This window comes from Pedobacter panaciterrae, assembly GCF_013204795.1.
Classification (GTDB): Bacteria; Bacteroidota; Bacteroidia; order Sphingobacteriales; family Sphingobacteriaceae; genus Pedobacter; species Pedobacter panaciterrae.
Map to the genome: position 1 here is coordinate 692057 of NZ_JABMKW010000016.1, position 57671 is coordinate 749727.

A 57671-nucleotide genomic window follows, 5' to 3' on the forward strand; every position below is an offset into this window, starting at 1 on the left:
GTAAACGTAAAAACGATGTTTAACAATCGCGTAGATGGGCTAATGGTGTCTGTAGCTTACGACACAGTTGGCGTTTCGCAATTCGAAATGCTATTAGAGAAAGGCATCCCGCTGTTATTTTTTGATCGCACACTTGATCATCCGCAGTGCACCAGTATTGTTATCGACAATTATAAATCCGGATACCTTGCAACGCAGCATTTAATAGCGCAGGGATGTAAAAATATCATCCACATCACCGGAAATCTGGCCAGGAATGTTTATGCCGATCGCCAAAGAGGATACGAGTCTGCACTGAAAGATGCAGGGATCCAGGCAGATCCTAACAATACTTTCATTAACGTACTGGATGAGCAGGCAGGCATAGATTGCGCCCAAAAGATATTGAAAATGAACCCATTACCTGATGGCGTTTTTGTAGACAACGACACCTGCGCGGTTAACTGCATGGCTATCCTTATGAATAATGGAATTAAAATACCTGAGGACATTGCTTTTATTGGCTTTAACAACGACCCGATATCAAGGGTGATCAGACCAGCATTATCAACCATTAACTATCCGGGGTTTGAAATGGGAGAAATAGCGGCGCACAAACTAATCGCACATTTAAACGGGCAACAAAGCATAAATTCAACCAATTCAATTATTTTACGATCAGAACTTATCGCAAGAGATTCATCTAAAAGGATTAAATAACAAAAAGGCAATCCAGTCGAAAAATAATTATGCAACCGGTTGCATAATTATGAGTTTTTTAACTACATTAGTTCAATTTTATTACCTCGAAATCTCAAACCAATACCATCCATGAAAGATGATCAAGAAAGAAAAATCGCATTAGTTACCGGCGGTGCATCAGGATTAGGCTTTGCCATAGCTGAAAAGTTTGTACAGAACAACATTTTCACTATCCTAATTGGAAGAAACGAACAAAGATTAGAAAAGGCATGTGAGCAACTTGGTGAACTTACAACTGCTATAACTTTTGATCTGAATAAACTAAGCGATATACCTAAATTGGTTTCAGATATCAAACAAAAGTTCGGTAGAATTGACATTCTTGTTAATAACGCCGGAATAAATGCAAAAAAACCGCTCATAGAAGTTACCGATCAGGAATTTCATGAGGTTATTCTTACAAACTTATCTTCCGTATTTTCATTAACTCGCGAGGTTTCAAAAGTGATGCTTAAACAAAAAAAAGGCTGCATCATAAATATCAGCTCCATGGCAGCTCAATATGGCATACCCAAAGTAATTGCTTATACTGCCGCCAAATCAGGTATCGAAGGAATGACAAAAGCAATGGCAGTAGAACTTTCGCCCGATGGTATTCGCGTAAACTGTATTGCTCCTGGCTTTATAGCCACAGATATGTCGGCCAAAGCACTAAACAATGATCCGGACAGAAAAAACAAGGTGCTTTCGCGCACCCCAATGGGAAAACTAGGCCTACCATCCGACATAGGAGATGCCGCTTACTTCCTTGCATCTGATAATGCTAAATTCATTACGGGTATAGTTATACCTGTTGACGGCGGAAATTCAATAGGATTTTAAACAAAAGTCTAAAGCTGATATGATTAAAATGGAACAAACCTTAAGATGGTTCGGCCCTAACGATCCGGTTAGTCTGCAATACATCAAACAAAGCGGCGCAACGGGCGTAGTTACCGCGCTGCATCACATTCCTGTTGGCGAAATATGGACTATCGATGAGATAGCGCAGAGGAAAACGGAAATATCTGAAGCAGGATTAACATGGACTGTTATCGAAAGCTTGCCTGTTCATGAGGACATCAAAAAAAGAAGTGGGAACTATAAAACCTATATAGAAAACTATAAAATCAGCATGCAAAATGTTGCTACTTGCGGCTTAAAAGTGATCACCTATAATTTCATGCCCATACTTGACTGGATGCGCACCAATGTTTCATACGAACTAAGTGACGGCAGCAAGGCTCTATATTTTGAAAAATCGGCTTTTATAGCATTTGATCTTTTCTTGTTAAAGCGACCAAATGCCCAAAACGACTATCAACCAGACGAGATTGAAAAGGCCGAAAAACGGTTTAGGGAAATGAGTAAACAAGAAAAAGAAACCCTATACAACAATGCACTACTTAGCCTGCCAGGATCAGACGAGCCCTTTACCCCTGAGCAGATTTTAAGCGCGCTAGAAACTTACAGGAATATCGACAACAAGAAACTAAAGGAAAACCTTTATGAATTCCTTAAAGAAATTATTCCAGTTGCAGAACAAACAGGACTGCAATTGGCCATTCATCCGGACGACCCTCCCTACTCTATTCTGGGCCTTCCAAGAATCATGAGTACTGAAGCCGATGTTCAGGACATGCTTACCGAAGTTCCATCGGCCAACAATGGCATATGCTTATGTACAGGTTCATTTGGCGCGCGTGCCGACAATGATCTACAGGGAATGATAAAAAGACTTGGCAACCATATTTTCTTTCTTCACCTCCGTAGCACCCAAAGAGATCAGGAAGGAAACTTTTACGAGGCCAATCACCTGGAAGGAGATGCCAACATGCCTGAAGTTGTTAGAGAGGTGGTTGCACTTCAACAAAGACTCAATAGCTCTATTCCGATGAGGCCCGATCATGGTCACCAAATGTTAGATGATCTAAACAAAAAGCATTACCCGGGTTATTCTATTATTGGCAGGCTAAAGGGTCTGGCAGAGTTAAGAGGACTCGAAACCGGGATACTAAGCAGTCTTGATTCTTAAATTGCATTTTCAAACCATTTCCAGTCCCGTTTGTTAGTGATAAGAACACTAATATTTTAAAAAATGGGATTATTTAAAACTGCCTTAATCGGCGCCGCAATATATGGCATAGTTAAGTATGTAACTAAAAAGGACATTAATGGCCGCTCAATAGCCGACGACATCAAAGAAAAAGCACCAGAATGGATGGAAAAAGCTAAAAACTTAAAAGATGATTTAAAAGTAGAACTGGAAAAACAACGGTATTAGTATTGTTTTAAGTCACTTACTTTTTCGGGGCACCCAAATAAAATAAACCGGGACCTTTTTGATATCCTTTGGCAATCCTGTAGATGATTTCCGCCAGCGCTTTTGTAGTTCCGATGGGGATATGGTTCGAAATTCCGGTGTTATTGAGATGCCTTTCATAAATCAGTAAAATTAGATGCATTAAAATTACTAATATTTTTAGTAAAACAGAAGTGAATTTTTCAGTTCTCTGAATGAGATTGTATGACCACTTGATCCAGACATAATGTGCACCTTGTTCACACTTTCCTCACAAACAGGTACCTTTTTGTGAGGAAAGTGTGAACAAGTCTCGAACAAGCCCCGAGCCAGCAAAAGTAAAATAGCTGGCCGCAGAACACCAAACTAATCTCCAAACACATTAGGACAATGCAATTTTTTTTAAAAATAAATTTGTCATTACAACTATATATCGTAATATTGCGATGTATAATTATGGGACTTACAAAAACAGAAATATTTACTGAAGAACAAAACCGCCTGGCGGTGATGCTGAAAGCAATGGCCCACCCTGCACGCATTGCTATTCTACAGCAGATCATTAAAGCAAATGCCTGCATCTGTGGAGACCTTGTTGAAGAACTTGGGCTTGCACAAGCCACCATTTCGCAACATTTAAAAGAACTGAAAAATGCAGGCATTATACAGGGTACAATTGAAGGTGTAAGTGTTTGTTACTGCATCAATCCAACGGTATGGAATGAACTTCAACAACAACTCTCAGCATTCTTTTCTACTTATGAATTAAAGACAAACTGCTGTTAAAAAAATTTGACCTAATACATCGTAATATTGCAATTAAACAATTAAACAAATTATCATGAATACAACGGAATTAATCAACTGGCAAACATTTAAAAGTAAGCTACAGGACAATCCTGAACTTACTTTACAATTTCAATATGCTGAGGACAAATGGGTAGATGCTTCATATCACATCACGGAAATTAAACAGGCACCCATTGTATCGGTAGATTGCGGTGGGGTTATGAACTCGTGGACAGAAATTATAGTTCAGCTGTGGGAACCATCTGCCAAGGATAATGAAAGAGCAATGTCGGTGAGCAAAGCACTGTCAATTGTTAAGCTTGTCGAGAAAAGCCTGCCATTAAATCCACTGGCTGTAGTAAAAATAGAATTTGGGAACTCTCAATTTGATACCCGCCAGATGTATCCCGGAGAATTTATTATTGACAATGGGAACTTTATTGTAAACCTAAGCGCTGATTTTACACAATGCAAAGCCATTAATAGAGGAGAAAGTTGCGGCTCAACAGAAACAGTTACTTGCACCCCAGGTGGCGGTTGTTGCTAGTTAAAACATGAAAAAGATACTTGTATTATGTACCGGCAACAGTTGCCGCAGTCAAATTGCCGAAGGCTACTTAAGATTCTTCGCAAAGAACAATGCTGAGATCTATAGCGCCGGAATAGAAACACATGGCGTAAATCCGAAAGCCATTGAAACGATGAAAGAAGATGGGATTGACATCTCATCACATACTTCAAACAACATCAATGAGTACATGGATGTTGATTTTGATTATGTAATCACTGTGTGTGATAATGCTAAGGAAAGCTGCCCGTATTTCCCTACAAGTGCACAAAAATTCCATTACAACTTTCCCGATCCGGCTAAAGCAACAGGAACTGATGAAGAGGTTAAAACACAATTCAGAGGAGTAAGGGAGATGATTAAACAGTACTGTCAGAATTTTATAGAAAAGAATATTTAATGGAAAGGAAAAAATTAGGCTTTCTTGATCGTTACCTTACTTTATGGATATTTCTTGCTATGGCTGTTGGTATTGGAATCGGTTATCTGGTTCCATCTTCCGCTACCATTATCAATTCCTTTTCCAGCGGAACAACAAATATTCCGCTGGCAATAGGGTTGATTCTAATGATGTACCCTCCACTAGCCAAAGTTAAGTATGAAAATATGGGCAGGGTATTTAAGGACACGAAGGTGCTCTCTCTGTCTTTAGTACTAAACTGGATTATAGGCCCTGTACTCATGTTTATTTTAGCCATTGTTTTTTTGCACGACTACCCTGAATACATGGTAGGCTTAATTTTGATTGGCCTGGCCAGATGCATTGCAATGGTAGTTGTCTGGAATGAGCTTGCAGAAGGCGATAGAGAATATGCAGCTGGCCTGATTGCCCTGAACAGTATTTTTCAGGTCTTATTATACAGCGTATTTGCGTATATTTTTATTACCGTTTTACCTCCTTTATTTGGATTAAAAGGATTAGAAGTAAATATCACGATAGGCCAGATTGCCGAGAGTGTGGCGATTTATCTTGGGATACCGTTTGCATTGGGTATCATCAGCCGTTATACATTAATAAAACTTAAAGGAGAAACCTGGTTTCAAACCAAATTTGTACCGTTAATTTCACCTGTTACACTAATCGCCTTATTATTCACAATTGTGATCATGTTCAGTTTAAAGGGCAATCTGATCATAAAAATTCCTATGGATGTAATACGAATAGCAATACCATTGGTCATCTATTTTGTGATCATGTTTATCTTCAGCTTCCTTATGGGCAAATATTTTGGCGCTGATTATTCTAAAAACACAGCAATTGCATTTACTGCTACAGGCAATAATTTTGAACTGGCAATAGCTGTTGCAATTGGCGTTTTCGGCATCAACTCGGGGCAAGCATTTGCAGGTGTTATTGGCCCACTGGTTGAGGTCCCTGCACTTATTGCCCTGGTAAATGTTGCTTTTTGGTTTAGAAAGAAGTATTACCAGTAAACTACTGCAGCACCCTCACTCCTTCTTGTTCGATTTTCTTTTTCAAAGGGCCCGTTAGCTGAGCATCTGTAATTAAAAAGTGTATCGATTTCAGAGTTCCAAATTTAACATAAGCATCTTTCCCAATTTTTGAGGAATCAGTAAGTAAATAAACCTGCTCCGCATTCTTTAGAAAAGCTTTTGTTATTTGGGCTTCCTTTTCGCTATGTGCTGTTAAACCATTTTGTAGTGATATGCCGTCGACCCCTACAAAAGCTTTAGAAACGTGATAAGTATCGATGTGCTGAACCGCCATATCCCCGTGCACTGCTCTGCGTTCTTTATCCAGCTCACCCCCTATCAGGTTAATACCAATACCAGGTGTATCTATTAATTCTGCTACTATTGGTAAAGAATTGGTAATAACCTTTAGCTTATTAAGCTTCTTTAAATGAGCACACATAGCAAACACCGTACTTCCGCAATCCATAAATATTGTATCCCCATCTACCACCTGAGCGGCAGCTAATTTTCCTATTTCCTGCTTGCTTTCTGTATTAGCAGTTTGCTTTTTATGGAATGCCACGAAGGGCAGATTATCTAGCTTCATGGCGCCTCCATGCGTTCGCTGCAGGAGCCCCTCTTCAGAAAGATCTTGCAAATCTCTTCTGACCGTAGCAGGAGATATTGATAATTTCCGAGAGATCTCCATTACAGATAAAGCCTCAAATTCATCAAGTATCATTAAAATCTTTTTCTTTCTTTCCTGAAAACTCATATAAATAGCCTACATTTGATCAAAAATAATCATTATTAATCATAATTGATCATGAATAGTACAATAAATATAATCAAAGAGGAAATTTTATCAGACGACTGGTATGTTTTAAAGAAAACAACATTCAACTTCTTGTCTAAAAAAGGGATACAGGAAACGCTAAGCAGGGAAACTTATGATCGTGGAAACGGGGCTACAATCCTTCTTTACAACCGATCACTGCAAACCGTTATTCTGATTAAGCAGTTCCGATTCCCCACATACGTTAATGGCAATGTTACCGGAATGCTGATTGAAACATGCGCAGGTTTACTTGACGAAAACAGTCCGGAGGAAGCTATCCGCAGAGAAACAGAGGAAGAAACCGGATATGTATTGTCCTCCGTTCAAAAAGTATTTGAAGTTTATATGAGTCCTGGTTCCGTTACAGAAAAACTGTATTTCTTTATTGCAGAATACACGGCTGATATGAAAACAGAAATAGGAGGCGGCGTAGAAGATGAGGATATAGAAGTACTGGAATTACCATTTAATACCGCAATGAAAATGATTGCAACCGGCGAAATCAAGGATGGAAAAACAATCATGCTACTTCAGCATCTTGCACTATCAAAAATCATGGGGTAAACTCTTTTTTTAAAGAGCCTACAGTTTTAGCGGTATCTTTTTACCTGTTTTAGCCGCCAGATAAATGGCTTCAATAATTTTTAAATCTTTTAGCGCTTCTTCTCCGTTAACAGGTACTATTGGCTCTTTGCCTTCTAAAATAATGCCTGCCATTTCTTCCATCTGTACAGTTTGGTGGGTAGAGTGGGGTTGTGTTAATTCACCTTTATGCGTACGCCCTTTTATTGGCCCGTAGCCGGTTGAAGGCTGCATCTCGGCAAAACCTTTCTCTCCGACAAGATAAAACCGATCAAGATAGTTCATATTATATGTCGACAGGTAAGAGGCTACCGCCCCACCCGGAAATCCCATCTGGAATTGAATGGTTTCATCAACCCCTTCTTTAAATATTTCAGTATTTGTTTTGCTTTCTTGTGCGGTTACCCATGTAGGTTCCTCGCCTACCATATATCTGGAGCCGTTGATGGCGTAAATACCTATATCCATCATTGCTCCCCCACCTGCAAGCTGTTTATTCAATCGCCATTGTTTTGGATCGCCTATTTTAAAGCCACATTGTCCTTGAAAAAACATGATCTTTCCAAATTCACCGGCATTTCTCATTCGGATAACTTCGAGGGTTTTGGGCTCAAAATGCATCCTGTACCCCACCAACAACTTCACGTTTGCTTTTTTACATGCATCGATCATTTCTTGCCCTTCTTTAGGACTTATTGCCATTGGCTTTTCGCAAATTGCATGCTTACCTGCTTTGGCAACACGAATAACCTGATCATGGTGAAGCGCATTAGGGGTAATAACATAGACCGCATCAATATCAGGATTGTTTTTTATCTGATCAAAGTTCTCATAGTTATAACAGTTCTTTTCCGGAATACCATATTTGGCTTGCCAGTCTTTGATTTTAGATGGTGTTCCACTAATTACACCTACCAGTTTTGCTTTAACGCAGGATTGCATTGCTTCTGCAACGCGACTACCATAGCCGCCAAGCCCCATAATAGCTACCCGTAAGACTGGTCCATCGTACAATTTATCAGTTTTTGAAGCTGACCATCCCGAAAGCGGTATAAATGGTAAAACCAATGAAGAAAGTCCAAGTTTCTGTAAAAAGTCGCGACGTGTATCCATAATTTAAATCGTTTTAAACCCAATTTACATATTTTACACATAAAAAATAGAAGTTTTATAGACTTAACATACTATAAACAAAAATGTTGGCTTACATTTGGTTATAAAAACGACCAAACCAATTATTGTAAACGATCTCTTATATGCGCCGTTTTCTTATTTTAATTGCCTTTATACTTTCTGCTAAATTTCAGGCCATTGCTCAGGTGATTTATCTTAACGACAACACACCTTACAGCAATATAGGTAAACAGGTAACTTATTTTGAAGATAAGGATGCATCATTAACGATTGATGAAGTTAAAACTTTTGAAAAGGCCGGAAAATTTAAACCCAGTGAATCAAACGTACTAAACCTCGGAAATACAAAATCTGCATTTTGGATTAAAATTAACTACGTTAATCAAAGCACAGGAAAAGCTTATTTAATTGCAGACATGCCCAATATTGAATACATTGATTGTTATGCAGATAACACTGACGGAACCTGGGTTCAATTCAAATCAGGCTTTTTAATACCTTCGAGCACCAAGGTAAAATCAGAGAATCGTTATACCTTCAGCTTACCTCAAAACAGCAACCAAACCGATGTACAGCACATTTTTATAAGGGTAAAATCTGACAATTACCTACCACTGCCATTAAAGATGGCTACCTCTGACACTTTAGTTGCGGGCCCTACTTTCAGAGACTACCTGGAGATTGTTTTTATGGGTGTTCTGCTTTCTTTATTTGTGTATAACATTTTCTTATACATGAATATGAGAGACAAATTGTACCTGTATTATTGTCTGTATGTGCCTGGTCTATTTATTTATGTTTCTTTGTATTTGAGGGGATATTCTTACCTTCTTAATTCTGAGATAAGGAAAATCATCAACCTTTATCCCCATGCCTTCCTGTCCGTAACAGTTATTTTTGGAATTTTATTTTGTAGACGTTTCCTCAATCTCCGTGTAACTGCACCAAAGTTTTTAAAGATTTACTTGGCACTTATTTTCTTTTGTGTCATCCTGTTTTTTGTCAGCATTCTTGGATACAAGGGAATAGCGGCTAACTATACGCAGATCTTGATGTTTGTTTCTCCTATCATTTTATGGATTTCAGGATTTGTTGCTTACAGAAGTGGGCATACTCCAGCTAAATATTATATTCTTGCCTGGAGCTTCATAGCTCTGGCGATCTTGATTGTCATTTTAACCTTATCGAAGATTCTTCCTTTTACAGATTATACTTTTGATCTTTTACCAATTGGATCAGCAATTGAATTGTTATTACTGTCATTTGCAATGGGATATCGTTATAATCTAGTAATTAAACGGGAACAGCATACACGAGATGAAAACCTGATGCTGGTAAACGATCAGAACCTGCGTTTGGAGCACATTGTTAAGGAGCGTACATTAAAACTCAGTGACACGATAACGGAACTGGAACTTTCCAATTCTGTAAAAAATAAGTTATTCTCTATCATTGCACATGACCTTAGAAGTCCTTTTAACAGTCTGACAGGCATCTTTGCGCTTAAAGACATGGACATGCTAACTCTCGAAGATTATAAAATGCTGTTAACAGAGAATCAAAAGCACATTGAAACGATCAATAGTTCTTTAAATAACCTTTTATATTGGGCAAGACGACAAATGGAAGTGGTAAATAGTGTACCCACTACATTTGATCTTAAACCTTTTATAGAAAAATTGCTTTTGGTTTATCTGCCGCTGATCCATAAGAAAGGGATCCTGACAGACATCAATTTATCGGATTCTTTTTCAGCTTATGCAGATGAGGACCATGTACAGCTCATTCTACGAAACCTGATTGACAATGCGATAAAGTTTACTCCTACCGGCAATGAAATTGGAATCGCCCTAAAAAACCATGGCAATATGGTAGAGATCTGCGTGTGGAATACCATCAATAATCCAGAGCAATTTGACGTTGAAGATATTCGAAATCCAAAAGCGGGAGGCGCAACCTACGGAACGGAAAATGAGAAAGGTATAGGTTTGGGCCTAACGCTGATCAGGGAATATATAAAAGCCAACGACAGTAAACTGAACATTGACCTGCTGGGAAATAAAGTGTCTTTTAGTTTTGATTTACCTCTATCCAGTTCCCGTCTTCTCTGATCAGTTCAATCAGATCATCAAGGGCACGGGCAGCATTTACATTTTTCTTGACCACTTCTTTTCCGCGATAAAGCGTTATTTTATCAGGGCCGGTTCCTACATAGCCATAATCGGCATCAGCCATTTCACCCGGGCCATTTACAATGCAACCCATGATACCAATTTTGATTCCTTTAAGATGATCGGTACGTGAACGGATCAATTGGGTAGTTTCCTGAAGATCAAAAAGTGTTCGTCCGCAGCTTGGACAAGAGATGTATTCTGTTTTAGAAATGCGGGTACGTGTTGCTTGTAAAATACCAAAACTTGTGGCATTAATTAATGATAAGCCTACGGTTTCGTCAGCACTGATCCATATACCGTCGCCCAGTCCATCAGTAAACAAAGCACCAAGATCGGTAGCCGCATACAGCATCAGATCATCAGCACTAATGCCTGAATATGCTCTTTTTACTACAACCGGTATTTGCGAATTATGCTTCATTAAGGATACAAAAAACTCCCTTTGCATAGCCATACCATGTGCAGCATTAGTTTCTAATACCAAAACTACATTTGACTGCAATTTAGAAAGATCTATACCGGCACCCTCTTCTGCTTTTATACTAACAAGATTTAAATACTCATCTTTAACATCGGCAGCAATGTATTCTTCAAAAGAAAGTAAGGGATGGCAATTGTTCTTATCCTTTAAATTTAGCCAGGTTTGATAATTATAAATCTGCTTTAGATTACCCGGAAAAGAGAATGAAGGCAATGCATCTCCAAGATATACCATATCGGTTGCCTGATCGGCCATGTTGTATTTATCCAGACCTGCACTATATTTATAGCCAACTGCTGTTAAAAAGTAAGGGTCTTTTAAGTTTTCTTTAGATGCATCAATGATCACTACAGGGTGATGATGATCGCCAATATGTTGTACAGGTTCTGTATGCCTGCGGTTGTATTCGTAAGGATTATAGGGCAGGTCTTTTACAGTAATGCTTTCTGATTTTTGTCCCGCAATAATTTCATTATTTAACAGTGCCCTGGTTTCATATCTTGAAGCCAATGCTTTTGCAACAGGAGCCTCAAATTCAGGATCCTCGGTTAAAGAAACCCTAATGGTATCGCCCAATCCGTCTTCAAGTAATGTTCCAATACCAACTGCCGATTTAATACGGCCGTCTTCCCCATCGCCAGCCTCAGTTACACCAAGGTGCAAAGGATAATTCATGCCTTCTTTTACCATGGTCTCTACCAGTAAACGGTATGCCTGAACCATGATCTGTGTATTACTGGCTTTCATAGAGATAACCAGATTGTAATAATTCTGGTCCTCGCACATACGGATAAACTCCATTGCCGATTCAACCATACCTCTTGGAGTATCGCCGTAATGGCTCATGATCCGATCTGACAGCGATCCATGGTTAGTACCAATACGCATTGCTGTTCCGTATTCTTTACAGATCTTTACCAGCGGTGTAAATTTCTTATATATGCGCTCCAGCTCTGCCTGATAGGCTTGCTGCGTATATTCAATGTTTTCGAAGCGTTTCTTATCTGCATAGTTACCCGGATTTACCCTTACTTTTTCTACGATTCGAGCCGCAGCTTCAGCAGCATTTGGCGTAAAGTGGATATCGGCAACCAGTGGCACATTGTAACCCCTGAATCTTAATTCTTTTTTAATGTTAGCAAGGTTTTCTGCTTCCTTCATACTTGGGGCAGTAATACGAACATATTCGCAACCAGAGTTTACCATTCTAATGGTTTGCTCAACTGTAGCCAAGGTATCCATGGTATCAGTTGTGGTCATAGATTGAATACGGATTGGATTTAATCCTCCCATCGGAATATCCCCGATACTAACCTCTCTGGTTAGAAATCTTGAATATTGGGTTAAACTGTTACAATACCCGCCTTTTAACTCTTTCTGTAACGCGCGCTGATCAAATACTTTTTCCATGACTTGCTAATGTGCTACAAAGATAAAGATTATGTTTATAACTGTTATGTCAGATCAACCGGTCTTTTATAACCAGTGTATCCGCTATCAGATCATGAAAGCACTGTTGCTTCTTATTCAGAAAGCTGTATAAGTAGCCCAAAAAGAAAGGAGCTACAGACAATATTTTAGCAGCATTTCGGCCATAAGCATTATTTAAACTGATCCTGTTTCCACCCAGATCTGTAACTTTAATATTAATTAACCGCTTACCAATGGTTGCTTGCTTATCAGATGCTTCGGCAATGCTGCTATAAATAAATTTAGCAATAGAAATGAGGGGCAATCCTGCCAGTGAGACCATTATCCGCTGCGTTTTTTCTTCTACAAAGATGAAACTGATTAATACCAGCAGCACATAGCCCAGTGTTAAGAAAAAATAATCTATAACGGAGGCCAGCAAACGCTGATCAAAGGAAGCGAAGTATTGAGGGGCTGTTTTCTGAAAGGTAAAACCAAGAAGCTCACGCAGTTCTTGCAACTCGTGAGCTTCTTTATAATCGTCCATCCCAGGCTTCCTGATAAAAGTTCCCGGAAGGATATTTAGTGACTTTAATTGTTCTAATTGATATGGGCCTTCCGGCTTTCCGTTTATGACAACGGTATATTCAATTTCGTTCTTACTTTCCATTCTAAGAGTTAGCTTGTCGCAATTTAAGCGCGATAAATCGATTAATAACGATTTACCTCAAAGCTACTCAATCCTCCATCTAAATTGATAAATATCTTTTTAGCTGAAGCTTTATAATTCGGAGTTTCGTAGGTGCCATCTTCTAATTTGGTAAAACCTGTAAAATCTTTTGATGAAAGTCCGGTTTTGGTTTTAATTCTGCATCCTGAATTTGATGGGATTTTAATTTTAACATCTGCTACACCAGTTTTTACATTTACATCTGTAATAGGCAGCAATTCTCCGATCTTAATATCAAGTGCAGCGGCACCACCATCAAAGTTGAAAGCGCGCACCTTGTATTGTGAAAGGTCAAAATTCACTTCTCCGGCCCCCATATTCATATGGATTTCCCAGGTAGGTTTAATGTTTAATTTCATTTTAACATCGTTTCCACCGTCACCCATATTCCATTTCGAATTGCCTTTCATTTTAAAGTTCACTGTAGTTATACTATCAGTTTTTTCTGTTTGTAATGAAAAGGTTCCTCCTCTTTTTTCTACATCTGCAGTAATTAAACTGTCTGTAGGTCCTTTCAGGTCGAAAGATGTTCCACCTCCAGAAACATTCAAAACAGTTTTAGTAGAAACAGAATCTGTAAAAGGATGAGAGAAACTCAGGTGCTCGGTATCGTTGTTATCAAAATCTACACTGTCTTCAATGTTCACATCAGCCCATCTTTTACTCTCAGGAGCTTGCTGACCTTTGTAAAACAAAACGCCTAAGGTTACAACAAGGATTGCGATAGACACTATTCCACCTATCTGTGATTTATTTCTGTTAAAAAGAATATTTACACCTGCGATAATTAAAAATATTGGCCAGAAACGCCAAACATTGCGCCAGTAAAAATCAATTATATGAAAATTTTCTAAAAGGAGCACCCCACCTATAAAAAGCAGTACTATACCCCACATTATTCTATCCAGTTTCATCTTATATATCTTTTTTGGTGAATCTATCGTCTATATTGCTTTCGCCAGTATTTGAATTTCCTGGTATGTCTGTTGGTGTAGGTGCAGGGTTTACAGGATCAGTAGTTTGTCCTTCCTGAGGATTTTGTTTTTTCCATTCTTCCCAGGCATCTTTTCTTTTAGACTTAAGAATAAAGCTTACTCCTATTGCAACAAATACCAGTGGCCATAACTTGCCTATACTAAACCAGAAAGGAATGATATTAAACTCGTTCATCAGAAAATACAGGCCTATAACCAGTAAAAACAATCCCCCTACAGTTCTTCCAGTATCACTTTTCTGATAAGGCTTAAATTCAGGTTGTTTCGGCTCAGTTGTAAAACCTGCATCACTTACTGTAGATGAAGTCCATGCTTGCGATTGCGATGGATTTGATGTTTCCGGGTTTTGATACGGCTGTGAAAACGCGTTTGGTGAGTTAAAAGGATTATTTTGTGGTCCTTTATAAAACTCATTGAATTTTGAAAATCTTTTTGTCGGATCGTTATTTACAGGTACGACAATCCACATGATGATATACACCAAAATCCCTGTTCCAACTAAAAAGATGGTTGAGAGTACGAACAATAATCTGATTATCGTCACATCCACCTCCATGTATTCCGCAACTCCAGATGATACACCTGCAATTACTTTCTCATGCTCATTTCTAAATAATCTCTTGTCCATAATATATTTCCTCCTATATTTTAAAACTGTATCGGCTTTATAGTTATCTCATCAACATTTACGCCACTGCTTAAATTTAAAATGGTGTATATGGTATTCGCAATATCTTCTGGTTGTACAAAACGATCAGCGGGGATTTCTGTTCCCTCCCACGATGATGTTAGTGTTGAACCTGGCAATACAGCTGTTACCTTAACGTTGTATTTTGATAATTCCTCCCTAAATACACTATTAAGACTTAGCAATGCTGCTTTAGTTACACTATAGCTACCTGCATTTTCTGCATTTTGTTTACTGGCTATCGAACATATGTTAAAAATGTGGCCTGATTGCTGTGTGCGCATCATTTTACCAAAAAACTTTGACAGGTAATAGGCTGCGTTAAGGTTCAGATTTATTTGCTTTTCAAGCTGATCATCAGCTTCATCAAGTATAGATCCCTGCAAAAACATACCCGCATTATTCACTAAAACATCAACTTTGGGCATTTCGTTTTTTACAGCATTACAAAATGCATACACATCTTCTTTAATGCTGCAATCTGCCCGATAAGTAAATATCCTAACACCTGTATGCCTTAACTCTTCTGCAAAACTATCCAGTTCAGTCTTTTTTCTTGAACACACTGCTAAGTCATATCCACTCTGTGCCAGCTTTATTGCAATGGCCCTTCCAATACCTTTAGTCGCGCCGGTAATAATTGCATTCATTGTTTAAACATCTTTATTTAACACAATAATACAAAAAAGCACCGCATGGCAAAACATTAATAGCCAAAGATTGGTTAGAAAAAGGGATTACAACGATTTCAACTTTTTATTGTTTCTTTGTAATAATATTGCACAAATACTATAGCTAATTTTTCATTGAATGAATTTCACCAATTTTGGCAGGTACCTACTTTTATTGAAAGCGGTATTTAGAAAGCCCGAAAAGTTTAAAATATACTTGAAGGCCATCTTTAAACAAATGGATTTTGTAGGGGTAGGTTCCCTGGGGCTGATTGCCATTATTTCTACTTTCATAGGAGCAGTAATGACATTACAAATTGCCTTCCAGTTGGTTAGCGACTTTATCCCTAAAACCATTATCGGTTCTGTAAACAGAGATTCAAGTATTCTTGAGCTTAGTCCTACCATTACCGCTATTGTTTTGGCCGGTAAAATCGGGTCTGCAATTTCCTCTGAAATTGGTACAATGCGTGTTAGCGAGCAGATTGATGCACTCGAGATTATGGGAATCAACTCTCCCGGTTATCTTATCCTGCCAAAAATCATTGCGGGGATTACCATGGTTCCTTTATTGGTAATTATGTCTATGTTCCTCAGCATTACCGGTGGATACATTGGTGGTACTTTATCTGGAGCTGTTTCTCCTGCCGAATATATTCAGGGTATCACTACTGATTTTAATCCTTATACCATTGTTGTAGCCCTTGTAAAGGCTTTTGTATTTGGTTTTATCATCACTTCGGTTCCTGCATATGAAGGTTTCTATGTAAAAGGCGGTGCACTCGAGGTAGCCCAGGCAAGTACAAGAGCTGTTGTTGTTAGCTGTATTACGATATTGGCATGTGATTACATTGTAACCCAGTTATTATTATGATCGAGATTAAGGACATACACAAATCGTTTGGCAGCAACAAAGTACTACAGGGAATTTCAGGTAAGTTTGAAGCTGGTGTAACCAACCTGATCATTGGAGGCTCCGGTTCGGGTAAAACCACACTACTTAAATGTATGATTGGCCTGCACCATCCTGAAGAAGGAAGTGTAGAATACGATGGGCGTGAGTTTACTACCATGAACTTCGAAGAAAAGATAGAGATCAGAAAAGAGATAGGTATGCTATTTCAGGGTTCCGCTTTATTTGATTCAATGACTGTTGAAGAGAACATCATGTTCCCTTTAAATATGTTTACCGATCAGGAACGTAAAGAAAAGCTGGAGCGCGTTAATTTCTGTTTGGAACGTGTAAACCTTGAAGGAAAAAACAAACTGTTTCCCGCAGAGCTTTCCGGTGGTATGAAAAAACGTGTGGGTATTGCCCGCGCTATTGCCATGAACCCAAAGTATTTGTTTGTTGATGAGCCAAACTCTGGACTTGATCCTAAAACTTCGATTGTAATTGATGAGCTGATTAAAGAGCTTACTGAAGAATACAACACTACAACCATAGTTGTTACCCATGATATGAACTCTGTAATGGGTATCGGCGACTATATTCTTTTCTTGCACGAAGGCAAGAAATTCTGGGAAGGCTCTAACAAAGAAATTGCCCATACTGAGATTCAAGAACTAAATGATTTCGTTTTTGCAAGCCGCTTTATGAAGGCTGCAAAAGGAAAGTTTTAATATATAATTATGATAAGCCTGCTAACACCCACGCATTGGAAAGATTATGAGCTGATTGATTGTGGTGATTTTGAAAAATTAGAACGTTTCGGTAACCTGGTACTATCCAGACCTGAGCCCCAAGCGGTATGGAAAAAGACTTTGTCTGATCAAGACTGGAAAAAACAAACACATATCAAATTTAAAGGTCGCTCTGCTACCTCCGGAGAATGGATTAAAAACTCCGCCCATTTACCAGATCGCTGGAATGTTGAGTACAAAAATGATGATGTAAGTATTAACCTCCGCTTAGGATTAACCTCATTTAAGCATGTTGGTGTTTTCCCTGAACAAGCTGTGAATTGGGATTATATCTCTTCATCGATAAAGAAATTTAAAACGGCAAGCCCTAAAGTATTAAACTTATTTGCTTATACAGGTGCTGCATCGTTAATTGCAAAAGCTGCCGGAGCAGACACTACTCATGTTGACTCTATTAAACAAGTAGTAAACTGGGCTAATGAAAACCAGGAACTTTCTAAGCTTAAAGATGTACGCTGGGTGGTTGAAGACGCACTAAAGTTTGTAAAAAGAGAGCTTAAACGCGGTAAAAAATATAATGGAATTATCTTGGACCCCCCTGCTTTTGGTCATGGACCAAATGGTGAGAAGTGGAAACTGGAAGACCACATTCAGGAAATGATGCAGGATGTTGTTCAGTTGCTGGATGAAGAAGAACACTTTCTGATCTTAAACACTTACTCTTTAGGTTTTTCTTCTGTTATTGTAGAGAATCTGATTAAAACTTCATTCCCTCAGGTAAAAAATCTTGAGACAGGAGAATTGTATTTGCAGGCAACTTCGGGTATTAAACTACCATTAGGTGTTTTTGGCAAGTTCAATACTTTCAAATAAAGAAATTCAATATTTTCAATTAGGAAGTGGCGTACACCCGTCATCTCGAAGGAGAGATCTCTTGTTTAGTAGTTCAAGAGATCTCTCCTTCGTTCGAGATGACGACAGCTTTAAGATGGAGGAATAGATTTTAAAAATAAAAAAGGCGCCGGGACCTAAACCGACGCCTTTAAACACACTTAAACCCAGTAACACCTTACTGCTTAAGTTTCTTTCGCTGTTTATGCAATTACAGCTAATTCATTTGCGATCATTCTCCAATTCTCATTTTCAGGAATACCAGGTTTACGCTTTCCAAAAAACTGAACAATGATGTTTCCTTCTTTATCAAATACTTCAATACTGGTTACAATACCATCATCTGTTGGCTTTTTAACTAACCATACGTTTGCAATACCATCTTCACGAAGGTGCATGTTAAATTCAGGATCCAGGACGTTAAACCACGGGCCTGTTTGAACAAGCTTCTTTACCAAACCAGTATGGATCTGGATACAGCCAGCATTTGAGGTAAAAACCATTATTTCAAGATCAGTTTCTGAAGCCCTAGTTAAAATTGCTTTCAGAGAATCGGTTGTAATTTGTGTAGCATGGCCTTCAGGTGCTAAACGCAAACCCTGAGTGCGACTTAATCCATGAGTTCTTAACAAACCATGAAAATCGTGCGTATCCTTTAGCGCCAACCATTCCTTTTTAAATGTTTCTACATCAACTTCCTGATCTGGTTTTTCTACGGCAGCAACTTTCTCTGTAATTATCTCTAATGCAGCGGTCTGATCGTCTGCAGTATATTTTTCAACCAATACCTCATAAGCGTCAGCATTGCTCGTATCGGTTAAGTAGATTTTGTGTATCGCCTGTCCATCCTTACCAAAAAACTGGAGGCTTTTACGGTCATTCTCATTAACCGCAAAGGCCGATTTCCATGCGCTCATAAATAACCTCAAATCGATATCAGGATTTACTGCCAATCCCATCATTCCTTTAAAAGATACTTTTTTATAGATTCCTTTACGTTCATGAACACAAAAGTCATTACGTGTTAAGGCCATTACATAACCTAAGCTTTCAACTTCTTTTAATATCTCCTGGAATTGGTCCTGCAAACGGATAGCTGTTGAGTTTACAGTTGTTGCGATTAATTCGGCTTCGCTGGTACCAAGTTGTTTTGCAGCATCTCTGATACGGACTTTTGGGTTTTCTGTTTTGAATGCTTCCCACTGGCTTTTTAAATCTAATATCTTTTCCATTTTATCCTGTTTTAATTAATTCGTTCTATTTTAAATTGAAGTGTATTCATGATACACCTTTTTTAGCTTACACTAGTAGCTGGTATAACCAGCGGACAATTATAATCTTCGCATTCCATTAGCTTTACTTTAATGCTAAAAGTCTCATGAATATTATCACAATTGATCACTTCAACAGGCAACCCTTCGGCTACTTTTTTACCATTTTTTAACATCAGTATTCTATCTGCAAAGCGAGAAGCATAGTTGATGTCATGCAAAATGCAGATCACGCAATACCCTCTGTCGGCCAGTTTACGAGCCAACACCATAATCTGCTGCTGAAACTGAATATCAAGTCCGTTTGTAGGCTCATCCAATAACAAACAAGCATTCGGGCTGTCATAAACCTGCGCAATAACCCTCGCCAATTGAACCCTTTGCTGTTCACCACCTGAAAGCGTATTATAATCTCGGCCCGACAAATGGCTTATTCCCGTATCCTGCATCACTCTTCTTACCACCGAAAAATCGTTGGCAGCTGGCTTCTGATCAAAATGTGGATATCTTCCCATCATTACCAGTTCATCAACAATAAAAGAAACTGAAATCGTATTGTGCTGAGAAAGCACAGCTCTTGTCTTTGCCAGGTCTTCGAGCCTGTAATTCATCAGCTCTTTTCCCTTAATAAAAACCTTACCTGCCGATGGCCTTATCTCTCTGCAAAGCAATTTCATTAAAGTACTTTTACCGGCACCATTAGCACCTAAAATAGCCAGCATTTCACCAGAGTGAGCCTCAAAGCTCAACCCATCTACCAGTTTCCTGTTTCCTACTTTATAGGTAAGTTCTTCTACTCGGATCATCTATAGGTTGTTTTTATTTTTCTCAGAAATAATAATATATATAAACACAGGCACACCAATCATTGCAGTTAATATGCCTATTGGAAGTTCCGCCGGAGCAACTATTGTTCTTGCAATAAGATCGGCCCCGGTCAACAAAGCCCCACCAAGCAATGCTGATCCAGGAATTACCAGTCTATGATCAGCAGTAAATGTCATCCTTATAATATGTGGAATAATTAAGCCGATAAATCCAATAATTCCGGCCATGGCAACAGAAGCACCCACAGCCATGGTGGCCAGAATAATAATCATCCGTTTAACTACTTTAACATTTACACCCATATGCAAAGCCTGGGGTTCTCCAAGGACCAATGCGTTTAAAGATTTGGCAAAAAAAGGAAGCGTAACAATAGGAATTAAAACAAAGGGTAATAATGCACTAACAGTTTGCCAGCTAGCCCCGCCTAGACTTCCAAGGTTCCAAAATGTAATGTTTCTTAATTGTGCATCGGTAGCCATGTACGTCATTAATCCAATAAACGAATTTGCCAATGCATTAATTGCCAATCCGGCCAGTAATAAAGTTGTGATAACTGTTTTACCATTCTTCATCGCAATGCGATAAACAATCATCGTAGTAATACCGGCACCAATAAATGCTGCAATAGATAAGGCGTAAAAACTTAATGTACCTGTTAGATTTTTAAAAATATTTATCTCAAGCACGATCATAATTACAGCAAACAATGTGGCACCCGATGATATTCCTATTAGACCAGGTTCGGCAAGGGGGTTGCGAAACAACCCCTGAATGGCAGCTCCTGAAACGCCCAATCCGGCGCCAATAAGGCTACCCAACAGCACTCTTGGCAGACGAAGATTAAAAAACACAGATTCCTGTTGCGAAGTAAAGCCCTGATAATCGGATAATCTTGTATGGTAACTTATGATAGATAGCAGTTCCGAGAAACTGATATCCACAGCACCAATGCAGGAAGAAACCACCATGGTTACGACCAGAACTACCGCAAGCAGTACAATAATATATCCTGTTTTTTTAATCACCTCTATTTTCTCTACTTAACTGCGTTGTTGATTTTACCAGACAATTCTGTTATTGCCTTGCCTAAACGCAAACCGAAACCGGTTAGCAAAGCACCATCCATAGTGATAAACTTCTTGTTTTTACCTGCATTTGTTTGCGCTATACCCTGAACTGTTTCCAAACCTTGCGTACCGCCTAAACTTTGCAAACCATCATCAAACAACAAGATTACATCGGGGTTGGCTTTAACAAGTGCTTCGGAGGTTAAAGGCTTATACTCAGAAAATCCTGTTACCGCATTTTGTGCTCCGGCTAATTCAATCACTTTATCAACTTGTGTACCTAAGCCGCCAACCATCATTGTCCCTGTGCCTCGGGCATAAATAAACAGTACTTTAGCTTTTTTTGTATTTGTTATTTGTTTTTGAGCAGCCGCTACTTCCGCATCAAATACCTTAATTAGGGAATCTGCCTTGGTCTGCTGCAATAGGCTATCGCCAACGGAACGGATTAAGTTCTTAGCCCCATCTATTGAGAATTCTTGTTTAAACAATACTAATTTAATGCCCGCGGTTTTAAACTGGGCGGCAAGTTGAGGAGATACTTCTTTATCAATCGCCACAACGATATTAGGTTGAAGCGACAAAACACCCTCAACATTGATCTTACTACTGTGGCCTACCTTAGGCTTGCTTTTTAAGCTTTCGGGATAGCTGCTTGTTATATCCGTTCCTACAATGTTTTTTTCTAAACCCAGTCCGGCAACTATTTCACTTACAGTGCCGTTTAAAGAAACAATTTTCACACTATCCGGCAATTGCCTGACAGTGTTATTTTCGGTAGTGTTCCTGCATGCACTAAACATGGCAACAGCTACCATCAGCAATCCTATTTTTTTCATAATAAATGTTTAAAAAGAGGAGCTTTCGGGGGGGCCGAAAGCATCCTCATCTAACCAAACTAAACCAAACTTTTATCCTTTTTTAACGAGTTTATATTCTACTACAGGCTTGCCGCGCACTCCACCGTCGCTTGCATGAAAACTGTTAAATTTCAATTTGTATATATTACCGGCGCCATCTTTTACAACGTAAAACGAATCAGTTTTTACACCTACTGCGGTACCGGTTGTATTTCTCCATTTATCACCAATTGCATCTCGGTTTGCACTGAACGATAAAGCATTAAGGTTTGACTCAGAAAAATCTGCGTAACTTACTACCGAAGTTTTAACTTGAGCTACCTGAACACCATTAAGGCTATTGGTAAAAACGATATCAGAAAAGCTATATGGGAAAATACCATCCGCATTTGTACCATAATACATGGTCCAGGTCCATACCAGATCCCAGTTGGCTTTTACAGGCTCCACATTTACACTTTTTCCATCAGTAAGAGAGAAAAAGCTATAGTTAGAATTTGCATCCTTAACAATATCAACAGATTTAAAAGTAGTTTCCTTTAGCTTAGCATATTGCAAAGTATACCCGTTGGCCTTACGAAGAACCCTTACTTTGTAAACAGTCTCTGCACTTATTACTGAGCTATGACTACCACCAACCGGACTAACTATATAGACCTTATTTTCTGAATCTGTTGCAGAGATGGTTTCAATTGCAGTTTTATTAAGGATGCTGGCTTCTCTGGGGTCATCAAATTTCTTAAATTCAATTTCAGCTTTAGCTCCTGTCTCGCCAAGCGCAATCGTTAAATCAGACAGGTTAAAATCTGCTTCAGTTACGGCATTTAAATCTGTCTTATCTAGCTTCTTTGCCGATGCCCCTGAAGTTCCGTTCAGAACAACTTTAAAATCATTACCAGAATAAAAACCTAAAGCCCAGCTGTTACGAAGCACGGCTGTTTGTTGGGCTCCACTTAAATCTACATAAACACTGTTGGCAGCACTACTGCCTGCTTCGGCACCAGCTATTCCATTTAGAGTTAATGTTGTCCCATCAGATACCGGAACCTCCAATATTGGATCGTCATCTTTACTGCAAGAAGTAAAGACTGTAGCAAAACACAATAGGGCAACGAGTTTAGTAATTTTGTTCATGATTTTATACGTGTTATAATGATTAATAATCTAATTCTTCTTCCAATTAAAACTTAACCCTACAACATACGAGCGTCCATAATTCAATGGAACCGGGCCACCCGTTGAGTGTGCCGAACCAGTTGCAACTGATGTGCTGCTAATGGTAGTTACATCGAACAGGTTTTTAACTCCTGCATTCAGATTAAGAGATTTAAATATCTTTTTATTGATCATCAGATCTGCTGTACTATAAGAACCGGTTTTCTCAAGTGTTACCTGCTCTATTCCATTGTTCGTATTGAGCTGATAAAAAGGCCTTCTTCCTGAAAATTTATAGGCCAGATTTACAGTTGCACCAATTCTGGAAAAGGTGTAAGTGATGTTGCTGTTCACCTCAGGAGTCCATGCAAATTCATCAGATTCACCAGGTTTTGGAGCATCGGCTACGAAACGGTTATTAATACCGATATAGGAAAGGCCCAGAGAAACCTGAAAATCATTAAGCGTTAAAGTATTTTCAAAAGTTCCTCCAGTTGTTTTGTAGCGAGAAACGTTTATAAGAGTAGTAATTGTAGGATCAGCAGCAGAAAGGCCAAAATCTATTCTGTTTCTGAAAGTATTATAAAAGCCACCTACAACTGAGCGGAAATCAGCATTTTCATTATGCGACCTGGTAAAAGTCAGCGATCCGGTCAAACTATGTGACTGTTCTGCTTTAAGGTTTTCGTTTCCTAAAATAGAATGGCTGGCATCAAAGAAATCGTAATAAAGTTCGCGTAAGGCAGGCGAGCGGAAACCACTTGCATAACCCAAACGCAAATCAAGATCTTTATTTAACCTGAATTTTGTATTAAGTGATGGAATTACAGGGGGTGCATCGTAAACTGAGTTTTTAATAAAGCGGGCACCCGGTCTTATGGTTATACCATCTGTAACCTTCCACTCAGAAGATATAAAGAAAGCATAATCATGAATAGAGGGATCTCCTTTAATCCTTGCTCCACTTGAACCATCCAGATTAATCTCGATACCAGGTTGAAAAGACCATTGGTCTGATAACCTATACTGAGCTGTTGCTCGGACCGATGTAGATTGGAATTTAGATACATCTTGTTCGCCGGCACCGGTAGACAATTCTTCCTTTCCTGTAGAATAGTCATGCAGCACACTTCTGGTAGTACGTTTTAAGTTGGAATAACCAAGTATTCCACTAAGCTGCAATTTATCAGTTAGCTTATAATCGCTTTGTATTTGCTGGGTATATCTATTGGTGATGTATTTTTGATTAACAGACTTAAAAATGTTTGGGTTATAGCCACCCTTGCTTAAAATAGTCTCATCAGCATAATCCATTCGGTACCATACATTTAACTTATCACTATTATAACCCAGACGGCCATTTCCCAACCATTGCTCTTTAGGTTTCCACCTATTAATATCAGCAGCGATCTGCGCTGCAGTAGCCAAAGCAGGTGCACTGTTAAAACCATTAAAATCGTTATGGGTTACACCTCCAAGAACACTCCAACGCTTATTTTGCCAGCTTGCTCCTACGTGTTGCAAGTGGGAACCTTTTTTACTGAACGCTGAGTACTCATCCCCCACTGTTTCCTCTTGCACCCTCGCATTAAGGCTTAATGTTTCTTTAACTGCTTTTTTTGTAATGATATTGATTACACCAGCAAGTGCATCGGTACCATAAGAAACCGAGAGTGGCCCTTCTACTATCTCTATGCGCTCAATGGAGTTGATGTCTATTTGGTTTAAACTTTCTCTGGTATCTCCCCTGTCTATCATTGGCACACCATCTAAAAGGATCTTAACGTTTCTGCCCGACATGCCCATTAAAGTTACGTCGCTTGTACCTAACGCCATGTCGTTAGAAAACCTGAAGCCTAATTCTGTATTTAATACTTGCTGAATATTTGTTGCAGCACGCAAGCGAATACGCTCTGAATTAATAACACGTGTTCTGTAAACTGAATTTCTTAATGATTGAGGTTGATATTCGCCCGTAACTACAACTTCCTTTAGGGAATTAGCTGTGGTATCGCTTTTCAATTCCTTGCCGGCACCTTTATCTTGTGCTTGTGTAGTTGAAACGATAAAAAATACAGCCATTAACAGTAAGCCAATTCTCATTAACAATTTATTTAGAATAATTTTAAATAACACCGCAAGTATAAGAACTTATTTAGACTAATTACAAATAATAAATAGAAATATTTTAATTAACCCTGATAACCAGCTTTTTTATTACTATGTATAGTGGTATACTTGTAAAAAATTTTATTGTTGGCTTGGAACTGACATTTACATCTTATCTTACCATAAAAAACAAGTATAAAAAATGAAATTATCTCATCTAGCAGGGATGCTTTTAGTCGGAATGGCTTCAATTGGTGTATTTATAAGCTGCACCTCGGACGTTAAAAAGGCCAATGGCCAAACAAAAAATGCTCCTGGAGATTCGACAGCAACCGAAACAAAAGAAGATTTGCGGGGACCGATTGACACTGCAAAGTATGATGCAATTATGGCAAAGTTAGCCAATGGTGATACCACTGGTAAATGGCCGGTTAAAAAACAACCATACCCACTTGCAGGTGCTATACTTCCATTTAAACGTATTGTTGTTTATTATGGAAATTTACACTCTAAAAAAATGGGTGCCCTGGGCGAATATGCTCCAAAAGAGATGTGGAAAAGATTGGATGCTGAAGTTAAACATTGGGAAAAAGTTGATCCTACTACTCCCGTACAGCCAGGTTTACATTACATTGCTGCTGTAGCAAGTGGTACGCCGGGCAGAGATGGGAAGTACATTAACCGTATGGCCAACTCACAGATTGACTCTGTATTAAGCATTGCTAAAATGCGTCCTAATACTATTGTATTTCTAGATTTACAGGTAGCACTAAGCAACATCAAGGCTGAATTGCCGCATATAGAAAAATACTTACAATTACCATTTGTGCATCTAGGTATAGATCCTGAGTTTTCTATGAAAGATGGTTCGCTTCCAGGTAAAAAAATCGGAACTTACGATGCTGCCGATATCAACTATGTTTCTCAGTATTTAACTAATCTTGTAAAGAAATATAACTTGCCTCCAAAAGTATTTGTGGTTCACCGTTTCACAAAAAAGATGGTTACCAATTCTCAAAACATAAAACTTCGTCCGGAAGTTCAAATTGTAATGCATATGGACGGATGGGGTGAGCCAGAACTTAAAAAAGGAACTTACCGTCACTTTATTTTCTCTGAGCCTGTTCAGTTTACGGGCTTCAAATTGTTCTATAAAAATGATTTGAAAAAAGATCCTAAGCGCTTAATGACTCCAGAGGAATTGATGAAATTGAAACCAGTTCCGGTTTACATTCAATACCAGTAAACTGTGCAAAGATTTAATTAAAAGGGAGCAGTTGCTCCCTTTTTTATTTAGGATTAATAAGAAAACGCGACTGATTTTTCCGGGTTATCAAGTTTGGTACTTTTTCGCTTTCCATTAACTGTAGCATGAATCATATTGATCTGTGAATCGTGCTGTTCAAACAGTATGTCGTTTTGAATCTCTAGCTTTTCGATGCTTTCTATTTTTTCACTTTCAAAATAGCACCATGCGGCATCCTCTTCAATTTGATATCCCAGGTACTTTAGCGTAAGCGATTTATTATTAGCCTTAATCTGCAGGTGGCTTTTTATGTAATCGGAAATAAGCCCGTCTACCTGTTTACGATCTTTAGGCTTCAAAATATTGATACTTGTTTTATAACGCTTATCAAGCGCATTTTCAAAATCATCAAAAAATACACGCACACTTACCTGAACAGTTTTTGTTTTTTGATTATGATCTATCTCGGTCACGCTAACGTAAAACGGATGAAAAATATTTAACCAAAAAAATAAAATAAGTTGTAACATTTTGTATAGGTAGATATAAAATAGAATATTTCTTGCTATTCTGTATTCAAAATTACAACTTTAAACTATAATGCAAGATTTCAATCTCTATTTTGATCTTGGCTGGCACCATATTTTAGACTGGAAAGGCTACGATCATATACTTTTCTTACTTGCTCTTTGTGGTGTATACACCCTCTCCGATTGGAAAAGAGTACTAATTTTGGTTACCGCATTTACCGTTGGCCACAGCATAACTTTAGCCCTAAGTGTGTTAAATGTTGTGCACGTAAACACCGCACTTATAGAATTTTTAATTCCGGTTACAATTATGATAACTGCGTTAGCCAACATCCTTAATAAAAAGCCCAAGCCCAAGGCCATAAGGTTAAAATATACATTAGCGCTCATCTTTGGACTAATACATGGCATGGGTTTCTCAAATTACTTAAAAAGTCTGCTTGGCAAAACTACCAACATCGTTGTAGAGTTACTTGCCTTTAACCTTGGGCTGGAATTTGGGCAGATACTAATCGTTTTCGGTGTACTCATACTTTCATTTATCCTTATTATGATCGTAAAAATTAAGCGGTGGGACTGGAATTTCTTCCTTTCATCCGCTATATTTGGTATATCATTTGTAATGGCCGCCGAGCGGTTACCTGCAATCCTTAACTAACAAAATGAAGAAACCGTTACTTCTAACTGCCGCATTGTTTTTCAATGTCGGTATATACGCACAATCATTAAATAATCCGGGTTCAAACCACGGTAATAAATTTGAACAGCTAGGCACAATCCTTTCTGATCCGAACTATTACCGCTCTGCATCTGGCGCACCCGGCCCTGCATATTGGCAGCAAAGGGCAGATTATGAGATTAATGCAGAACTGGATGAAAAGAACCTGCGTTTAAATGGATCTGAAACGATCACTTATTATAATAATTCGCCAGATCCTTTAAGTTATTTGTGGGTTCAGCTTGACGAGAATCAGAACAAAGCTACAAGCGACAATAAGCTTACACAAACCAGCAAAATAAAAGAGAAGATGACATTAGATGACTTCTCTGATATTATTGGCCGCGATGATGATCTTGGTGTTAAGGTCATTAAAATTACCGATGAGAAGGGCACTCCTCTTCCCTACGTGATTAACAACACCATGTTACGGATTGATTTGCCTGTCGTGCTTAAACCTAAGGAAAAGTATAAATTAAAAATAACGTGGAATTACAACATCTCTGATCGTAAGATTGTACATGGAAGAGGTGGATATGAGTATTTTCCTCAAGACGACAATTATTTGTTTACCATTACACAATGGTTTCCGCGCATGGCTGTTTATTCTGATTTCCAGGGATGGCAAAACAAGCAATTCGAGGGCAGAGGAGAGTTTGCCTTGGTTTTTGGAAACTACAAGGTGAACATGACTGTTCCGGCAGACCACATAGTTGGTGCAACAGGCGAATGCCAGAACTATCCACAGGTTTTAAGCGCAACCAGCTTAAGGAGATGGAATGAAGCACAAACAGCAAAAGCTCCTCTGGAAATTATAAATCTTAGTGAAGCAAAATCCGCTATTACAAAAAAGGCAACCGGGAAAAAGACATGGACTTATGTGGCCGAAAATGTAAGGGATTTTGCATGGGTATCTTCAAGAAGATTGGTTTGGGATGCTATGGCAACTTATATCGACGGAAAAAAAACAATGGCCATGTCTTATTATGGCCCCGAAGCTTACCCGATATACAGCAGGTATTCGACCAAGGTGGTTGCGCATACTTTAAAATCGTATTCTAAACACACCATTCCCTATCCATATCCTGTTGCAATATCTGTTGAAGCCTCCAATGCAATGGAATATCCTATGATTTGCTTTAATCATGGCCGTGCAGAAAAAGATGGTTCATACACGGAGTCACTTAAATATGGTGTAATCAGTGTAATTATTCATGAGGTGGGTCATAATTTTTTCCCCATGATTGTAAACTCCGACGAAAGGCAATGGACCTGGATGGATGAGGGCCTAAATACTTTTTGCCAGTTTATGGCAGAGCAGGAATGGGACAATAATTATCCCTCTCAACGAGGACCAGCACATAAGATTGTAGACTACATGAAAATGCCGAAAGACCAGCTGGAGCCGATTATGACTAATTCCGAGAACATTGTAAATTTTGGCCCTAATGCTTATGCTAAACCAGCCACAGCGCTAAACATTTTAAGAGAAACCATAATGGGCAGGGAGCTTTTTGATTATTCTTTTAAAGAGTATGCAAAGCGATGGGCATTTAAACACCCTACTCCTGCCGATTTGTTCAGAACAATGGAAGATGCCTCGGCAGTTGACCTTGACTGGTTTTGGAGAGGTTGGTTCTTTAGTACTGATCCCGTAGACATTTCATTGAACGAGGTGCGCTATTATCGCATGAACAGCATGAAACAAGCAGTTGAAAATGCAGAAAGCAAGAAAGCATATGAAAAAGACAACAAATATCTGGGCCGAGAACGCAATAAGGCCGAGGGTATAAAGTTTGCCATTGAGCAAGACACAAGTTTGCTTGATTTTTATAATAAGTTTGATCGCTTTGAAGTAAGCAAAACGGCCGACGAGCAATTTCAAAACTATTATAACTCGTTAGGTGCTGAAGAGAAAAAAATCTATGAGAGCAAAAAGAACTTTTACGAACTCGAATTCTCGAACCTAGGTGGTTTAGTGATGCCATTGATCATTGAATGGACGTTTAAGGATGGCAGTAAGGAAACAGATAGAATTCCTGCCTATGTATGGAGAAAGAATGAAAACAAGATAACCAAAGTTTTTGCTAAGGATAAGGAAGTTGTTTCAGTACAGTTAGATCCAAATAGAGAAACTGCCGATATTGATGAGAGCAATAACTCCTGGCCAAGAAAAAGCCAGTCTACCAGGTTTGAATTGTTTAAGGAGCAACAGATGCCTGCAACAAACCCAATGCAGCAATCTAAAAAACAGAATTAATTAAAAAGCCATCTTTCGATGGCTTTTTCAAAGATACTAAAACAAAAAACTACCTATTTAGACTTCTCTTTCAAGAGGTTTAATTCTTTTTTGAGCAGCTCAATTTCTGCCTGCTGCTCTTTAATAGCTGCCACGAGTACAGGAATCAGATTTTCTGATTGCACTTCGCTATATCTTGCAACTTTTGAATTGTTCTTACCCTGGTTGTACATTTTAGTAGCCTCATAAACCATAGCTGGGTATTCTGATTGTACGTTACTGGCGAGGAAGCCGTATTGCTCGCCAGCTGGTAATTTAAGATGTTTGTACTTCTGTACATCGTATTTAAAAGTTACGGGTTGCAGGTTTTTTAAGTGTTCAGTAGAATTAGAAATCTTATCTACGTTTACTTTTAACTCTTGCTCCTCAATTTTTTGTGCATTTACTGAAAATGCAGCTGCGCTTAATAAAATGCCTAATACGGCACCTTTTGATACTAAAGGATATCTCATAAAATAAAATTATTGTGTAATATTTGAATCTTAATTGTAGTGTATTTACAATCAGATTTCAGGAGGGGGGTATGGTAGCGAAATAACCGAGGTAACCGTAGGCGATACAAAGCTATAATTAACCTTTTTTGAGGTTAAGGTATGCGCCAGATCTACAATTGGCTGATGAATAAAAACATCATCCGTAAGCTCCAGATTTTTTAATTCTTTCTCTTCCTCTGAGTTCTCAGAGTCTTGATCAGTATGATGGATCGATACTGTTTGTTTATGGTCGGTTACAGTAAATAACGACACATGCTTTACCAGCAAAAATGAAAGTAAAATAAGAATGCCCGTTAATTTTTTCAACATAAACCTAAGTAGTATCTATCCTTTAATTGTGATGTGTAATCTGACAAATATATTTATCTTATTCAAAATCCGGCAATGCTTAGCCAGAAAATGACAAAAATTTAATGATCAAAATAACGAAGATCAGGACATTAAGACTAAAACAAGCCTAACTGCCCCTTATCGTCAATTTCTATATCGTCAGGGTTAGTGATCTCAAACTTAATTTCTTTTGCCGGAATATCTTTCTCATCCTTCTTTGTCTCTGGGGTTTCTTTAGCCATAGGTTTCGGCTGAGCTTTAGGCTCTTCTTTACCTTCAGGCTTGGCCTTTGATTCTTTTTCTGGCGTTTTAGGTGTTCCCCACGCTTTTTTTGGTTTTCCCTCTGCCGCCTCCTCAGATGGCTTTTCTTCAACCTTTTCTACAGGTTCTTCTTTTGAAACAGGTTTTGGTTCCTTGGCGACAACAAAAGGCTTTTTCGCAACAGGTGATGCCTCCTCTTGTTCGACTTCAGGTTCTTCCGAAACAGCTTCCGGCTCTTCCGGCTCGACATTGCTTTCCTCTACTTCCTGGATATTTTCCTCTTCCCCACTTGTAGCTACATCCGCTGTTGTTTCAGAAGTTTCTCCTTCAGCTTGCTCTTCATTAGCAGACGCATCTGGAATACTGACCTTGCTTTCCAGAACTAATTCCAGTTCTTCATGATTAGAAATACTCACATTTTTTACGTCATGTTGAGTGATCCTGTTTCCGTTAGCCTTTATACCCTTTACATCAATAAACTCTGCTAACACTATTTCTAATGTTTCCGGGATTTGCGTTTTACCTTTAAGTACATCAACCGTTAATACTGCTTCTGGATTGCTGGTCAGGTAAAGGAATCTCGAACCATTCTCTTCACTAATCAGAGTACCTTTTTTACCTACGGCAATTGATTCAAATACAAATCTCTTTATGAAATAATTTTTAGCTTTCCCCTCGTATTGTACAACAGTAAATGGTTTTTCAGGATCAAATTTCTGGATCAGTATCAGATCTGCATCAAAGTGATTGCTCAATTCGAATGTACTCAGCTCATACCATCCCTCTTTATGAACCTGTAATATTTTATCATCACCATCGAATTCACCAAGGTATTTCCCTCTTCCATCAACATTAAGTCTTCTAAGCAAATCGTCATACCATATCTTAAGGCCGGAAAGTGTTGATACTCCTTTTGTTTTTAACAGGATCTTTTTGATAGGATACTTAGATACAATATTACCCTGAGAGGCACGCCCTTTAATCGCTATTTCAGCATAATCAAGGTCAAATTGAAGTTTCTTAAGTTTAGTGTGTGGTTTTAACTGAACCGTAATCACTTCAGCTTCTCCATTTGGGTTGGCTGTAAAATACAATACTTTAGAACCTTTACTTCCTTTGGTAAGGTCATATTCCTTATCGCGGGTTACACCAACTACAGCGAAACGTTTAATGTACGAAACGCCGCTGGCCCCATCTTTATAAACCATGTTATAGATGGTCCGTTCATCACCCTTTTTAAACACCTGTGCATGCAGAATTCCTTTACCAACAAAGGTTTTATCTGCCACCTTGGTGATGATACATTTACCATCTTCTCTGAAGACGATTATTTCATCAATATCGGAACAATCTGCAACAAATTCATCCTTACGCAAACCAGTACCCACAAAACCATCTTCACGGTTCAGGTATAGTTTTACATTGGCTAAAGCCACTTTAGATGCCTCTACCCTATCGAATAAACGAATCTCTGTTTTACGCTCTTTACCTTTACCATACTTATCTCTAAGTTTCTGGAACCAGGCAATGGTATAATCTGTTAGGTGACGAAGGTGATTTTTTACAACTTTGATCTCATCAGCTAAAGCTTTCATCTGATCATCCGCCTTTTTAACGTCAAAGCGGGTAATGCTACTCATTGGTTTATCAATAAGTTTTTTGAAATCTTCCGGCTGAATCTCCCTATACAAATCGGGTTTGAATGGTTCGAATAAAAGATTCAATACCTCAACAACCGTTTCAAAATTACCAGAATTCTCATAGTCCGCATTTTTGTACATGCCCTCCTGAATAAAGATCTTTAGTAGTGAGCTAAAGAATATTCTTTCCTGCAATTCATGCAACTTAATTTCCAATTCTTGTTTTAACAGGTTCTTGGTATTATGAGTATTCTCGATAAGGATATCATTAACACTCAAAAACTGAGGTTTATCATCCTTGATAACACAAGTATTTGGAGATATAGAAACTTCGCATGAAGTGAAAGCATACAACGCGTCAATAGTTACATCAGGTGAGATACCAGGAGCAAGATGGATGACAATCTCTACATTCTGTGCCGTATTGTCTTCAATTTTCTTAATCTTGATCTTACCCTTATCGTTAGCAGATAATATGCTATCGATTACAGAACCTGTTGTTGTGCTGTATGGTATTTCGGTTATTACGAGGGTCTTCTTATCTTTTTCTGTAATTTTTGCTCTTACCCTGATTTTACCTCCGCGCATACCTTCGTTATACGCCGAGAAATCGGCCATACCGCCAGTAAAGAAATCAGGGAGAATATTTGGTCTGGTTCCTTTTAAAGATTCGATGGAAGCATCAATCAGTTCCAGAAAATTATGAGGCATAACCTTGGTAGCCAAACCTACCGCAATACCTTCTGCCCCCTGGGCCAATAGCAAAGGAAATTTAACCGGCAAAGTAATGGGTTCGTTGTTACGTCCATCGTAACTCAATTGCCAAACGGTAGTATCTGGATTAAACACTACTTCGTTTGCAAATTTAGACAAGCGCGCTTCGATATAACGGGCCGCAGCGGCACTGTCGCCAGTTACCGGATCACCCCAGTTACCCTGGCAATCTATCAGCAGTTCCTTTTGACCAATTTGCACCATTGCATCGCCAATAGAAGCATCCCCATGAGGGTGATATTTCATGGTATTTCCGATAACATTGGCAGCCTTATTAAAACGTCCATCATCCATCTCTCTTAAAGAGTGCATAATGCGTCGCTGAACCGGTTTTAAACCATCGTTGATGTGTGGAACCGCGCGATCAAGAATTACGTAAGAGGCATAATCGAGGAACCAGTTCTCATAAAGCCCGTTGATAGGGATTACAGTATGTGTACTTTCTTCGTTTATGTTGTTTTCTATTTCGTCGCTCATCAAAAAAGGATTGGATTTTGTAAATATAAGGGTTGGAATGAAATATTAAGAACAGAAGTTTTTAACAGTTCTTAGTTAATAACCTATCTTTTTCGGGTTAATGGACTAGATTTTCATAATTTTCGGGCATTATTTTATGAATTGATGTTTTACCTTTCCAACCGCTCTTCAACAAACACAAAAGGCAATAGATTTTTAATCCCTTTTACTTTTATTATTTCGCCCCCTATACAGTAAAAAAGCACCTCAATTTCCTGCTTTTGCTTCTGTTCAAATTCGGCCATTACCTGCAAGCATGCACCGCACGAGGTAACAGGTTTCTGGATAACAAAATTACTGCTTTTTGCAGTAATTGCCATAGCCTGAACAGCCGCTTCGGGGTAAGCAGCACCAACTGTAAACAGTGCAACGCGCTCTGCACAAAGCCCTGAAGGGTAGGCCACATTTTCCTGGTTACTACCAAGAACCAACTGCTTATTACTTAATTTTAAAGCTGCCCCAACCTTAAAATTCGAATAAGGTGAGTATGATGATTTCAATGCCTCTTCGGCCTTTAAACATAATTCCTGATCTGATGCACTTAGCTCATTTAAGGACTTAAAAGTTTGATAGCTAACAACAAAATTTTTCTGATCCATATTTAAACATACGTAATTTTCTAACAATAGATTAACAACAATTTTATCCCTTGATTTAAACAATTTAATTATTTAGATTGTAGATATAAGTAAGAAGCCTAATTTTGACGCCGATGGCATGGTTTTAGTGCTGTAATCATAGATTTAAAACCCTATTAAACGCATTTCAATTGAATATATATATTCGTAAAAGTCTTAAAATCATACTTTGGATAGTAGCAAGCATCATTATGCTGGTTGTCCTTATTGCACTTTCCCTAAACATTCCGGCGGTACAAAATTTTGTAAAGGATAAAGCAATAAATTATTTAAAGGATAAAACCAAAACTGAGGTAAGTCTGGAGAGTATAAAAATTGCATTACCAAAGGATGTGGTGCTGAATAAATTTTATATTGAAGATAGAAAAGGAGACACCCTGCTATATGCACAAAAACTTTCTGTAGACATTAACTTATTTAAACTTTTAAGTAATAAGGTAGAGATCAACAATATTTCACTGCAAAAAATAAGGGCCAATGTTACCCGCATAAACCCCGATACCTCATTCAACTTTTCTTTCCTGGTAGATGCGTTTATGTCTGAGCAAGAAAAGCCAGAAGAAGAAGTTGCAAAAGACACCACATCTACTCTCAAATTTTCTATTGAAAAGGTGGCTTTTGAAGACATTGGTATCGTTTATCGTGATGATGTTGCTGGAAATGATGTAAAATTAAACCTGGGTGAGTTTACTGCCAACATTAAAGATTTCGACCTCAATAATCAACACTATGTCATCAAATCTTTAGCCTTAAAAAACACCTCCTTAAAATACCTGCAGCAAAAACCGCTTACACAGTTACAGGCTCACTTACAAAACAGCATAGACACAGCAAAAACAGAATCCGGTAAATTACCACTTGTAGAGATTCAGGACTTTGCTTTCAACCATATAAAAATAGGATTCGACGATCGGATTTCGGGTATGAATGCGGATGTTGATCTGAACAAGCTAGCCTTAACTCAGCTGTTTATTGACCTTACCAATAGCAATTATAAAATTGACGATGCCAAACTAAATGATACCAAAATAAACTTCAGCTCCACAACTAATAAAGCGAATGTTAATGTTAATGACTTGTCTTTAACCAAGCTTCTGGCAGACGTTAAAAATGGCAAGTACAAAATAAATGACGCAAAGCTAAGCAAATCAAATATACTGTTTGCATTAAAACCGGCTAAACCCGGGAAAGAGACAAAAGTGGATACTGCAGAGAAATCTTCACCCCTGTCATTACTGGTTGACAATATAAGCTTAACCGAGAACAATGTACAGTTTGATAATCTTGGAGCTAAACCTACTAAAGGAATGGACTTTAACCATTTAAAGTTTACCGGCCTTACCTTAGTAGCTGATGCGCTTGGCTATAGTGATACTGGTATAAAAATCAATGTAAAAGAAGGTGTGTTTAAGGAGAAGAGTGGTTTTCAATTATCTAAGCTAAGAGGAGATGTTGTATACTCCGACAAGGCAATTAAGGTGAATAACTTCTTACTAAAAACACCTAATACATCAATAGAAAACGTTACAGAATTAAATTACTCTTCTCTTGATGATTTAACCAAACATCCGGAAAGGGTAAAGCTTTCAATGGTTGTTAAAAACACAACTATTGGCTTAAAAGACGCTGCTTACTTTAGTGATGCGGTCCCGGAAAACTACAGAAATGAGAAGATAAAAGTAAATGCCAATGTTAGTGGCTATATGAATAACCTTGTAATTCCCCGACTGCAGATTTCGGGGTTAAAAAGCACAAACATTGATGTGAGTGGCAGGATAAAAGGACTCCCTGATATGGATAAAGCTTACTTTGACATGAACATCAAAAGGTTTGCAATGACCAAAAAAGATCTTTTGGTAGTTATCCCTAAAAAGACTTTGCCAACCAATATAGAGCTTCCTAATGTGATTGTTGCAAACGGAAAGTTTACCGGTTCAATGACCAATTTCAATACCGGTTTTAACATTAATACCGACATGGGATCGGCTAAGTTACTGGCAAGCATGAAAGGTCCTAAAGGCAAGGAGAGCTATGTTGCCAGTGTAAACCTGAATAATTTTAATGTAGGTAGATTACTTAAACAGCAAGCCCAGTTGGGCAAAATTACGGCTAAAGCCAGCGTTAAAGGAACCGGGCTTGATCCTAAAACTGCTTCGGCACAGTTTAAAGCACAATTAATAAGTGCATACTACAACAAATACACTTATAAGGATCTCTTTTTAAGTGGCGATTTCAAGCAGCAAAAATTGAATCTAAAAGGCAATATGGCCGACACCAATTTGAATTTTAATTTAACCACTGCCGTAAATATTGCGGGCAAATATCCGGCGGTAAAAGCAGACTTAGATTTAAAACAGGTTGATCTACAGAAATTAAATTTCAGTCCAGGTGAGTTTAAGTTAGCGGGGGTAATTAATGCAGATGTAAAAACTGCTGATCCAGATTACCTTAACGGTGATATTTTTGTAAATGGCCTGCAGGTAGTTAAAGATGGCCAACGTTTCAATGTAGACACCATTGTAGTGCATTCTGAAGCGAGCGAAACACACAATATGCTTACCCTTCGTTCTGAGTTTATGCGAGCCAAAATTGATGGTAAATATCAACTTACCAATGTCGGCAGCGCAGTGATTAACCAGATCAATAAATACTATCAATTTGGCGAGGTAACTAAAATCCCTGATCAGCGTTTTAGATTCTACGTAAATTTCTACAATCCTAAAATCCTTCAGAACTTTGTACCGGAACTAACCACCTTTGCCCCTTCCAGAATGAATGGCTTAATTGATACTCAGAAGGATAGTTTACTCATGAATGCCTCTTTTCCTCAGATAGTTTATGGTGGCTACAGGATTGATAGTACTAAACTTAATGTGAACAACACTGAGCAGAAGCTTAATTATAAATTACAAATAAAAAGTTTTCAGAGCTCTGCGGCTAATTTGTTTAATACCGAAATTAGTGGCGACGCTGTAAATAACAACCTTGCTCTCAATATTTATCTAAGAGACAGTAAGCGGAAAGACAAGTATATTTTGGGTGGTAATTTTAAATCGATTAACAAAGACTACCAGTTCAGTTTAGATCCTCAAAAGCTTTTGCTTAATTATGAAAAGTGGGCCATCGCACCTCAAAATTACATTCAGTTTGGTCAGTCGGGTATTATAGCTAATCAATTTAACCTGAGTAAGGGTAATCAGCTCTTAGGGATTAACAGTACTGATACTGTTGCCAACTCTCCTTTAAAAGTTGAATTTAAAGACTTCAAAATAGAAACGCTTACTAAGTTTGCCGAGCAGGACAGTTCTTTGGTTGGTGGTACTATTAATGGTACTATTGATGCAAAGGAGCTTATGGATACACCTAAGTTTGAGGCAAATCTAACAATAGATAGGTTAAGGTATTTGAAAGATGAGTTTGGAACCTTGCGTGTTGCTGTAAACAACAATACAGAGAATGCATATGAAACTAACATTGCCTTATCTGGTGTACACGAGTTAAGGGTTAATGGATTTTACTATACTTCACCACAGAGTGCCCTTGACCTTAACTTAAACATTGATAAAATTGACCTGAAAGCAATAGAGAGTGTGTCAATGGGACAGATAAAGAATGGCTCGGGTACAATATCCGGGGAATTGTCTATCAAAGGCCCCCTTGATGCCCCCAAAATTTTAGGCGACGTTAAATTTAACCAGGCCGCATTTACAGCAACTTATGTGAATTCTTATTTCAGAATGCCAAATGAGTCTATAAGTTTTACTGATAAGGGGATAAACTTCAATAGATTTACCATTATAGATTCTTTAAATCAGAAGGCAGTAATAACCGGTGGTGTCCTCACTACTGACTATAAAGATTTTCGGTTCAACATGGACATGAGAACGAACAACTTTAGACTTATGAACTCTACTGCTGCCGATAACGACATGATCTACGGTACTGTTTATGTTACCAGTACCATTAAGGTTCGCGGCGATCTTAACCAGCCTGATGTAGACATGAACGTTAAAGTAGAAGATAAAACTAAGTTCTTCTTTGCTATGCCACCTGATGATCCCTCGGTAATTGATCAGGAAGGTATTGTACAGTTTACAGATTTCAGCGCACCGCCGTTTAATGGTAAAAAGGCACTGAACGTTAGCGATTCCGTAAGCAAAGCTCCAATCAAGGGACTTAATTTAAGTGCTACTATCGACATTGATCCGGATGCAGAATTAAATGTAGTGGTGGATCCATCTAACGGTGATGCACTAAAAGTTAAAGGGCAAGCATCTTTAACAGCAACAATGGACCCTAGCGGCAAGACTAGTTTAACGGGAAGATATCAGGTATCTGATGGTAGTTACAATCTGACTGTTGGTCCTGTTAAAAAGGACTTTAAGCTGCAACAAGGCAGCAGCATTGTATGGACTGGAGATCCTATGGAGGCCAATGTAAACTTAACGGCATTATATGAAGTAAATACAGCTCCTATTGACTTGATAGGTGATCCAACACAATATGAGGCTAAAACCAAACTTCCTTTCCAGGTATACCTGATGATGACGGGTGAACTTTTAAAGCCAAGCATCAAATTTAAATTAGACTTACCAGAAAATGAGCGGGGTGCACTCAATGGTCAGGTATATGCGAAATTACAGAGTGTAAATACGAATGAAAGCGAACTGAACAAGCAGGTATTTGCACTATTGGCGTTCAACAGGTTTATTGCTGACAATCCGTTCCAAAGTCTGGCCGGAGGTAGTAGTGTTTCTTCTATTGCCCGTTCAAGCGTAAGTAAACTATTAACAGAACAATTGAACAATCTTGCATCCGATTTGATAAAGGGTGTAGATATAAACTTTGGTTTAAATTCATCTGAAGACTATTCGGCATCAGGCAGCAAGTCGCAAAAAACAGATCTGGAGATCGGTCTGTCTAAAAAACTCTTGAACGATCGTTTAATTGTTACCGTTGGTAGTTCTTTTGGATTGGAAGGCCCTCAGCAGCAAGGTCAGAGTTCTACCAATATTGCAGGAAATGTTAATGTGGAATACCTTCTTTCCAGTGATGGCAGATACAGGTTAAGAGCTTATAGACGCAATCAGAATGAAGGCGTAATTGAAGGACAGATCATTGAAACAGGGCTTGGATTTGCTTTAGTGGTTGATTACAATAAATTCAGGGAGGTTTTCCAAAACTTCTCTAAAAAGAAAAGATTTAGAAATGAAGAGAGGCGTAAAAATGAGACAACAAATTAAATCCGGCTTATTTATACTTGCATGTTTAATTTTTGGCGCCTGTAGCAGTACCAAAAACCTTAAACCCGGGGAGATTTTATATACCGGTGCCGACATTAACATCAATCCTGATTCAACAGCAAAAATTGACAATCAGAAAGAGGTTAAAGGGGTTTTACTTGATAAAACACGACCTAATCCTAATAAGTCAATTTTAGGCATAAAGTTTAAACTTGCCATGTACAATCTTGCCGGCGAACCTAAAAAATCAAAAGGGATCCGGTATTGGCTCCGCAATAAAGTGGGCGAACCGCCTGTGTTATTAAGCGAGGTAAAAATCCCTTATAACAACGCTGTGCTTAAAAGTTATTTGATTAGTCAGGGGTATCTTCAATCTGAAGTAAACGGAGATACTGTAGTTAGTGGTAAAAAGGGCAAAGCACTTTATACCGTTGTTACCGGTGCGAGATATAAAATTAACAGTGTCGAATTCCCAAAAGATAGCACAGGTATAGTTCAAATCATAAATCAGAATAAAGACAAAACGCTATTAAAAGTAGGCGACAATTATGACCTGGAAACTTATAAAAATGAGCGGATCAGAATAGACAATGATTTAAAGGAACAGGGATATTTTTATTTTAATCCTGATTATTTGATTTTACAGGTTGATAGTACTGTAGGCAAACATCTGGTAGATATCAGAATAAAAGTAAAAGACATTGCCCCTGATGCAGGCCTTAAACCTTATACCATTGATAAAATTAATATCTACCCTAATTATTCTTTAAGAAGAGATAGCGCAATCAGAAATTCAACTCCTGAAGTATACAAGGATTTTAATATTTATGATACACGACACACCTACAAGCCGGGCTTATTTGACCGCTTGGTTTTCTTCAAAAAAGACGAATTATACAATAGGCGTGATCATAACCAATCTTTAAACAGAATGGTTAACATAGGTATTTTTCAAAATGTTAAAGCAGAATTTTTACCTGTCGACAGTTTTAGAAACAATAAGCTAAACCTTAACATTTTCCTCACCCCTTTAAAGAAAAACTCTCTTTCCTTTTCACTAACCGGAACCAGCAAATCCAATAACTTTGTCGGATCAGAAGCTAAGTTAACTCAAACTACCCGTAACCTTTTTAGAGGTGGCGAGCAGTTGGATGTAAGTGTAAGTGGTGGATTCGAAACCCAGGTAAGCGGGCAGGCCAAAGGACTAAACTCATATTCTTTTACTACTGAAGCAAAGCTTACCTTCCCAAGGTTTATACTCCCTTTCTTTAACTTTAACAGTACCAATGCGTTTATTCCTAAAACCATTGCTTCTCTATCATACCAATCGCTAAACAGAGGTTCCTTATACGGTTTAAATTCCTTTAAAGGAGAGTTTGGATATAACTGGAAAGAGAATTTATATAAAGAACATAGCTTTAACCCTATCTCTATAAATTACGTAACATCTAACGTAACCAATGATACGGCAAGAAGGGACAGTCTCTTTAGTGCAAACCCCGGCTTGGAAAAGAATCTTGAACGCCAGTTTATTATAGGAAGCAACTATAGTTTCACATTTACCAACCAGATGGAGGATTTCAGAAGAAACAATATATATTTCAATGGAACTCTTGAAACTGGTGGAAACGTATGGGGCTTATTTGCAGGAAAAAACGATGAAGGCAAAAAGACTGTATTAGGCATTCCTATCAATCAATTTATACGGGTTGAAACCGATTTTAGAGATTATTATAAAATCACAAAGAACCTGATCTGGGCAAGCCGTTTAAATCTTGGTTATGGATATGGATATGGGAACAATACATCTATCCCTTTTGTGCGTCAGTTCTTTGCCGGAGGCAGTAACGATATCCGGGCTTTTGCAGCCAGGTCATTGGGGCCCGGATCTTACAAACTGCCAAACCAAACTAATAACTATACCGACCAAAGTGGGGATATAAAGGCAATGGTTAACACAGAGTTACGTTTTAAATTATTTAGTGTTTTATATGGGGCTCTATTTGCAGATGCCGGGAACGTGTGGTTAAGAAAAGAAGATCCGTTAAGACCAGGGTCAGGCTTTAACTTTAAAGATGCACTTGATGAAATTGCGGTAGGCACCGGTGCCGGCCTCCGGGTAGATGCATCGATCTTCGTTATCCGCTTAGATGTAGCCTTCCCTATCAGAAAACCTTATCTTGAACCTGGAAATCGTTGGGTAATAGATCAGGTAGATTTTGGAAGCAGCACCTGGCGTAAAGAAAATTTAATCTATAACATAGGTATTGGGTATCCTTTTTAATATTGATTATGACATTCTTAAAAAAAGCTATTCATTTTGTTAAAGCAACAGCACATTTATTTATAGCCGCTGGAAAAGGGTTTATGGAAGACAGGGTGATGAAGCTAAGCGCGGCACTAGCCTATTACACCATATTTTCTCTTACCCCACTTATCATTATTATCATTGCTGCAGCAAGTTTGTTTTTAGGTGGAGATATTAAGCATACAATAGAAACATCTGTAGATGGAACAGTGCAAGAATATAAAATGGATCCGCGAGAGGAACTCTTCTCTGAAATACAAGATTTGGTAGGTCCGGATGCCACTGCTCAACTCAAATCATTCGTAAAACAATCAAACGTTTCGGGAAAAAGTACATTAGGGCTAATTATAGGTATCACTACACTTATTATTGGTGCTACGGCTATGTTCATAGAGATTCAGGACAGTATTAATTTAATCTGGAAAGTAAAGGCTGTACCAAAAAAGGGATGGAAAAAATTAATCACCAACAGACTGCTCTCCTTTTCGCTAATTGCTTCGCTTGGATTTTTGTTACTCGTCTCCCTTGTTATAAATAGTATTGTAGTAGGCATAGGCGACAAACTTGTGGGGCTTGCGTCTAAAGTCGGTGTCGAAAAGGTATCAGAGCTATTTATGCTAATCCTTACCAATGCCTTAACACTGGCAGTTGTAACCTGCATTTTTGCAATTATTTTTAAGGTGTTGCCTGATGTTGATTTAAAATGGAAACCAGCAATTGTTGGGGCCCTGTTTACGGCACTGCTTTTTAGTTTGGGTAAGTATATAATTGGAATCTATATTGAAAAGGGCAACCCTGCATCGGCATTTGGCGCTGCCAGTTCTATAATTGTAATTCTGTTGTGGATCTATTACACCTCTATCATATTATATTTTGGAGCTGAATTTACACAGGCCTATGCAGAACGATATGATAAAGGTATAGCACCAAGTAAATATGCAGTGCATACCAAAATTGTTATTGTAGAAAAAAAGGTGGATGTATTGCCGCCACAGCATCCGGAAGACACAAAGATCCCTTAAATATACTTAAGCATCTGGTCCATTAATTCCTGTTCTAAAAACGGCTTTAGTACCAGATCATTCATTCCTGCTTTTAAGTAGGCTTCTCTGTTTTCCTGCATTACATGGGCAGTTATTCCTAAAATCGGAATTCCGGATTTTGCAAAATCCCCGTTATATCTGATTTCATGTGTAAGCTCTACCCCACCCATCACTGGCATCTGAATATCTGTTAACACAATATTGTAGTCATTCTTCTTGTATAATTCGAGTGCCTGTTTACCATCATAAGCAGAATCATATTCCATACCCCACCGCTTTAATATTGTTTGAACCAGCAAAATATTCATTTTATTATCATCTACCAGCAGCACCTTCTTTCCTTTCAGCTTCTCAACAGTTGACGTTCCTTTATCAACATGTTGCTCCTCTGCAAATTCTGAAATAAGGTAGGGGATTTCAAAACTAAATACGGAGCCCTTACCAAGTACACTGCTAACATTTATTTTACCACCCTGCAGTTCCACGATCTTTTTACAAATTGCTAATCCCAGCCCAGTTCCCTGAAGTTGTGTTGTAGCCGATGAATAGATTTGCGAGAATTCAAGAAATATCAGATCAAGGTCTTCCCTGGCCATACCTATACCAGTATCTTCTACCTGTACTTTTAATACCGCCTGTTTTTTCCCATCTATTACCAATTGAACCCGAAGCGTTATTTTCCCTCTTTTTGTGAACTTAATCGCATTGGTTAGCAAATTCATAACAACCTGTTTCAAACGCAAACGGTCGCCAATTAAATAAATATTTTTATCGATAGCTATTTTACTCTCTAATTTCAGATCCTTATTTTCTGCAAGAACATTCATGCTATGAAAAACTTCCGCAATCTCTGATTCCGGAGAGAAGGGCTCAGATTCGATATTTATTACGCCTACTTCATATTTAGAAAAATCTAGAATTTCATTAACCAGTTCGAGCAGCATCTCTGATGAACTGCGTATAGCGTCTACCTGCTCTCTCTGTTCATCATTCAGGTTACTCTTGCCTAGCTGCTCAGAAAATCCAACTACCGAATTTAATGGTGTGCGTATTTCATGGCTCATATTAGCAAGGAAACGACTTTTCGAATGCGAATCTTGAGCTGCCAAACCATTCAGGCTGATCAATAAACTTTCATTCTTATAAAGCTTATATAAATTATATAGAATAATTGCGACTAAACAAACCAACAATAGTGCATCTATCAGTTCCATTCCGCTTAATTTTTTAAGCTCTACTTCAAGCTCTTCGCCCAAAGTAACCCTTCGTTTAGCCACATACTCAATATCATTTTGCTTAAACTCCTTTAATACCGTAATAATATCTTGGATCAGTTTATTATTCAACAACAAAATTGCCTTTTCATTGCTCTTGATTTGGTTATTGTTAGCATAAAGCTTCCGGTAATAGGCTTCTACTTCTTCTAACAATTTGTTATTAAAAGTGGTAACCTCATCTACCACTCCCTCATTCTTTTTGGTTTTAACAATTGTAACGGCACTATCTTTACTCCCTTTATTGGAAATTGCATCCGCTAATCGGCCAAAGAATTTTTTACGCGGTTTAACTGCTTGTTTAATCGTATCAACGGTTGTTACTGTTTTAAACTTTTTCTTTATTGAACCCAGATTAATTTTTGCCTGGGCACGCCTTTCTTCCAAACCAAGTTTTGAGAACCCGGCAAACAGGCTATCTGTTAACTGCCTAAGTTTCAAATAGCTCTCTGTCTTTAGCTTTTTCTGTTTTACAAGTTCTTTTAAATCCTGATTTTCCGTATTGTTATCGCCTAGGCTATTTAAATCGTTTAGAAGAAGAGAGATTTTATGGATACCGTCTGAGAATTGATTAAGATAATATTTATCTGCAGTTACGGCATACATGCGCGAATTATTCTCTGCCTGATAAAGGGTATAAATACAGGTATCTACTTCCGAATAACTTTTCTGAAGCATCGTTAGCTTCGTAATATCGTGCTTTAGCCCATTAATTTTATTATTCCTGAGGTATAACAGAAAGGCATAAATAAACAATGCAAATATCAAAAATGCTACTACAAAGTAACGGAATGGATCTCTTCTCTTAGCGTTAAACGACATATTATCTTATTATACTGCAGTTTTAATAACTACAGAACTTATCAAACAATTATATCAAAAGGGATCTGATTGAAATACAATAATAAACGAAAATTTTCACATAACCGATACTTTAATAAATCTTAAGCAACATCTAGTGTTGTTTCCTCAGGATCTTCTGCAATAACGAGTTCTTCGGGCAATAATTCCTCTATAGTATCTTTCTCTACCCTAAGGTTTCTAATGATGTGTTGTTGCCTGTCCGGGGTATTTTTACCCATATAATATTCCAAAAGATTTTTAATGGTCTGATCCTTTAAGATTACTGGATCTAACCTGATATCCTTACCTATAAAAAGTCCGAATTCATCTGGCGAGATTTCACCTAAACCTTTAAATCGGGTAATTTCAGGTTTGTTACCAAGCTTCTCAATTGCACGCTTTCTTTCATCGTCGCTATAGCAATAAATCGTTTCCTTTTTATTACGAACCCTAAACAATGGCGTTTGCAAAATGTAAACATGGCCTGCACGCACAAGATCAGGAAAAAACTGAAGAAAAAAGGTCATCATTAACAACCTGATGTGCATACCGTCAACATCGGCATCAGTAGCAATTACAATATTATTGTAATGCAAGCCTTCCAACCCGTCTTCAATATTCAATGCATGTTGCAACAGGTTGAACTCTTCATTTTCATATACCACCTTTTTAGTAAGCTCATAACAATTCAGAGGCTTACCCTTAAGACTAAAAACTGCCTGGCAATCTACATCTCTGGATTTAGTGATAGAACCGGAAGCAGAATCACCCTCGGTAATAAACAAAGTAGTCTCGTATCTCTTATCGTGATTACTGTTAAAGTGGACTTTACAGTCTCTTAGTTTCTTGTTGTGTAAAGATGCTTTTTTTGCCCTATCGTTAGCCAGCTTCTTGATGCCTGCAATATCTTTACGCTCTCTTTCAGACTGCAGGATTCTTTTCAACAATGCATCAGATACATCAGAATGTTTGTGCAGATAATCATCAAGTTCCTTTTTAACAAAGTCGTTAATGAATGTTCTTACCGAAGGCCCCTCGGGGCCCATATTCTGAGACCCAAGTTTGGTTTTAGTCTGCGATTCAAAAACAGGTTCCTGCACCCTAACAGAAATTGCAGCAATAATGGATGCCCTGATGTCAGAAGCATCATATTCTTTTTTATAGAACTCTCTTATCGTTTTTACCACTGCCTCACGGAATGCAGCCTGATGCGTACCGCCTTGCGTAGTATGCTGACCGTTAACAAAAGAGTGATAATCCTCACCGTATTGTTGTCCGTGAGTCATTGCAATTTCAATATCATTACCTTTTAAGTGAATGATGGGGTAACGCAATTCTTCGGCTTTGTTAAATTTAGAAAGCAGGTCGTACAACCCTCTTTCCGAGAAGTATTTTTGATTATTAAAATTAACGGTAAGGCCTGTATTCAGGAACACATAGTTCCAGATCATACTCTCTACAAAATCAGAAATGTAGTGGTAGTTTCTAAAAATAGTCTCATCCGGATAAAAAGTAATTGCTGTACCATTACGCTGAGTAGTTTCAATAATATCATTCTCCAAAACAATTTCACCTTTAGAGAATTCTACTTTTTTCGTTTTCCCATCACGATAAGACTGAACCACAAAATTGGTAGAGAGCGCATTTACCGCCTTAGTACCCACACCATTTAACCCTACAGATTTTTGGAAGGCATTACTATCATACTTACCACCGGTGTTTATTTTAGATACGCAGTCTATTACCTTACCCAAAGGAATACCCCTACCGTAATCCCTAACATTAACCTTGTGTTCGGATACCGTAATTTCAATTGTTCTGCCAGATCCCATCACAAACTCATCAATTGAGTTATCCACAATTTCTTTCAGCAAAACATAAATCCCATCGTCCTGTGCAGATCCATCGCCCAGTTTACCAATGTACATACCGGGACGTAATCTGATGTGCTCTTTCCAATCGAGGGAGCGTATACTATCTTCGTTATAATTCGGTTCAGCCATGATGTAAGTAAGTATAATACAAAAATACTATAATGCAGTAAATTTACTCGAATAAGCTGGGGAATCAATTACAAAGTTTCAACAAATGCACATTTTCATGTATATTCAAACAAATTAAATCATGCTCAATATGCGACCTGAAAAACAGCTCTCCATGCTTGACTTATCAATGATCGTTGTAAGTCTGGTAATAGGGATGGGCATCTTCCGCACACCCGTTAATGTAGCTGCAGGAGCGCAAATACCAGAGTTATTTTTTTTAGCATGGATTGTTGGCGGATTAATTGCCCTGTGTGGAGCTTTAACTTATGCCGAAATAGGATCTCGTTTTCCGGTTACCGGCGGGTATTATAAAATATTCTCTGCATTTTACCATCCTTCCATTGCTTTCGCCATCAACTGCATCATAGTAGTTTCAAATGCCGCTTCAGTTGCAGGTGTTTCAATTATTGGAGCTGAGTATTTAAGTAAGATTATTTTACCCGTTGAAATGCAAACCGAGTTTTCAAGAATAGCTATTGCAGCTATTTCTATTGGTCTGTTTTACTTCATCAATTTATTGGGACTAAAAGTTAGCTCTAAAACGCAAAACGTACTTTCGTTAATAAAAATAGGCATGGTGCTTATATTAATTGGCGCTGTATTTATGGGGCCGGCAGCAGTAAGCTCTCCTTCCACTTTCAACACATCAGGTGCAACTACCCCAACCCTGTTTGATTATGGCAAGGCCCTGGGCATCTGTTTAATCGGCATCTCTTTTACCTTTGGCGGATATCAGCAAACCATCAACTTTGGGGGCGAAACAAAATCTCCGGGTAAAATTATCCCCCGCTCAATCTTTACCGGCTTAGCTATCATTTTTATACTTTACATGGCAATTAATTACGTATATGTAAGGGTCATAGGGTTTGAACAGCTAAAAACAGCCGAAAGCATTGCTGCAATACTTGCGGGAAAAATCTTTGGTCCCATAGGTTTTACTGTGTTATCCTGCTTAATTTACCTTTCTGTTTTAGGCTATGTAAATGTCAATTTACTAAGCAATCCACGCGCTATGTTTGCCATGGGCGAAGAGAAAGCATTACCTGCAATCTTTACTAAAAAGAGCAAAAAATCGGATGTCATGTTTGTGAGCTTAACTGTATTCACAATCATCTCTATCATTACATTGTTTTACGCTCAAACATTCGACAAAATCCTGAACTACACCATATTTCTAGATTGTATTGGCATGGCTACTTCCGCGGCTACCATATTCTTTTTAAGAAAGCGAACCGCCCATCTTGATAAAAATACCATTTACAGTATGCGCCTGTATCCCTTAATGCCATTAATATTTATTGCCGCCTATTTATTTGTAGCTATCAGCATTTATGCCGACGATCCGCAAGCCGCAATAAATGGTTTATTGATCTTTGCATGCTTTATTATCATCTATTTCATAAACCGATTTTACCAAAGAAACCGAACATAGCAACCAGAATTAACAAGCTCAATCCATCACCCTATATAAAATGCCGATAAAAGAATTACCCTTTAAAAAAGAAATTGCCTATGCAGCAGGAATGATGGGCTGGAGCATCATGACCAACATTATTATAGTTATGCTGCCCTATTTTTATCTTCCTCCAAACAATTCAGGACTCACTCCGCTGGTTCCCCAATTATTGGTATTCGGTGCCTTTAATATTTTATCACTCATTGCTGCATCCGGCAGATTGTTTGATGCCATATATGACCCGTTCATTGCCTCCGTCAGCGACGCCAGCGACAACCCAAAAGGCAGGCGCATTCCTATTATGAAATATGCAATAGTGCCGGCAGTGGTATGTTGCTCGCTGGTTTTCTATCCTATGGTTAAGGGCGAAAGCATTACCAATGCCTGGTGGCTTACCATAGTACTTGCTGGTTTTTTTATTTCGGTTACCACCTATATTATTCCTTATAATGCACTGCTTGCCGAATTAACACACAGTGCTGATCAGAAAGTCAAACTATCTACCTTTCAGCAGGTGGGCTTTGTTTTAGGGATGATAATTGGAGCCATGTGCAATAATTATGCTGATCTGATACAGGATGTTTTTAAAATCACAGACAGATCCGAAGCCCTGCAATACACCATCTTTTGCCTCAGCATATTCTCTGGGCTGGTTATGATCTTACCGGTTATGTTTATAGATGAAAAAGAATATACCGATGCCAAACCAACGCATATCGAACTCATACCTGCACTTAAAAACACATTCAGAAACACCAATTTTAAGTATTACCTGATCTCTGATTTCACTTACTACATTGCCCTTAGTATCATTTCAAGTGGCCTGCTTTTCTTCGTTACCGTATTATTAGGTCTGCCGGATTCTGATGGCGGTAAATTTATGGGTACCATGGTAATTCTATCACTCTGCTTTTATCCCTTTATTAATTATGGAGCCAAAAGGTTTGGCAAAAAGCCCCTGGTACTAGTTGCATTTGCGATACTCAGCTTAATATTTGTCACCATTTATTTCTTAGGGCACCTGCCCTTTTCTCCTGCCGTCCAAATGTATATACTGGTAATATTTGCGTCTTTCCCTTTGGCGTCTTTAGGCATTTTACCTAATGCTATTTTAGCTGATATTGCTCAAAATGACACAAAAGAAACAGGAGAAAACCACGAAGGGATGTTTTTTGCCGTTAAATATCTCTTTGTAAAATTAGGCCAAACTATGGGAATAGCCATATTCGCTATGTTAACCGTATATGGTAAAGACCCTGGAAATGATTATGGGCTGCGTTTAAACGGGGTTGTTGGTTTTGTGCTTTGCGTCCTGGCCCTCCTGTTTTTTAGTCGTTTCAAAGAAAACAAAGCTTCTGATGTATAGCCACATAGCTATAAAACCGGGATATGAATAAAAGCCGGAAGTTTATATGTACCTTTGCAGCGAGGTGATATTCTTTTGCCTCTATTATACATTAAAATACAAATACATTGTTATTCGAAGAATTAAACCTGATTGAGCCAATTTTAAAAGCGCTGCAAACAGAAGGTTATACACAACCTACCCCAATACAAGAACAATCCATACCATCCATACTTCAAAACAGAGATCTGTTAGGGTGTGCACAAACCGGTACAGGTAAAACTGCCGCGTTTGCTATCCCAATGTTACAGTTGCTTAGTAAACCTCACACCAATACGAAAATACATAAAGCGATAAAAGCATTGGTATTAACACCAACACGTGAGCTTGCCATACAAATTGAAGAGAGCTTTAAAGCTTATGGAAAAAACCTGCCTTTAAAACAACTGGTAATATTTGGTGGTGTTGGACAAAAAGCACAAACAGATGCGCTACACAGAGGTGTCGACATTCTTGTTGCTACTCCAGGAAGATTACTAGACCTGATGAATCAGGGCTTTATCAACCTGCGTGATATCGAGATCTTTGTTCTTGATGAAGCCGACAGAATGCTTGACATGGGTTTCATCCATGATGTAAAGAAGGTTATTGCTAAATTACCTGTTAAAAGACAGACTCTGTTTTTCTCGGCTACCATGCCAAAGGAAATCCAGACTTTAGCCAATACGATCCTTACAAATCCAATTAAGGTTGAGGTTACCCCTATTTCATCTACAGCAGAAAAGATTCAACAAGAGATCTTTTATGTAGAAAAAAACGACAAGAAAGATTTATTGCACCATATTTTAAAAGACAAAACCATTCAAACTGCATTGGTATTTTCTCGTACAAAACATGGTGCCGATCGCATCGTAAAAGACCTGATCAAAGTTGGTGTTAAAGCCGAAGCCATCCATGGTAATAAATCACAAAATGCCAGACAACGTGCATTAACAAATTTCAAAGCTAAAACCACACGTATATTGGTTGCTACTGATATTGCCGCACGGGGTATTGATGTTGATGAATTAACTCATGTAATCAACTACGAGCTGCCAAATATACCTGAGACTTATGTACACAGAATTGGCCGTACTGGTCGTGCAGGCTTAAGTGGTACTGCGCTATCATTTTGTGATTCGGAAGAGAAAGAATTTTTAGACGATATCGAGAAATTGATCGGCTTAAAAATACCTGTTACCGAAGATCACCCTTTTGCGATGAGCTGGCAAAGCCTGATGTCAGGTGCTGCTGCTGCAAAATCAAAAGGCAAAGCTAAGCCATCAAGAGGACAACGCCCCGAAAGAACAGAACGTCAGCCTAACTTAAGCGGTGCAAAAAGAACCCCAAGCAGTGGAAGCAGACGCTGGAGCGGCAACAACAAAAAGAAGTCAAATTAAATGATCTGTTTTCGGATTGCATTAATTTGCGCTGAAGAAGCGCAAAAGAACGCTAGGCCCTCTTCCAGACATTGAATTTGTAGGAAAAAAATAAAAAAGGGCAGGATCTTCTTTCGATGAAGATCCTGCCCTTTTTTATGAGGTTTATCTTTTACATTGTTAATAACTATATCTAGTATTACTAACTCTAAAGGCTATTCTGATATCATTAATCACTACCATTTAGTGTAACCGTTCACAAGTGTTTGTAAAAGTCCACTGCCTTTCGTGCTTTTACTACTCTTAATTTGACTTTCTCAACTTAATAATCCTCATCCAGTGCATCACTTTCATGAGTGGATAAGTTGGATCAAACTCAAACCATTTTGAGGCAAAATTAGGGCTATTAGGTTTTTTGTGGTGGTTGTTCTGGAACAGCTCACCCAACATCAGAAAATCAAGAGGCAAAGAGTTTTTGCTGTGATCATCATTATCATGATTGGAATAACCGTATTTATGTCCACACCAATTTACAATCGCACCATGAAGAGGTCCCATTAAAAAGTGTATTGGCAACAATAAAAACATCCACCATGCGGTAGCAAAAGTTACATAAAACCAAATGTAAAAGCTAATGAACACAAGACGTGTTATCCAGGAATCTCCTATCTTATCAATAAGTGGCCATGCAGGATAGTTATCACGAAACTGCTCTTCAGGCTCATGGTTATATTTTGAATAATTCAGATAAATGTTTTTTGTCTGAATCATCATGCCCCAAACATCTTTTACAAAATGTGGAGAGTGCGGGTCTTTTTCTGTATCACTAAAAGCATGGTGCATACGATGTAAAATCGCATACGCTCTTGGATTTAAGAAAGACGACCCTTGAGACAAAAAGGTAATTGCGTAAAAAAACTTCTCCCAAAAACCATTCATTTTAAACATCTTATGCGATGCATAACGGTGTAAAAAGAAGGTTTGAGAAAAAAGAGACAAAAACCAATGTGCCAGAAAAAATAATAAAATTATCATATAAGATATTAACGAGTATTATAGGTGTTTAGATACAATGATGTCATTAAATGACAGGAAGATGCATTATCTTCCGAAGTCGTCCTGAACCCTTACAATATCGCTCTCATCAGATGGATTAGCTGGGTCTGTGTGTTGCCAGATTTCTGAAACAATACCCCAGTCTTCTAAACCTATTAAACGGTGTCTTTCACCTTGCTTTAATTTTATGCTTTGTCCGGGAGTTAATTGTTTTACTTCCCCCTGCTCATCGGTATCACTTGTGATCACACCAACAGTACCGTTAACTACTCTCCATATTTCAGCACGACGGTGGTGATATTGCCACGACAAACGTGTATTTGGAGCAACGATTAATATTTTAGGACTTAGTTTACCTGAAATTTTAAGATCATCAACATTTAAACCTTCAAAATAAACGTTTGCAAATTGCTGCGCCTGTTCTTCATCAATTACAAAAAAACCTCCCCACGGACGGGTCTCATCACGGTTAACTACATTAAATCCTTCAATCTTTAAGCGCTGTGCTACGCCTTCGAATATTTCTTTTTTCTGATCTGACATTTTATAAGTGGTATATTTTAAATCCCAAACTTACTTAAAACTGCTTAAGCTTTCATTAACAGAGACAAAAAAAATCAAAAAAACCAATAAAATAGTTAATCTGTGAGCTTATCAATATCACCCAGATCAGTATTTAAGTCTATTATAAGATCGTATAACAGCGAAATATTTTTATCATCAGGATTTATCTTACCTCTTAACAAATCCGAATACTTATCCAGAAACTCATCATACATATCCTCTGGTATTTCAACTTCATCAAGTTTAATTTGGCAAGTGGTATGATACAGCAGTTGCGAAATAGAAAAATAAACTGCGTTTAAATTGTAGAGCAGGTCTTTGTAACTTTTACTTTCCCAATCAATAATATAAGTATAGTAATTATCGGAAGCCAGCAGATTATACTCTTCATTTTCCATTACCTCCATTTCGTCAAGATTATTTATCAGAAAATAGGTTTTAGAACATTTTATTACCTTATCAATAGACCCAAGCAAAACGCGTACAACATCATCATCAACAGCCTCCAGCAGTTCAAAATCATCAGGTGAAATAGAATCGGGCTCAATCAGGCCTTTTAAATCCGATAGGTCCTTTTCATAAGCAATCATAAAGCCATTCTTGCAAAGCTCATTTATAATAAAACTCAATACATGTGGTACAAGTCCTTTAATGCTATCTTCCAAAATGCTAACTTTTAGATGCTATTCGTTGAAGTTAATTACTTCTCGGCATATTACAAAATAAAAGATTATGTCCTATTTCAATTTTGTCAATCGTCTATACATAAAACAACTTTTAATTTAATTAACAGAACATCATGAAAATTGTCAAAGTAACTTATACTGTAAAGGCAGAATTTGCCAAAAAGAATCAGGAAAACGTAAACGAATTTATAACCGATTTAAGAAACATTAAAGATTCAGGCATTCGCTATTCATCATATCTTGCCGAAGATGGCAAAACATTTACGCATATTTCGATACATAAAAACGAAGCTGCCCAACAAAACCTGTTTAACCTGGAATCTTTTAAATCATTTCAAAAGGAAAGAGATCAAAGATTGGAAATTGAGCCGCACATCGAATTTTTGGAACTTGTGTCGTCATCTTTTGATATATTTAACTAGTCACATCGCCTTATCAACCGGTCGCAATCCACCCTGTATATTGCCGTATCTGCACCTGTTATCAAAAGCTAAATGGATGTAACTTTAAGTTATAAAATCAAAACCCATGAAAACAGAAACCTTAAACAAAGTAACAGAAACAACAAACGAATTATTAAATGTCGTTTCCTCGCTGTCAGAAGAGCAAATAAATAAAATCCCTTTTGAAGGTAGCTGGACTGCAGGGCAGGTTACAGATCACATCTCACAATCCTTTGATGGGGTAATAAAAATAGTTAATGATAAAGCAGTACCAACCGAGAGGGCACCGGATAAAAAGGTAGAGCTCATTAAAGGTATATTTTTAGACTTTACGACTAAAATGAATTCACCAGAGTTTGTGCTGCCCGCTCAGCCACCTCATAAAAAGGAGATATTGGTCGATAATCTAAAGTCCTTAACAAAACAGATGACTGATGCAATTAATAAACAGAACTTATCTTTTATCTATACAGATTTTGAGATTCCGGGATTTGGAAAATTCACAAGATTAGAGTGGATCAACTTTCTTATCTATCACATGCAAAGGCATACACATCAAATCAAAAACATACAGCAGCTGGTATAAAAAAGAAGAGGGCGGGTATCCTAAAGCAAAATGACATAAATAAAAAAGATGATCAACTTTGATCATCTTTTTTATTTATGTCTGTACTTGTATTATTATTACGCCAATTGCGAATTAATTCGTTTTACAATGTAATCAATATCAAATGGCTTACTGATGTAATCATTAGCCCCTGCATCTAAACTTTTTTGTTTATTCTGATCATTTGCAGACATCACTATAATTGGAATGTGTTTAGTAAAGGGATCACTTTTCAAATCACCACAAATGTCGGTACCATCGCCATCAGGTATCATTACATCTAAAATGAAAAGATCTGGCACACTGTCTTTTAATTTACTTTTAAGCTCAGTAAATGTAGAAGAAAGCTGTAATTCATACCCCTCATCTTTAAGGAGAACGCCAATTATGTACCTTATATCTTCATCATCTTCAAGTATGTGTATTCTTTTTATCATAACGGATCTTATATTAATATGGTTTTCCGCTAATGCTAGCAACAATATTGCCATATATGACAAAACTGCATATAAATGTTACTTATTAGTAAAAAATAACTTACGGTTTGGCCTTTATCCAGGTAGCGATATCTGTTATCAGTACATCAGAAACACTTACAGGAGTTCTGTACTGCTCCATTGAGCCTTTTTCCTTTTGAGGACTCAAAAGGTGATTAAGTTCAGGATACAATTTTACCATAGCGCCTTTTTTCTTACCTATAGCAGTGTTCCATAAATTGTAATCAGTAGTTGAAACCTGAAAATCGTTTCCACCCTGTCCAACAAAAATACGCTGTTTTGCTAATTTCTTTGCCGCAGCAACCTGGTCGTTTACATTTATATCAACCCAGTAAGAAGCTGGCAAACCCAACAAAACAGAATCAGCCTTCATAGTTCCAAGCTTAGTTATTCTGGTTACCTCCAACTCCTTAATTACCGTATCAAGTGTTTTCTTGCCTGCTGCCGAGGTATCTTTTGAAAGGCCAAACATATATCTGTTTTGTTCAACCAAAAGATCTGTAAACTTCCTTGCGGGCGCAGCAAGCATTATAATCCCATTTAAATCGGGCGCCAAAGTAGCTATTCTTGGTGCAATCATACCTCCAAGGCTATGTCCAAGCAAATAGATCTGTTTCTTGTTTACTGCAGGTAAAGTCTTGGCAAGTGCAATTGCGGCAAGCGCATCGTCCATCACTTCCTCTTTAACGGTAAAAGCCTTTCCAAACTCACCGGCATAAATCATTGTTCTTTTTACATAACGAATAGAAGCTATTCCTTTTGATGCCAAACCAAGCGCAATATCCTTTAAAGGTTTATTAGGGCCAACAGTTTCATCCATATCGGCTGGCCCGGATCCATGAACCAGAACCACAACCGGGTAACTGGAAAGCTTTTTCGGCACAGTTAACATGCCAACCAAAGTATGTCCGGGTGTTTTAACATTTATTTCAGTTTCCTTATATAAGGTCGTATCTGCATAGGCCGGGAGTACGTAAGTAGCTGCTGTAGACTTTGGTTGAAGAAAAAAACCAACTATCTTTTCAGCTTTATTGAAGGCCAAAAGAAAATTTTGATCATCATTAGTAAATTTCCCTTCCATCGTAACCACAAAAAACTCTCCCTGGGTTTTACTGCTGATCACATCTAATGTTTCAATTTTACCAAGTTTCTCTGAAATTTGCGTCCACAGTTTTTTTAGATCCTCTTCAGGAACTTTCGCCTGAAAAGTACTATCAAGATATCCGTATGCGTCTGTATACTTTTGGTCTTCCAAAAGCTTAAAGAAATCCTGTGAACGACCTAATAAATTTAACACACCCTGTGAGAACGCAGTTGTTGTAACAAACAACGCAAAGATTAATAGAATTACTTTCTTCATTTAAATAATAATAATTGATTTTCAGGTCTTTCGTTTGGAGACTTCAAACCAAAGCTAGCATTATTTAGTAAAAAATACTTTTAATGTAACTTTTTGCTCCTAAAATCTGTTTATTGACAGGAATATTATATTTTCCCCATTTGAGAAAACAAAGTATATGAAGATACTATTGATTGAAGATGAACCCGGTCTAATTTCTGTAATGGTTAGAGGATTAACGGAAGCCAATATGGAGGTAAGTGTTGCGGCCGACGGAACTACAGGATTAGAAATGGCAGTAAAGCACCAATTTGATCTGATTATTCTCGACATCATGCTCCCCGGCGTTAATGGGATACAAATTTGCAGGGAAGTGCGTAAAGTCAATAAAAACGTGAGCATCCTGATGCTAACAGCATTGGGCAGTACCGAAAATATAGTAACCGGATTAGACAGCGGAGCTGATGATTACGTTGTTAAACCATTCAAATTTGCTGAGCTGGAGGCCCGTATAAGATCGCTGGTAAGAAGGAGAAGTACACCAGGCGAGGCTGGAAACAGCATCCATATTGCCGACCTTGAATTGGATTTTAATTCCAAAACCGCCAAAAGAAACGATAAACCTATAAGTCTCACTGCAACGGAATATCGCTTGCTCGAATATTTTGTAAAGAATGCAAATAAAATACTTTCGCGGATACAGATTCTCGAAAATGTGTGGGATATCGACTTTAA

The 57671-nt window shown here is 38.1% G+C and carries 50 protein-coding genes (2 of these 50 running past the window's edge); 25 read left to right on the forward strand and 25 right to left on the reverse strand.

Going from position 1 to position 57671, the window contains the following annotated elements:
- The 8 genes from HQN86_RS10835 to arsB form a co-directional block, all read left to right on the forward strand.
- Window positions 1-699: the 3' portion of a LacI family DNA-binding transcriptional regulator gene (locus HQN86_RS10835; protein WP_172660988.1), read on the forward strand. 330 nt of this gene lie to the left of the window's left edge; 699 of the gene's 1029 nt are visible here — the last part of the coding sequence; its start codon lies off the left edge, out of view; the stop codon is at window positions 697-699.
- Window positions 700-810: 111 nt separating this feature from the next.
- Window positions 811-1563, forward strand: a complete 753-nt coding sequence (locus tag HQN86_RS10840; protein WP_172660989.1) for an SDR family NAD(P)-dependent oxidoreductase — start codon at window positions 811-813, stop codon at window positions 1561-1563.
- 28 nt (window positions 1564-1591) lie between these two features.
- Window positions 1592-2755, forward strand: coding sequence for a mannonate dehydratase (gene uxuA, locus HQN86_RS10845; protein WP_317171693.1), 1164 nt, complete (start codon window positions 1592-1594; stop codon window positions 2753-2755).
- Window positions 2756-2818: 63 nt separating this feature from the next.
- A complete protein-coding gene (locus HQN86_RS10850) occupies window positions 2819-3004 on the forward strand; it encodes a hypothetical protein (RefSeq protein WP_048904100.1) in 186 nt (61 codons plus the stop codon).
- Between the two features lie 474 nt (window positions 3005-3478).
- The gene (locus tag HQN86_RS10855; RefSeq protein WP_172660991.1) at window positions 3479-3808 is read left to right on the forward strand and encodes an ArsR/SmtB family transcription factor; all 330 of its coding nucleotides are present in this window, start codon (window positions 3479-3481) and stop codon (window positions 3806-3808) included.
- A gap of 55 nt (window positions 3809-3863) precedes the next feature.
- Window positions 3864-4358 carry a DUF6428 family protein gene (locus tag HQN86_RS10860; RefSeq protein ID WP_172660992.1) on the forward strand — a complete coding sequence of 165 codons (495 nt, stop codon included), beginning with the start codon at window positions 3864-3866 and terminating at the stop codon, window positions 4356-4358.
- 7 nt (window positions 4359-4365) lie between these two features.
- Complete coding sequence (locus HQN86_RS10865) at window positions 4366-4779, forward strand: arsenate reductase ArsC (protein ID WP_172660993.1); 414 nt, start codon at window positions 4366-4368, stop codon at window positions 4777-4779.
- Complete coding sequence (gene arsB, locus HQN86_RS10870; RefSeq protein WP_172660994.1) at window positions 4779-5813, forward strand: ACR3 family arsenite efflux transporter; 1035 nt, start codon at window positions 4779-4781, stop codon at window positions 5811-5813. Before HQN86_RS10865 ends, arsB begins: the two co-directional genes overlap by 1 nt.
- A 1-nt stretch (window position 5814) precedes the next feature.
- On the opposite strand, the gene HQN86_RS10875 is transcribed toward arsB, so the two are convergent.
- Window positions 5815-6570, reverse strand: coding sequence for a DeoR/GlpR family DNA-binding transcription regulator (locus HQN86_RS10875; RefSeq protein ID WP_172660995.1), 756 nt, complete (start codon window positions 6568-6570; stop codon window positions 5815-5817).
- Between the two features lie 51 nt (window positions 6571-6621).
- On the opposite strand from HQN86_RS10875, the gene nudK reads away from it, so the two are divergent.
- Entirely contained in the window at window positions 6622-7197 is a 576-nt protein-coding gene (gene nudK, locus HQN86_RS10880; RefSeq protein WP_172660996.1) for a GDP-mannose pyrophosphatase NudK, read from the forward strand.
- Window positions 7198-7215: 18 nt separating this feature from the next.
- Here the strand turns inward: nudK and HQN86_RS10885 are convergent, their stop codons facing one another.
- Window positions 7216-8328: a Gfo/Idh/MocA family protein gene (locus HQN86_RS10885; RefSeq protein WP_172660997.1), complete on the reverse strand. Its 1113-nt coding sequence runs from the start codon at window positions 8326-8328 to the stop codon at window positions 7216-7218.
- A gap of 143 nt (window positions 8329-8471) precedes the next feature.
- On the opposite strand from HQN86_RS10885, the gene HQN86_RS10890 reads away from it, so the two are divergent.
- Window positions 8472-10460, forward strand: a complete 1989-nt coding sequence (locus HQN86_RS10890; RefSeq protein WP_172660998.1) for a sensor histidine kinase — start codon at window positions 8472-8474, stop codon at window positions 10458-10460.
- Here HQN86_RS10890 and ispG read toward each other — a convergent pair.
- Genes ispG through HQN86_RS10915 form a run of 5 tightly spaced genes read right to left on the reverse strand, consistent with a single transcriptional unit; the run spans window position 10420 to window position 15477 of the window.
- Window positions 10420-12414, reverse strand: a complete 1995-nt coding sequence (ispG, locus tag HQN86_RS10895; RefSeq protein ID WP_172660999.1) for a (E)-4-hydroxy-3-methylbut-2-enyl-diphosphate synthase — start codon at window positions 12412-12414, stop codon at window positions 10420-10422. The two genes, HQN86_RS10890 and ispG, sit on opposite strands and share 41 nt — an antisense overlap.
- A gap of 49 nt (window positions 12415-12463) precedes the next feature.
- Window positions 12464-13084, reverse strand: a complete 621-nt coding sequence (locus HQN86_RS10900; protein ID WP_172661000.1) for an RDD family protein — start codon at window positions 13082-13084, stop codon at window positions 12464-12466.
- Between the two features lie 41 nt (window positions 13085-13125).
- Window positions 13126-14058: a LiaF transmembrane domain-containing protein gene (locus HQN86_RS10905; protein ID WP_172661001.1), complete on the reverse strand. Its 933-nt coding sequence runs from the start codon at window positions 14056-14058 to the stop codon at window positions 13126-13128.
- A gap of 1 nt (window position 14059) precedes the next feature.
- The gene (locus tag HQN86_RS10910; RefSeq protein ID WP_172661002.1) at window positions 14060-14767 is read right to left on the reverse strand and encodes a PspC domain-containing protein; all 708 of its coding nucleotides are present in this window, start codon (window positions 14765-14767) and stop codon (window positions 14060-14062) included.
- Between the two features lie 20 nt (window positions 14768-14787).
- On the reverse strand, window positions 14788-15477 hold the full coding sequence (locus HQN86_RS10915; RefSeq protein WP_172661003.1) for an SDR family NAD(P)-dependent oxidoreductase: 690 nt from the start codon (window positions 15475-15477) through the stop codon (window positions 14788-14790).
- A gap of 160 nt (window positions 15478-15637) precedes the next feature.
- On the opposite strand from HQN86_RS10915, the gene HQN86_RS10920 reads away from it, so the two are divergent.
- From HQN86_RS10920 to HQN86_RS10930, 3 genes are read left to right on the forward strand one after another with little or no spacing between them, the layout of a single operon-like run.
- Window positions 15638-16372, forward strand: coding sequence for an MlaE family ABC transporter permease (locus HQN86_RS10920; RefSeq protein WP_172661004.1), 735 nt, complete (start codon window positions 15638-15640; stop codon window positions 16370-16372).
- Window positions 16369-17121: an ABC transporter ATP-binding protein gene (locus tag HQN86_RS10925; RefSeq protein ID WP_048903872.1), complete on the forward strand. Its 753-nt coding sequence runs from the start codon at window positions 16369-16371 to the stop codon at window positions 17119-17121. The genes HQN86_RS10920 and HQN86_RS10925 overlap by 4 nt, the downstream gene beginning before the upstream one ends.
- Before the next feature lie 9 nt (window positions 17122-17130).
- Window positions 17131-18015, forward strand: coding sequence for a class I SAM-dependent methyltransferase (locus HQN86_RS10930; RefSeq protein ID WP_172661005.1), 885 nt, complete (start codon window positions 17131-17133; stop codon window positions 18013-18015).
- Between the two features lie 221 nt (window positions 18016-18236).
- On the opposite strand, the gene HQN86_RS10935 is transcribed toward HQN86_RS10930, so the two are convergent.
- The 6 genes from HQN86_RS10935 to HQN86_RS10960 all read right to left on the reverse strand — a co-directional run bounded on the left by HQN86_RS10935 (window position 18237) and on the right by HQN86_RS10960 (window position 25317).
- On the reverse strand, window positions 18237-19265 hold the full coding sequence (locus tag HQN86_RS10935; protein ID WP_172661006.1) for a hemin-degrading factor: 1029 nt from the start codon (window positions 19263-19265) through the stop codon (window positions 18237-18239).
- Window positions 19266-19327: 62 nt separating this feature from the next.
- On the reverse strand, window positions 19328-20110 hold the full coding sequence (locus tag HQN86_RS10940) for a heme ABC transporter ATP-binding protein (protein WP_172661007.1): 783 nt from the start codon (window positions 20108-20110) through the stop codon (window positions 19328-19330).
- Entirely contained in the window at window positions 20111-21157 is a 1047-nt protein-coding gene (locus HQN86_RS10945; RefSeq protein WP_317171694.1) for a FecCD family ABC transporter permease, read from the reverse strand.
- Between the two features lie 11 nt (window positions 21158-21168).
- A complete protein-coding gene (locus HQN86_RS10950) occupies window positions 21169-22038 on the reverse strand; it encodes a heme/hemin ABC transporter substrate-binding protein (RefSeq protein ID WP_246269548.1) in 870 nt (289 codons plus the stop codon).
- 72 nt (window positions 22039-22110) lie between these two features.
- A complete protein-coding gene (locus tag HQN86_RS10955; protein WP_172661008.1) occupies window positions 22111-23193 on the reverse strand; it encodes an HmuY family protein in 1083 nt (360 codons plus the stop codon).
- A 30-nt stretch (window positions 23194-23223) separates the two neighbouring features.
- Entirely contained in the window at window positions 23224-25317 is a 2094-nt protein-coding gene (locus HQN86_RS10960; RefSeq protein ID WP_172661009.1) for a TonB-dependent receptor plug domain-containing protein, read from the reverse strand.
- 208 nt (window positions 25318-25525) lie between these two features.
- Between HQN86_RS10960 and HQN86_RS10965 the strand changes: the two genes are divergently transcribed.
- A complete protein-coding gene (locus HQN86_RS10965; RefSeq protein ID WP_172661010.1) occupies window positions 25526-26569 on the forward strand; it encodes a hypothetical protein in 1044 nt (347 codons plus the stop codon).
- 53 nt (window positions 26570-26622) lie between these two features.
- Here the strand turns inward: HQN86_RS10965 and HQN86_RS10970 are convergent, their stop codons facing one another.
- Window positions 26623-27099 carry a DUF6702 family protein gene (locus tag HQN86_RS10970; RefSeq protein ID WP_172661011.1) on the reverse strand — a complete coding sequence of 159 codons (477 nt, stop codon included), beginning with the start codon at window positions 27097-27099 and terminating at the stop codon, window positions 26623-26625.
- 70 nt (window positions 27100-27169) lie between these two features.
- On the opposite strand from HQN86_RS10970, the gene HQN86_RS10975 reads away from it, so the two are divergent.
- Both HQN86_RS10975 and HQN86_RS10980 read left to right on the forward strand, forming a co-directional pair.
- Complete coding sequence (locus tag HQN86_RS10975) at window positions 27170-27757, forward strand: HupE/UreJ family protein (protein WP_172661012.1); 588 nt, start codon at window positions 27170-27172, stop codon at window positions 27755-27757.
- A 4-nt stretch (window positions 27758-27761) separates the two neighbouring features.
- Entirely contained in the window at window positions 27762-30077 is a 2316-nt protein-coding gene (locus tag HQN86_RS10980; RefSeq protein ID WP_172661013.1) for a M1 family metallopeptidase, read from the forward strand.
- Between the two features lie 53 nt (window positions 30078-30130).
- On the opposite strand, the gene HQN86_RS10985 is transcribed toward HQN86_RS10980, so the two are convergent.
- The 4 genes from HQN86_RS10985 to HQN86_RS11000 all read right to left on the reverse strand — a co-directional run bounded on the left by HQN86_RS10985 (window position 30131) and on the right by HQN86_RS11000 (window position 34730).
- Complete coding sequence (locus tag HQN86_RS10985; RefSeq protein WP_172661014.1) at window positions 30131-30568, reverse strand: tail fiber domain-containing protein; 438 nt, start codon at window positions 30566-30568, stop codon at window positions 30131-30133.
- A gap of 51 nt (window positions 30569-30619) precedes the next feature.
- Window positions 30620-30919, reverse strand: a complete 300-nt coding sequence (locus tag HQN86_RS10990) for a hypothetical protein (protein WP_172661015.1) — start codon at window positions 30917-30919, stop codon at window positions 30620-30622.
- A 137-nt stretch (window positions 30920-31056) separates the two neighbouring features.
- The gene (locus tag HQN86_RS10995) at window positions 31057-34092 is read right to left on the reverse strand and encodes a DNA gyrase/topoisomerase IV subunit A (RefSeq protein WP_172661016.1); all 3036 of its coding nucleotides are present in this window, start codon (window positions 34090-34092) and stop codon (window positions 31057-31059) included.
- A 149-nt stretch (window positions 34093-34241) separates the two neighbouring features.
- A complete protein-coding gene (locus HQN86_RS11000; protein WP_172661017.1) occupies window positions 34242-34730 on the reverse strand; it encodes a cytidine deaminase in 489 nt (162 codons plus the stop codon).
- Between the two features lie 170 nt (window positions 34731-34900).
- On the opposite strand from HQN86_RS11000, the gene HQN86_RS11005 reads away from it, so the two are divergent.
- The 3 genes from HQN86_RS11005 to HQN86_RS11015 are packed head-to-tail and all read left to right on the forward strand — an operon-like array spanning window position 34901 to window position 43342.
- Window positions 34901-40012, forward strand: a complete 5112-nt coding sequence (locus HQN86_RS11005) for a translocation/assembly module TamB domain-containing protein (protein ID WP_172661018.1) — start codon at window positions 34901-34903, stop codon at window positions 40010-40012.
- Complete coding sequence (tamL, locus tag HQN86_RS11010; protein WP_246269550.1) at window positions 39978-42296, forward strand: translocation and assembly module lipoprotein TamL; 2319 nt, start codon at window positions 39978-39980, stop codon at window positions 42294-42296. The genes HQN86_RS11005 and tamL overlap by 35 nt, the downstream gene beginning before the upstream one ends.
- A gap of 8 nt (window positions 42297-42304) precedes the next feature.
- Window positions 42305-43342, forward strand: coding sequence for a YihY/virulence factor BrkB family protein (locus tag HQN86_RS11015; RefSeq protein ID WP_172661019.1), 1038 nt, complete (start codon window positions 42305-42307; stop codon window positions 43340-43342).
- Here the strand turns inward: HQN86_RS11015 and HQN86_RS11020 are convergent.
- Window positions 43339-45459 (reverse strand): ATP-binding protein, encoded by a 2121-nt coding sequence (locus HQN86_RS11020; protein WP_172661020.1) that lies wholly within the window; start codon window positions 45457-45459, stop codon window positions 43339-43341. The two genes, HQN86_RS11015 and HQN86_RS11020, sit on opposite strands and share 4 nt — an antisense overlap.
- A 122-nt stretch (window positions 45460-45581) precedes the next feature.
- Window positions 45582-47483 (reverse strand): DNA topoisomerase IV subunit B, encoded by a 1902-nt coding sequence (locus tag HQN86_RS11025; RefSeq protein ID WP_172661021.1) that lies wholly within the window; start codon window positions 47481-47483, stop codon window positions 45582-45584.
- 130 nt (window positions 47484-47613) lie between these two features.
- Here HQN86_RS11025 and HQN86_RS11030 point away from each other — a divergent pair, with 130 nt between their 5' ends.
- The 3 genes from HQN86_RS11030 (at window position 47614) to HQN86_RS11040 (ending at window position 51765) form a co-directional block, all read left to right on the forward strand.
- Window positions 47614-48957, forward strand: a complete 1344-nt coding sequence (locus tag HQN86_RS11030; protein WP_172661022.1) for an APC family permease — start codon at window positions 47614-47616, stop codon at window positions 48955-48957.
- Window positions 48958-48997: 40 nt separating this feature from the next.
- Complete coding sequence (locus tag HQN86_RS11035) at window positions 48998-50347, forward strand: MFS transporter (protein WP_172661023.1); 1350 nt, start codon at window positions 48998-49000, stop codon at window positions 50345-50347.
- Between the two features lie 107 nt (window positions 50348-50454).
- Window positions 50455-51765 (forward strand): DEAD/DEAH box helicase, encoded by a 1311-nt coding sequence (locus HQN86_RS11040; protein ID WP_172661024.1) that lies wholly within the window; start codon window positions 50455-50457, stop codon window positions 51763-51765.
- Window positions 51766-52047: 282 nt separating this feature from the next.
- On the opposite strand, the gene HQN86_RS11045 is transcribed toward HQN86_RS11040, so the two are convergent.
- The 3 genes from HQN86_RS11045 to HQN86_RS11055 all read right to left on the reverse strand — a co-directional run bounded on the left by HQN86_RS11045 (window position 52048) and on the right by HQN86_RS11055 (window position 54029).
- The gene (locus tag HQN86_RS11045; protein ID WP_048903852.1) at window positions 52048-52779 is read right to left on the reverse strand and encodes an acyl-CoA desaturase; all 732 of its coding nucleotides are present in this window, start codon (window positions 52777-52779) and stop codon (window positions 52048-52050) included.
- Between the two features lie 66 nt (window positions 52780-52845).
- Window positions 52846-53343, reverse strand: a complete 498-nt coding sequence (locus HQN86_RS11050; RefSeq protein ID WP_048903851.1) for a cupin domain-containing protein — start codon at window positions 53341-53343, stop codon at window positions 52846-52848.
- Between the two features lie 95 nt (window positions 53344-53438).
- Window positions 53439-54029 (reverse strand): hypothetical protein, encoded by a 591-nt coding sequence (locus HQN86_RS11055; RefSeq protein ID WP_172661025.1) that lies wholly within the window; start codon window positions 54027-54029, stop codon window positions 53439-53441.
- Window positions 54030-54163: 134 nt separating this feature from the next.
- On the opposite strand from HQN86_RS11055, the gene HQN86_RS11060 reads away from it, so the two are divergent.
- The gene (locus HQN86_RS11060; protein WP_172661026.1) at window positions 54164-54472 is read left to right on the forward strand and encodes a hypothetical protein; all 309 of its coding nucleotides are present in this window, start codon (window positions 54164-54166) and stop codon (window positions 54470-54472) included.
- A 106-nt stretch (window positions 54473-54578) separates the two neighbouring features.
- Complete coding sequence (locus tag HQN86_RS11065; RefSeq protein WP_172661027.1) at window positions 54579-55079, forward strand: DinB family protein; 501 nt, start codon at window positions 54579-54581, stop codon at window positions 55077-55079.
- 98 nt (window positions 55080-55177) lie between these two features.
- Here HQN86_RS11065 and HQN86_RS11070 read toward each other — a convergent pair whose 3' ends face one another.
- Together HQN86_RS11070 and HQN86_RS11075 are read right to left on the reverse strand one after the other, a co-directional pair.
- Window positions 55178-55537 carry a response regulator transcription factor gene (locus tag HQN86_RS11070; RefSeq protein WP_172661028.1) on the reverse strand — a complete coding sequence of 120 codons (360 nt, stop codon included), beginning with the start codon at window positions 55535-55537 and terminating at the stop codon, window positions 55178-55180.
- Between the two features lie 100 nt (window positions 55538-55637).
- Complete coding sequence (locus HQN86_RS11075; protein ID WP_172661029.1) at window positions 55638-56957, reverse strand: DUF3887 domain-containing protein; 1320 nt, start codon at window positions 56955-56957, stop codon at window positions 55638-55640.
- A gap of 157 nt (window positions 56958-57114) precedes the next feature.
- On the opposite strand from HQN86_RS11075, the gene HQN86_RS11080 reads away from it, so the two are divergent.
- Window positions 57115-57671 carry the 5' portion of a response regulator transcription factor gene (locus HQN86_RS11080; protein ID WP_172661030.1) on the forward strand. 124 nt of this gene lie beyond the right edge of the window, so the window shows 557 of its 681 coding nt (coding positions 1-557); the start codon lies at window positions 57115-57117; its stop codon lies off the right edge, out of view.

Coding starts and splice junctions, on each gene's coding strand:
- HQN86_RS10885 (WP_172660997.1), bottom strand. CDS start 8,328: ATGGATACACGTCGCGACTTTTTACAGAAACTTGGACTTTCTTCATTG.
- HQN86_RS10860 (WP_172660992.1), top strand. CDS start 3,864: ATGAATACAACGGAATTAATCAACTGGCAAACATTTAAAAGTAAGCTA.
- HQN86_RS10985 (WP_172661014.1), bottom strand. CDS start 30,568: ATGAGATATCCTTTAGTATCAAAAGGTGCCGTATTAGGCATTTTATTA.
- HQN86_RS10855 (WP_172660991.1), top strand. CDS start 3,479: ATGGGACTTACAAAAACAGAAATATTTACTGAAGAACAAAACCGCCTG.
- HQN86_RS10930 (WP_172661005.1), top strand. CDS start 17,131: ATGATAAGCCTGCTAACACCCACGCATTGGAAAGATTATGAGCTGATT.
- HQN86_RS10970 (WP_172661011.1), bottom strand. CDS start 27,099: ATGTTACAACTTATTTTATTTTTTTGGTTAAATATTTTTCATCCGTTT.
- HQN86_RS10840 (WP_172660989.1), top strand. CDS start 811: ATGAAAGATGATCAAGAAAGAAAAATCGCATTAGTTACCGGCGGTGCA.
- HQN86_RS11035 (WP_172661023.1), top strand. CDS start 48,998: ATGCCGATAAAAGAATTACCCTTTAAAAAAGAAATTGCCTATGCAGCA.
- tamL (WP_246269550.1), top strand. CDS start 39,978: ATGAAGAGAGGCGTAAAAATGAGACAACAAATTAAATCCGGCTTATTT.
- HQN86_RS10995 (WP_172661016.1), bottom strand. CDS start 34,092: ATGAGCGACGAAATAGAAAACAACATAAACGAAGAAAGTACACATACT.
- HQN86_RS10975 (WP_172661012.1), top strand. CDS start 27,170: ATGCAAGATTTCAATCTCTATTTTGATCTTGGCTGGCACCATATTTTA.
- HQN86_RS10920 (WP_172661004.1), top strand. CDS start 15,638: ATGAATTTCACCAATTTTGGCAGGTACCTACTTTTATTGAAAGCGGTA.
- HQN86_RS10950 (WP_246269548.1), bottom strand. CDS start 22,038: ATGAAAAAAATAGGATTGCTGATGGTAGCTGTTGCCATGTTTAGTGCA.
- HQN86_RS10900 (WP_172661000.1), bottom strand. CDS start 13,084: ATGGAAAGTAAGAACGAAATTGAATATACCGTTGTCATAAACGGAAAG.
- HQN86_RS11075 (WP_172661029.1), bottom strand. CDS start 56,957: ATGAAGAAAGTAATTCTATTAATCTTTGCGTTGTTTGTTACAACAACT.
- HQN86_RS10980 (WP_172661013.1), top strand. CDS start 27,762: ATGAAGAAACCGTTACTTCTAACTGCCGCATTGTTTTTCAATGTCGGT.
- HQN86_RS10925 (WP_048903872.1), top strand. CDS start 16,369: ATGATCGAGATTAAGGACATACACAAATCGTTTGGCAGCAACAAAGTA.
- HQN86_RS10990 (WP_172661015.1), bottom strand. CDS start 30,919: ATGTTGAAAAAATTAACGGGCATTCTTATTTTACTTTCATTTTTGCTG.
- HQN86_RS11000 (WP_172661017.1), bottom strand. CDS start 34,730: ATGGATCAGAAAAATTTTGTTGTTAGCTATCAAACTTTTAAGTCCTTA.
- HQN86_RS11065 (WP_172661027.1), top strand. CDS start 54,579: ATGAAAACAGAAACCTTAAACAAAGTAACAGAAACAACAAACGAATTA.
- HQN86_RS11020 (WP_172661020.1), bottom strand. CDS start 45,459: ATGTCGTTTAACGCTAAGAGAAGAGATCCATTCCGTTACTTTGTAGTA.
- HQN86_RS10960 (WP_172661009.1), bottom strand. CDS start 25,317: ATGAGAATTGGCTTACTGTTAATGGCTGTATTTTTTATCGTTTCAACT.
- nudK (WP_172660996.1), top strand. CDS start 6,622: ATGAATAGTACAATAAATATAATCAAAGAGGAAATTTTATCAGACGAC.
- ispG (WP_172660999.1), bottom strand. CDS start 12,414: ATGGAAAAAGTATTTGATCAGCGCGCGTTACAGAAAGAGTTAAAAGGC.
- HQN86_RS10965 (WP_172661010.1), top strand. CDS start 25,526: ATGAAATTATCTCATCTAGCAGGGATGCTTTTAGTCGGAATGGCTTCA.
- HQN86_RS10890 (WP_172660998.1), top strand. CDS start 8,472: ATGCGCCGTTTTCTTATTTTAATTGCCTTTATACTTTCTGCTAAATTT.
- HQN86_RS10865 (WP_172660993.1), top strand. CDS start 4,366: ATGAAAAAGATACTTGTATTATGTACCGGCAACAGTTGCCGCAGTCAA.
- HQN86_RS10875 (WP_172660995.1), bottom strand. CDS start 6,570: ATGAGTTTTCAGGAAAGAAAGAAAAAGATTTTAATGATACTTGATGAA.
- HQN86_RS11045 (WP_048903852.1), bottom strand. CDS start 52,779: ATGATAATTTTATTATTTTTTCTGGCACATTGGTTTTTGTCTCTTTTT.
- HQN86_RS11030 (WP_172661022.1), top strand. CDS start 47,614: ATGCGACCTGAAAAACAGCTCTCCATGCTTGACTTATCAATGATCGTT.
- HQN86_RS11025 (WP_172661021.1), bottom strand. CDS start 47,483: ATGGCTGAACCGAATTATAACGAAGATAGTATACGCTCCCTCGATTGG.
- HQN86_RS11060 (WP_172661026.1), top strand. CDS start 54,164: ATGAAAATTGTCAAAGTAACTTATACTGTAAAGGCAGAATTTGCCAAA.
- HQN86_RS11015 (WP_172661019.1), top strand. CDS start 42,305: ATGACATTCTTAAAAAAAGCTATTCATTTTGTTAAAGCAACAGCACAT.
- arsB (WP_172660994.1), top strand. CDS start 4,779: ATGGAAAGGAAAAAATTAGGCTTTCTTGATCGTTACCTTACTTTATGG.
- HQN86_RS10905 (WP_172661001.1), bottom strand. CDS start 14,058: ATGAAACTGGATAGAATAATGTGGGGTATAGTACTGCTTTTTATAGGT.
- HQN86_RS10915 (WP_172661003.1), bottom strand. CDS start 15,477: ATGAATGCAATTATTACCGGCGCGACTAAAGGTATTGGAAGGGCCATT.
- HQN86_RS11070 (WP_172661028.1), bottom strand. CDS start 55,537: ATGATAAAAAGAATACACATACTTGAAGATGATGAAGATATAAGGTAC.
- HQN86_RS11050 (WP_048903851.1), bottom strand. CDS start 53,343: ATGTCAGATCAGAAAAAAGAAATATTCGAAGGCGTAGCACAGCGCTTA.
- HQN86_RS10940 (WP_172661007.1), bottom strand. CDS start 20,110: ATGATCCGAGTAGAAGAACTTACCTATAAAGTAGGAAACAGGAAACTG.
- HQN86_RS10955 (WP_172661008.1), bottom strand. CDS start 23,193: ATGAACAAAATTACTAAACTCGTTGCCCTATTGTGTTTTGCTACAGTC.
- HQN86_RS10910 (WP_172661002.1), bottom strand. CDS start 14,767: ATGGACAAGAGATTATTTAGAAATGAGCATGAGAAAGTAATTGCAGGT.
- uxuA (WP_317171693.1), top strand. CDS start 1,592: ATGGAACAAACCTTAAGATGGTTCGGCCCTAACGATCCGGTTAGTCTG.
- HQN86_RS10935 (WP_172661006.1), bottom strand. CDS start 19,265: ATGGAAAAGATATTAGATTTAAAAAGCCAGTGGGAAGCATTCAAAACA.
- HQN86_RS10850 (WP_048904100.1), top strand. CDS start 2,819: ATGGGATTATTTAAAACTGCCTTAATCGGCGCCGCAATATATGGCATA.